Below are 56,489 nucleotides of genomic sequence, written 5' to 3'. Positions count from 1 at the left end.
GCTGCGTCGGCCGGCGTGAGGATGACGAGGCCTGATGCCGACCGATCCGCTGTTCTACCTCGTCGGCTGGGCAACGACGCTGCTGATCGCCATCGGCAAGGGCGCTTTCGGCGGCGGCCTCGCCATTCTCGGCGTGCCGCTGCTCGCGCTCGTCGTCGAGCCGCTCCAGGGCGCGATCATCGTCGCATTGCTGGTCGCCGGAATGGACCTGTTCGCGATCCGCGCCTTCGGCGTCGCCACCTGGTCGAAGCCCGATCTCGCCTGGCTGATGCCCGGCCTCGTTACCGGCATAGGCATCGGCTACGCGATCTTCCTGATGGTCGACGCCCGAATCGTCACCCTGATCATCGGCCTGACCACGCTGAGTTTCACCGCGCACTGGTTTCTGCGCGGACGCCTCGCACCGCCCGGAACCTTGCCGGTTTCGCCGGTGCTCGCCCTCGGCGCCGGCGCGGCGTCGGGCTTCACCACCTTCGTCGCCCACGCCGGGGGACCGCCGGTCGCGATGTATCTGCTGGCTCGCGGCCTCTCCAAGACCAGCTTTGTCGGCACCACCATCGCGATCTTCATGCTCGGCAACCTGCTCAAGCTGCCGCCCTATCTTTCGCTGGCGCTAAAGCAGCCCGGCCTGCTCTGGGGCGCGCTCGCCCTCGCACCGGCGGCACCGCTCGGCGTCTGGCTGGGGCGCTGGCTGCATGACCGGCTCGACCAGAAGCGGCTGTTCTTCGCCTGCTATCTGCTGCTCGCCGCGGCGGCGCTGAAGCTGACGGCCGACGCGGCACTGGCATTGCTGCGATAGGAGCATGGCGGGCGAGCGGGCACGCCATCTTTGCAGCCGACGCGATTGGCCCTAAGCGCATTGAACATGAGCCTTCCGCCGCTTCGTGACGCCACCGACGCCGATTCCGAACTGCTCGCCGCGCTCGTCGCCGCGAGCTTCGCCGAGTATCCCGGCTGCCTCTTCGACTGGTCCGAGTTCCCGGAACTCCGGCGACCAGCCAGCCATTTCGCAGCAAAAGGCGGGCGGCTCTGGGTGGCGGAGAGCGATGGCGGGCGCATCGTCGGCTCTATCGGTGTCGCGCCTGTCCCAGGGCAGGACGCCGTCGAACTGACCAAGGTCTATGTCGATCCGCAGTTTCGCGGGGCCGGGCTGGCGCAGGCGCTGTTCGCACGCACCCTCGCCTTCGCCCAGGAGTGTGGTAGCGCCGAGATGATGCTGTGGTCGGACACCCGCTTCGCCCGTGGCCATCGCTTCTACGAGAAGCTCGGTTTCCGGCGCTGGCCGGGCGAGCGCTATCTCGCCGACATCTCGGCGACCTGGGAATACCATTTCCGCAAGCCGCTGGCCGACATCAGGACATGACGCCCGGCACTGCGCTGCGCGCCATCTTCGGCATCGCCCTGCTGACGCTGATGGATGTGGTGATCAAGGCGCAGATGCAGCAACACCCCTTCATCGTGGCGCTGTTCATGCGCTTCGCGATGGGCGGTGTGTGTGCGCTCGCCGTCGTCGCGTTCCTGCGTCCGGCGGCGCCGACGCGGGCGAGCGTGATCGGCAACAGCCTGCGCATCCCCGTCGTGGTGATGACCGCCGGCAGCTTCTTCTACTCGGTGTCGACGCTGCCACTGGCGGAGGCGCTGACGCTCTCCTTCCTGGCGCCGGTCTTCGTCGCGCTGCTCGGTGCCCTGATCCTCAAGGAACGGCTCGACGGGCGCATCCTCCAGGCGCTCGGCTTCGGCATCGCCGGCATGCTGGTGATGGTCTGGCCACGACTGCAGGGCGGCGTCACAGGCGCCGAGCTCGGCGTCGCCGCCGCGCTGTTCTCGGCTGTGTCCTACGCCTTCAACCTGATCCTCCTGCGCAGGATCGCGCTGAAGGAGCATCCGGCGATCATCGTGCTGTTCCAGAACGCCGGGCCGGCGCTCTGCCTCGTCATCCCGGCCTGGCTCTACTTCGTGCCGATGAGCGCTCGGGATCTGGCGGCCTACTTGCTTGCCGGCGCGCTCGGCGTCGGCGGCCATCTCTTCCTCACCTCGGCCTTTGCCCGGGCCCCCGCGTCGCGGCTAGCACCGATCGAGTACACGGCCCTGATCTGGGCGAGCCTGCTCGGCTGGCTCGTCTTCTCCGAAGTGCCGCCGCTCACGACCTATGCCGGGGCCTTGCTGATCGTCGCCGGTGCCCTCGCCGTCAGCCGGCGCTAGGTCCGGCCGCAAAATCGCCGGCTTGCTGGGCCTTCTGCCCCGAGCCAAGCAGATCGGACGGCGCCAGTGACAATGATCCCCGTCGCCGACACCTCTTCCGCGAGCTGGCGCTGAGGCATGCGGGACGCGGGCCGCCAGCGAAACGCAACCGGCCTAGGCGGCATCACCGCATCGCTTTGCTTCCACTTCGCCCTGCTCGCAGCGCTTCTGACACTTTCCCGCTTCGAAAGTCTGCCCTCGCCACCGGAAGAGGGCATTTCGGTCGATCTCGTCGCGCCGGACGAGATCGCACCATCGGCGGCCCAGGCGGCGCAACCGACCCCGGCTGTCGCGGCGCCGCCCCAGTCAGCGGCACCGCCTGACAATGAACCGCCCGCCCCTACCGCGCCAACGCCACCCGTCGAGCCGGAGACCCTGCCGGCTCCCGCGCCGAAGACGCCAGCGATGATCACGGCACAAAAACTGTTCTCGGAAGGCGTTCTGGCCAATCCGCGCAGCCGGCAAGCCCGGCAGGCATTGGCGCAACTCGAGGGCAGCGAGCGTATCGAGCAGCTCTGCAATCTCGAGGCGATGAGCCAGATCCATGCCTGGAAGGCGGATCTCGAGCCGGACCGGGTCGTCGCCTACGCCATGAGCCGGGCCAGATTGGCTGGGAACGCTCTGCAGGCGGGAGGCGCCGCCTTCCGCAGCCGCAGGCAATGGTACAATCTCAGCTATCGCTGCGAACTGGCGGCCGGCGGCACCAAGGTCGCAGGCTTCCAGTTCCAGGTCGGAGAGCCCGTCCCGCGGGCCGTCTGGGCGGCGCATGAGCTGCCGCCCGAGCATTGAGCACCGGCAGGTGATCGCAACCCGCCGGTGCCCGGTCTCTCAGAACTCCTCGAACCCGGCGACGCTGTGGGCACCCACCGCGATCTTGCGCGGCACCTTCGTGGCCCTCGCAGCGGCGGGCTTCTCATCGTAAGCCGCCGCGGCTGCGGCGAGTTCCCGCAGGCGCTGCAATCCCTGCGCAGGCGTTGCTGCGCCAACGACAGGTGCCGCCCAGCTTCCGGGAGCCGGATCGCGGCTGGTGCGGAAGGCCGCGACCAACTCGTTGAGCTGGCCGATGCGGTTCGACAGCGAGTTGGCGGAAGCTGCGCTCTCTTCGGACAACGCAGCGTTCTGCTGGGTCATCCCGTCGAGATGCGCCACCGCCTGGCTCATCTCCTCGATGCCGCTAGCCTGCTCGCCGGAGGCCGTCGAGATCTCGGAGATGGTGGCAGCGACGTTCTGCGACGCTTCGAGGATGTGGGTCAGCGCCTCGCCGGCCTGGCGAACCAGCCTGACGCCATCGCTGACCTGGGCGTTGGACGAGGAGATCAGCTCGGAGATGTCCTTGGCCGCCTCGCCCGAGCGCTGCGCCAGGGTCCGGACCTCCGAGGCGACGACGGCAAAGCCCCTGCCGGCATCGCCGGCGCGCGCCGCCTCGACGGCAGCATTCAGCGCCAGGAGATTGGTCTGGAAGGCGATGTCGTCGATCACGCGGGTGATGTCGGAGATCTTCTTCGAAGCCGTTTCGATCCGGGCCATGGCCTCGACCGCCTGCTCGGCGATCAGGCCACCGCTCTCGGCCGTACGCATGGCCTCCTCGGCAGTGGCCGCAGCCTGGCGCGAAGCTTCGGCGGACGCCTTGACCGAAGCCGCGAGCTCCTCGGTCGTCGCGGCCGTTTCCTCGAGCGAGGAGGCCTGTTCCTCCGTACGCTTCGAAAGATCGTCCGCGCCCATATGGATCTCGCGCGCGGCGAGACCGACATCGGAGGACGTCGCCTGGATCGTGCTCACCGTCTCGGAAAGGCGGCGCACCGTGTCGTTGATCGCGGTCTTGAGATCGGCGAAGCGGCCGCGATAGGCGGTCTCAACACCTTGCGTCAGGTCCCCGCCAGCGACCTGATGCAGGACGGCGGCAAATTCGGTGGTCGCGGTATCGACGACGGCGTTGATCTCGTTGATGCCGGCGACGAGCTTCTGGATCTGCTCGTCGGCGTCCTCGACCTGAAGGCGGGCAGAGAAGTCGCCGGCGGCGGCGGCGGTCACGACTTCGCCGACATCGGCGACGACGCGGGACATAGCCTCGGCGCGGGCGACGCGCTTCTCCGCCTCGGCGCGCTCCTTGCGCTCAAGCTCGCGGATCTGGACGAGCTTGTCGCGGAAGACCAGCAGGGCGGAGCTGACGGCGCCGACCTCGTCATCATGCTTCGCCGCCGGGATCGGCGTTTCCAGGACACCGGCGGAGAGCCCCTCGATGCTGGTCTTCACCGCGGCGAGCGGCTGGGTGACGCGCCTGACGATCAGCACGGCCGAGCCGATCAGCAGCAGCACGAGTGTGCCGAGGAGCGCGTTGAGGACAAGTTCGAGCCTGCCCATCTGGGCGTTTGAATCCTCGATGGAGCGCCGCGTGCGGGCCTCGACGAGCTGGAAGAACTCATCGACCGGCTTCATGATCTCGGCCTTGAAGCGATGATAATCGGCCGAATGCAAGAGATCGCGGGCGAACTTGAAGTCAGGCTCGCCCTGGACCGTGAACTTGCCGTAGGTTCCTTCGAACAGCCCCTTCACCGCGTGCATCGCCCGGGTTTCGAGCGCGACGAGACCGTCTGACCGCTCCTGGGCCTGATCGAGCTTGGCGAACTCGGCGGCGGTGAAGCCGGCCTCCTTCATCGCGGTCAGCAAGGCCTTGGTCTCGCCGGGACCACGCGGACGCTGGCTGTTGTCGAGAACGAGGTCCCAGTAGATGCGATGCGGTGCGACCGGGCGCGCCTTCTCGCCGGCGCGCATGGCGGCAACCTCGAGATACTGCGCCTCATAGCGCCGGTCGCCGGTGATCGCGAAAGTGCGCGCGAGACGCGTCAACTCGTCGGAGCTCTGACGAAACTCGTCGGCCAGGAGATAGGAGGCATGTTCCTGCCGGTAGGCTTCGGCAACGGCTTTCGCCGCACGCTGCTCGCCATACCAGGTGGCACCGATGGCGACGAGAAGCAGGGCATAAACCCCTGCCAGCCCGACGAAAATTGTCCTGAGCGATCGGTTTAGGAACATCGACGTCTTTACTCCGGCGCGCATTGGATCGTGAGCGGCGCGCGTTACACACTGCCCAAGAATGCGCCATCCGCAGTTAACGGTAGATAAAACTGCCGCCGATTCGATGTATACACTTCCGTTCTGCAAAGCTAAAATTGCGGTAGCCAGCTAAATTTACTCAAATAGAGCAAGATTTAAAATTCTTTAAACGTCCAATAACTCGATCACTTACTTCTAGAACGAAACAGATTCATCGACAGGAGCGACCCGTCTATATCCACGCAAGACGCAGAGTCATGTCAGATCACCGACGCTCCGAGATCGCCCGACTATCTGCGGGATAGGCGTCTGCACATCATGTAGCAGTCGATCGGCGGCGTCGGATCACACCGCCCCTCCCGATCATCGCAGCTGCGCCTATCCGCAATAGGCTTCCAGCCGGTAGCCGTCGGGATCGACGACGAATGCGGCATAATAGCCCGGCCCATAGGCCTCGCGCAGGCCGGGCGCACCATTTCCGAGCCGCCCGCAGCCAACGCTGCGGCGTGGAATGCATCGACGCTGGCATGTGTCGGCGCTGGCATGTGTCGGCGCCGTGAAGCAGAAATGCAGATTGGAACGCATCAATATCTGCTGCGCACCCGCCTGCACCGCGCCGCCGTCGCGCTGCGTCGAAGCGACCTGCCGGTCGCCGAGATCGCCTTCGATTGCGGCTTCGGCGACCTTTCGACCTTCAACCGCCGCTTCAAGCGGGTGATGGGCGCGAGCCCCACCGCCTATCGCGGCGCCTGAGCGGCGCTAACGCTTTGCCCAGCGGTGATAGGTCAGCGCGAGCGCTATGCAATGCGCCAGCGGCTCGGCGGGTAGCTCGCTCCCGATGTCGAAGATCAGCGCCCGGTTGTCGTCATAGCTGAACCGCTCGGGGTAATGGCGCCTGAACGTCTCGATCAGACTCGTCTGGCAATGAACGTAGAGCGCGTAGTGCGTCGAAGAGCCTTTCAGCGCGCCGGCCCGCACGGTCGTCCCAATTCTCGGGTGCTGCGGCAACCAAGCGGGCTCGCCCCATTTCAGCGTTTCCGTCAGCGGGCCGATCTCACGATTGCTGGTTGCGACGTCGAGGATCGTCTGGCGCAGGCGCAGCATGGGTAACTTAAGCGGCTCCGACAGCGCCCGGAACCTGGCCTCCACAGCCGCGTCGGCAAATGGCGCGAACATCCCGATCCGCTTCTGTTCTCAGACAGGTGCGCGGAGCTGTTCAGCGCCCGCCTCCTGCCTTTGCACCGAAGATCATGCAGGTCTCCGTGCCATGCGCCAGCAATTTGCCGCGACCATCGAGCAGCCGCCCTTCGGTGGTCGCGATCGTGCCGCCGCGATGGATCAGCCTGCCCTCGCAGCGAACCTCGCCGCTTTCGGGCATCACCGGGCGGACATAGTTGAGCTTCATCTCGAGCGTCGTGTAGCCCTCGCCGACCTTCAGCGTCGAATGGGCGGCGCAGGCCATGGCGGAATCGAGGATCGTCGCGGTCCAGCCGCCATGAATCGTGCCGAGCGGATTGAAGAAGCGCGGCGAGGGCTTTCCGACGAAGACCACCCTGCCCTCCTCGACCTCGGCGAGATCGAAATCCATCGCATCGGCGAAGGGCGGCCCGGGATGGCGCCCCTCCAGAATGCCGCGCAGGAAGGAAACCCCGTCCTCCGCGAGCAGGACATCACGGCTGACGACACCGACGCTGCGGGACATGGGCAAGGCCTCTATCAATTTAGTGTAGATACACGATAGAAAGGAAGCTGCAGCCCGGTCAAGCGTTGGCGCGAGCTTCGCCACGGGCAGAGCGAAGCCCTGCCCGGCATCTCCCTTGCCAGCCTCTCTCGATCAGACGGTCTGCCGGGCGGCACGCCGGACCGCCTTCAGGGCATCGCGGGTCTCGCCCCAGCGCTCGCGACCGAGCCCGCCCTCGATCCGGTCCTGCGCCGCGCGCCAATAGGGGATCGCCGCCTCGATGGCGGCGCGGCCCTTGTCGGTGACGGCATAGACCAGCGCCCGGCCCTTGCAGTCGACCGGCTCGATCAACTGTTCCGCCGCCAGCAATTGCAGGTTGCGGGTCAACGAGGTGCGCTCCAGGGCAAAGCGGTCGGCCAGCTCCGTCACCGAGCGCCAGGCGCCGGTTGAGAGCGCCGAAAGCAGCACGAACTGGGTGATCTTGAGGCCGCTCGGCCGCATCGCCTCGTCATAGGCCCGGGTGACCGCGCGCGCCGTCATCCGCACATGCAGGACGACACAGGAGCGGGCGATCTCGTCGAGGCGCGGGTCGGGCTTGGGTGTGGTCATTACGGCAGGATAGTTCATTACGCGGAAAAGTGGGAACCGGATTTTAGCGGGCGAAGAAACTCTAAGCTCATAGAAACGATCACGTTTTCGGCGCACCGCCTGCCGCTCCGGCATGCGGCACGAACGCACGGGTCCGCAGGCATGAGCGACGCATTCACCTTTTGCACGGAGGCTTCCTTGACTCGGGAAAGGGGCACGCCTATCTCCGCCGTGCTCGTTAGCACTCACGTTAGGAGACTGCTAACAGGCACCCATAACGGGCCAGCCTAGCGCCAGAGCCCGCCCAGAATTTGACCGAGAGGAAGACAGAACCATGAAGTTCCGTCCGCTGCATGACCGCGTTGTGGTCCGTCGCCTTGATAGCGAAGAGAAGACCAAGGGCGGCATCATCATCCCCGACACCGCCAAGGAAAAGCCCCAGGAGGGCGAGGTCGTGTCCGTGGGCCCCGGCGCCCGCGACGACGCCGGCAAGCTGGTCGCGCTCGATGTCAAGAAGGGCGATCGCGTCCTCTTCGGCAAGTGGTCCGGCACCGAGGTCAAGATCGACGGCCAGGATCTCCTGATCATGAAGGAATCCGACATTATGGGCGTCATCGGCTGATCAGCCTGACGACCCTTCAAATCCTCAATCCGGAGTAGTCAAATGGCTGCCAAAGACGTCAAGTTCTCCACCGATGCCCGCGACCGCATGCTGCGCGGCGTCGAAATCCTCGCCAACGCCGTCAAGGTGACGCTCGGCCCGAAGGGCCGCAACGTCGTGATCGAGAAGTCGTTCGGCGCCCCGCGCATCACCAAGGACGGCGTCACCGTCGCCAAGGAAGTCGAGCTCGCCGACAAGTTCGAGAACATGGGCGCCCAGATGGTGCGCGAAGTGGCCTCGAAGCAGAACGACGCCGCCGGTGACGGCACCACCACCGCGACCGTGCTCGCCGCCGCCATCGTCCGCGAGGGCACCAAGGCGGTCGCCGCCGGCATGAACCCGATGGACCTGAAGCGCGGCATCGACCTCGCCGTCGAGGCGATCGTTTCGGACCTGAAGAAGAACTCCAAGAAGGTCACCTCGAACGCGGAAGTCGCGCAGGTCGGCACCATCTCGGCGAACGGCGACGAGTCGGTCGGCAAGATGATCTCGACCGCCATGCAGAAGGTCGGCAACGAGGGTGTCATCACCGTCGAGGAAGCCAAGACCGCCGAGACCGAGCTCGACGTCGTCGAGGGCATGCAGTTCGACCGTGGCTATCTCTCGCCGTACTTCATCACCAATGCCGAGAAGATGGTCGCCGAGCTCGAGGACCCCTACATCCTCGTCTTCGAGAAGAAGCTGTCGTCGCTGCAGGCGATGCTGCCGATCCTCGAGGCCGTCGTTCAGACCGGCAAGCCGCTCCTGATCATCGCCGAGGACGTCGAGGGCGAGGCCCTGGCCACGCTCGTCGTCAACAAGCTCCGTGGCGGCCTGAAGGTCGCGGCCGTCAAGGCTCCGGGCTTCGGTGATCGCCGTAAGGCCATGCTCGAGGACATCTCGATCCTGACCGCCGGCCAGATGATCTCGGAAGACCTCGGCATCAAGCTCGAGACCGTGACGCTCAACATGCTCGGCCGCGCCAAGAAGGTGCGCATCGAGAAGGAGAACACCACGATCATCGACGGCGCCGGCAAGAAGAAGGACATCGAGGCCCGCGTCGCTCAGATCAAGGCCCAGATCGAAGAGACCTCTTCGGACTACGACCGTGAGAAGCTCCAGGAGCGTCTGGCCAAGCTCGCCGGCGGCGTCGCGGTCATCCGCGTCGGCGGCGCGACCGAGGTCGAGGTCAAGGAGAAGAAGGACCGCGTTGACGATGCTCTGAACGCCACCCGCGCTGCGGTGGAAGAAGGCATTCTCCCCGGCGGTGGCGTTGCGCTCCTGCGCGCGCTGTCCTCGGTCAAGTCGATCAAGACCCAGAACGACGACCAGAAGACCGGCGTCGAGATCGTCCGCAAGGCGATCACCGCTCCGGCCAAGCAGATCGTCGACAACGCCGGCGATGACGGCGCGGTCGTGGTCGGCAAGCTGCTGGAGTCGAAGGACTACGCCTACGGCTACAACGCCCAGACCGGCGAGTTCGGCGACATGGTCAAGGCCGGCATCATCGACCCGACCAAGGTCGTGCGCACGGCGATCCAGGACGCGGCTTCGATCGCCGGCCTGCTGATCACCACCGAGGCGATGATCGCCGAGCTGCCGAAGAAGGACGCCCCGATGCCCCCGATGGGCGGCGGCGGCATGGGCGGCATGGACTTCTGATCAAGAAGCCCAGTCTCTCAAGTTCGACCACTACGGAAGGCCCGGCGCAAGCCGGGCCTTTTTCGTCACACGACACGACATCTTGGCGATATCGCTCCACGTAATCTTGTCAGTTGCCGCAGGGTTCTCCCAACTATCGGCATCGCACGACTATCCGAATCGCATGAATCGGACTGGCTCTTGCCATCGCGCGCGACCACGAGGCCACACCCGCACGACCGGCGGAACGGAGATCTTCAATGGTTCGGCGATCTGCCGTGGCTGTCGGCGTCTACGCCGTGGTCGGTTTCCTGGCGGTGGCGGCGGCAGTAGCCAGCGGCTGGTACGCCTTCCGGGACATTCCGCCGACTGTCCTGTCGGTGGCTGTCGGCGGCAAGGGCGGCAATGTCGATCAGCTGATGGGCGAGGTCCGCGACCTCGTCGCAAGCCAGTCGAAGACCATCCGTCTCGAAGTCGTGCACACGGACGGCTCGGCGACGAACGCGCGCCTGGTTGCCGAAGGCAAGGCCGCCCTCGCCTCAGTCCAGGCCGACATCATGACCGCACCGACCGTCAGGGCCGTAGCGATCGTAGCGCGCGAGCACTTCCAGATGATCGCGCGCCGCTCGTCCGGCATCAGGAGCCTGCGGGACCTCGCCGGAAAGCGCCTTGCGCTGCCGCCGGAAGGCACATCGGGCAACCAGAACTTCTTCGCGCTCGCGCAGCATCACGACCTGCCGCTGGCCGAGATCAAGATCACCGCCGGACCGGTCAACGACAATTTCGCAGCGCTGGAGCGCGGCGAGATCGATGCGATCGCTTTTGTCAGGGCGCTGCGCGATCCGGCCACGGTCGAGGTCATGCGACGCCTGCAGCAACGCGGCGACGGGCTGTTTTTCGTGCCGGTCGAGCAGGCTTCGGCGATTCGGCTGGTGAAGCCCTACGTCAGCGAAAGCATCATCAGCCAGGGGACCTATCAGGGATACCCTCCGGTCCCGGAGCAGGACACGCCGACGCTGGCGATCGGGATCAATCTCGTTGCCGGCGCCAAGGTGCCGGACGCGGCGGTCGAGGAGCTGACCCGCATCCTGTTCGACGAGCAGCTGCGCCTCGCCTTCCGAACGCCGCTCGCGGCAGGAATAGCGAGGCCGGCGCAGAACGGCCCGTCGCTGGCGATCCATGCCGGTGCGAAAGCGTATTACGATGGAGCCAGACCATTCCTTTTGGTACGATATCGCGACGAGATCACCTTCATGATCTCGATGCTGACCATCGCCTATTCCGGCGTGATGATGCTGCGGCTGCAGATCCGCAATCGCCGCAAGGTCAGGGTCAGCGCCTACAACGACAAGCTGATCGAGATCGCCTCGCGGGCACAGGAGGCGGATGATCTGGCGACGCTGCACAAATGCCGCGCCGACCTCAATCTCCTGATCCAGCGGGTGATGAAAGATTTCTCGGAGGAGCGCATCTCCGATCAAGGCTTCCACGTGTTCTCGCTGAGCTGGGAGGCGGTTCGTGCCTCGATTGCCGAAGCGATCGGCGAGGCGCGTTCTTCCGAGCAGGCGATCAAGCGGGCCGCGGCGTAGACGAGCCGACTTTGCACAGGCATGTGCGGCCATGCGCTTGCGTCGACTTTGGTTGTAGGCCCTAGATCGGCACAGGTGCGGCATCCTGCCGCGCCCCGATCCTTGCCGAGGCCAAGCCATGCTGAACAACCCAGCGCTTTCAGACGCCGCCAAGCTCGTCGGCCGCATCCTCCTCGCCCTGATGTTCGTCATGGGCGGCTGGTCCAAGATCTCGGGCTATTCCGGAACCCAACAATATATGGCCTCGGCCGGCGTCCCCGGCATCCTGCTGCCGCTCGTCATCATCGTCGAATTGATCGGCGGGCTGATGATCGTCGTCGGCTACAAGACCCGCCTCGCAGCGCTCGCCCTGTTTGGCTTCACCATCGCCGCCTCGGTGCTGTTCCACATGAACTGGGCCGCGCCGATGCAGCAGTTGCTGTTCATGAAGAACCTCGGCATCGCCGGCGGCTTCCTCGTGCTCCTCGCTGCCGGCGCCGGAGCCTATTCGGTCGACAAGGACTGAGGACGCGACGAGGCGGCACAGACACTCCAGCCAGCGCCTGCCGCCGGAAACCTGGTGACGCGCCTTGCCAAGCCGCGTCGCCGGTCGCCCTTCAGCACGCGCGCCCATCACGATCTCGGAAAAATCCAGGCCCGGCCTTGAACCGGGCCTTTTTTGTGGGCACGGCTGCTCTACAACAGCCTTCCGACCGGGCGCGTCGCCGCGCCGATTTCCGACAAGGACCGTTTCATGCGCCTGTTGAGTTTCGCTGTCGCTGGGCTCGCCCTGATTGCGCTGATCGTCGGACAGCAAAGCGGCAGCCCCGGCATGCTCGGCATGGGCGTGGTCGGCGTGCTGCTGAGCTTTGCCACCTTTCGCGCGACCGAGATCAGCACCTTCCTGAAGATCTTCTCGGTCGTCTTCGCGGTTGAGTACGTGGCAACCGGCGCCGGCGCAGTACTAGCACAGACCGGTTTCTGGCCGACCGACTGGCAGGCGATCGCGCCGCCAGCGAGCCTGCCGACCACGATCGCCGTCTTCGGCATCCTTGTTTACGGGATCTCGTTTATCCCGGCTATCCGGCGCATCGCCCGGCTGGCCTCGCCCTATTTCGAGGCGCAGGAAGCGACCACGGCGCAGCTCTGGCCAGTGAAGCCCTTCCGGATCGGCACCGGCCGGCTCGGTATCGCACTGCTGGTCTTCCTCGTGGTGCTCAACCAGATCCAAGTCGGCATCTCGCTGCGCCTTTCCTTCTTCAACCGCGATTTCTACAATGCAATCCAGGAGAAGGATGCGAACGGCTTCTGGTACCAGCTCATCTACGTCTTCAGCGTCTGGGCGGCGATTGCGGTCATCTCCAACCTGATCGAGATCGTCGCGAACTATACGCTGCTGATTCGCTGGCGACGCTGGATGGCCGAGAAGTTCAGCGGAGCCTGGCTGAGCAACGCCAACCATTACCGGATTTCGCTGGCCGGGACCGCCGACAACCCTGACCAGCGCATCGCCGAAGACACGCGCGCCTTCGTCAATCAGACGTACAATTTCGCCCTGCCGTTGCTGACGCAGGTGTCGACCCTGGTCTCGTTCTCGATCATCCTCTGGTCGATTCCGGTCGCCAGCGTCGTGCCCGGCACCGAGATCAGCATTCCCGGCTTCATCTTCTGGATGGCGCTGATCTATTCGGTCGCCGCCACCTGGATCGCGCATATGATCGGCCGCCCGATGATCGGGCTGGAGTTCGAGCAGGAGAAGCGCGAGGCGAATTTCCGCTATTCTCTGGCCCGGTTGCGTGAGTATTCCGAGCAGATCGCTCTGATGCGAGGCGAGGGCTCGGAGCAGCGCCACCTCAGCGAACGCTTCGGCGACATCGTCACGAACTTCTACCGGCTGGTCTGGGCACGGGTGCGGCTGACGACCTTCACCCTGTCCTTTGCGCAGGCCAATGTCGTCGTGCCCTATATCCTGCTCGCGCCGCATTATTTCTCGGGCAAGATCACGCTCGGCATCATGACCCAGGTCGCCTCGGCCTTCGACCGGGTGCAGACGGCGATGTCGTTCTTCATCGACCGCTATCAGTCGATCGCCTCCTATGTCGCCTCGATCAACCGTCTCACCACCTTCGAGGCCGCGATCGCCCAGGCGCAAGCGCAGGGAGCGGGCGGCACGGAATCCGCCATCGACATCGCCCAGCAGCCCGGCAAGGACACCACGGTCGAGACGCTGGCGCTCACGCTGCCGAACGGCAAGCCGATCGTGAACGCCTCCGGCCTGACCCTGCCGGCAGGTCTTTCGACGCTGGTCGTCGGCCCCTCCGGCTCCGGCAAGTCGACCCTGTTTCGGGCGCTTGCCGGCATCTGGCCATTCGGCAAGGGTAAGGTTGTGACCCCCACCGACCAACACATGCTTCTGCTGCCGCAGCGGCCCTATCTGCCCCAAGGTTCCCTGCGGGCGGTGCTGTCCTATCCGGCCGAGCCGGACGCCTTCAGCGACGGCGACATCCAGGCCGCGATGGAGAAGGTCAAGCTCGGCCACCTCACCGACCGGCTCGACGAGGTCGACCTCTGGGGCCAGCGCCTCTCCGGCGGCGAGCAACAGCGCCTCGCGGTCGCCCGTGCGCTGCTGGCCAAGCCCGATTGGCTCTTCCTCGATGAGGCGACCGCCTCGCTCGACGAGACGCTGGAGAACGAGATTTATGCAATGATCCGGCGTGAGCTGCCGGAGACCAGCATCGTCTCGATCGGCCATCGCTCGACGCTGCGCGCCCTGCATGACGGGCTGGTCGCGATGGAGAAGAACAGCGATGGCACCTTCAGCCCGCGCGCCCGGGCTATGGAGCCCGCCGTCTAGTGTTCGGAGCGAGAAGCGGGGCCGCCTCTCCTTTCAAGCCTCACGAAACGCCGCGCCTCCCATCGGAAGCGCGGCGATCCTGAAACTGTCGATCTCAAGACAAGGTGAAGCGGCTTTTCCGCGAGCAGGCCTGACGGCATTTCCGCCGAAGGATGAGCGCGCGTCAGATGCCGCGGTCGAAGCGGATCTCGCCTGAGGCCGTCTTCAACACGAGCCGCCCCTCGACCAGGTCCCATTGCCGGGCGCCGCGCAGCGCCAGCAGGAAGGTGCGCTCGAAATCCATCGCAGCCTTGTCGCAGGCGCGCTTGGTCACCGCGACCGGGCCGACGGCAAAGCCCTGCTGGCGCAGCGGATAGGCCGAAGCCGAATAGGTGTTGCAGCCGGAGAAGCCGGTGCCACGCAGATTGGTGTCGACCTTCAGCGTGATGCGCCGGTCGCTGAGCGGCTTGCCGTTGAACTGCACGGCCGTCCACGACGCATCGAGCGGGAAGTTCTTCTCCTGCTTGGGCGGCGGCGCCGGCTGCCCTTGCTCAGGAATCTGCGAGGGGCGCTGGCGGCCCTGCGCGAAGACGTCACCCGCCAGGGCCGGCAACAGGGAAAAGGCGATGGCGGCCGCAAGGCCGAGGCGCGACTGCATGCTCAACTGGTCCAGACCCCGGATAGGAAATAGCGCGACGGGCAAAGGTTAATTCCAATTGTCACCACTGCACCGAGAGCGGGGCGAAACGCAAGTCTCGATCGCCCCAAAGGTGCAGTCCGCCGCAGCAAAAACATACCGCCGCGGCAAATCGGCGGCGCCACTGCATCCGCCGTCGGTACAGCCGCGTAACCCGAGAATGCGTCGGGATTCCGGCGCAGGCGCGCGTCCACTCCCCCCAAAGGCCGCGCGGACGGAGGCCGCCTCCCGGTGGGGGGGCGGCCTCTCTCGACGATCAGATCCGCGCCTGGAGCCGCTCGATCAGCGGGTTGGTACGGCGGAAGACATAGTCGAGCGCGCGCACGGTGATGTCGTCGGCGCCCGCGCGGGTCAGATCCTCGACCAGCGGGAACACCGCCTTCTTTGGGCAATGCAAGGTCACAACCCCATCCTCTCCGCCAGCGCCGAAAGGCAGGCGGGCGCCGAGGCGCTGGGCGATCTCGCCGAGGCGCTGCGGCGAAACCGCGTGCAGCACGGCGCGGACCTCGCGCAGCGAGCGTGCCTCCTCTTCGGCGGCGATGCGGCCGAGGATGGCGGCCGCAGCGTTGCGGGCGCGCTCGCCCCAGGGAGCCCGAACCGAGGCGACGAGATTGGCCTCCGAGGCCAGCATGACGCCGTCGTCCAGCACCTTCAGCGCGTTGGCGGCGAGCGTCGAGCCGGTGGTCGTGATGTCGACGACGATCTCGGCGGTACCTGCGGCCGGCGCACCCTCGGTCGCGCCGAGGCTCTCGACGATGCGGTAGTCGGCAAGGCCATGGCTGGCGAAGAAGCGCCGCGTCAGGTTGAGGTATTTGGTGGCGACCCGGAGCTTGTTGCCGGTGCGGGCGCGCATGGTCGCGGCGACGTCGTCGAGATCGGCCATGGTGCGGACGTCGATCCAGGCCTGCGGCACGGCGACGACGACATTGGCATTGCCGAAGCCGAGCGGGGTCAACAGTTCGATCGCCGCATCGGCGTCCGAGACCTGCTCGCGGATAAGATCCTCGCCGGTGATGCCGAGATGGACGGCGCCCGAGGCGAGCTGCGCTACGATCTCGGAGGCCGAGAGGAAGGCGACCTCCGCCCCTTCCAGCCCGGCAATCGCGGCGCGATACTCGCGCGAGCCGCGCGCCTGGACGAAGGAGAGCCCTGCCCGGCCAAAGAAGGCCGTGGCGTTCTCCTGCAGCCGGCCCTTGGACGGCACGGCGAGGACGAGCGGGGCATCGTTCATAGTATTCTCCGCTCCGCTCATGCCGTCGCTCCCGCCAGCCGGTCGAGCCAGATCGAGGCGCCGACCGCGGCGACCGGGCCGGGCGCGCCGAGGCGCTGCAGCACGCCGTCATAGCGGCCGCCACCGGCGATCGGCTTCAGCTCGGGCCTCGCCGGATCATGCAGTTCGAAGATGAAGCCGGTGTAGTAATCGAGATTGCGCGCGAAAGCGGCGGAGAAGCCGATATTGCCGACATCGACGCCGCGCGCCGCGAGGAAGCCGGTGCGCTCGTCGAAGACATCGAGCGCGGCAGTGAGATCGAGCCCCGCCTCGCTCGCCAGCTTGCGCCAGGCGGCAGAGGCGCTGTCGGGATCGCCGCTGATCGCCAGCGCGCGGCCGAGCAGCGCCCTCGCCTCGTCATTCACGGGATTGTCGCGCTCGGCGGCCCGCGCCAGGAAGCGCTCGGCGATGTCGCCGGCCGAACGGCCGCCGACGGTCGAGATGCCGGCGATCGAGAGCACGTCCTCGACAAAGGCACGGGCGGCCTTCGGGTCCTGGCCTTCCAGGGCCTTGAGCAGGCCGGCATGGGTCGCCTCGGTCGCGGCAGCCGGCGCATCGAGCGCCGAGACGGCATCGGCGCCCTTACCCTGGGCGACGGCGCGCATCAGGCGGCGACGGGCCGCCTGCGGCACGCCAAGCCCGTCTAGCAGGACGGCGAGCAGGGCGACATCGCCCATCAGCAGGCGCGGCTGGGGGAGGCCGAGCGCCGCGACGGCTTCAACGGCGAGCGCCATGATCTCGGCATCGGCGGCGGCGACATCGTCGCGACCGAAGGATTCGATGCCGGCCTGGGCGAACTCGCCGGGCTCGTTGGCCCGCATCCGGAAGACCGGCCCGGCATAGGCGTAGGACGCCGGCTCGGTCGAGCCGGCGGCGATATGGGCGAGCGCGACGGGGATCGTGTATTCCGGCCGCAGGCACCATTCGCGGCCGTCTAGATCCTGCGTCAGGAAGATGCGGCGGCGGATATCCTCGCCGGAAAGGTCGAGGAAGGGCTCCGCAGGCTGCAGGATCGCGGGTTCGGCGCGGGCATAGCCCTCGCGCTCGAACAGCGCGATCACGGTGTCGATGCTGGCACGGGTCGCGGTCACGGCATTGGTCCTGTTGCGGCGCCGTCCTAGCAGGGGCAGCTCTGATTTTCGACGGTTTTTAGGGAATTGGGTTAGCGGGAATCGGAGGGAGCGCTTCCCTTCTCCCCTTGCGGGAGAAGGTGGCTCGGCAAAGCCGAGACGGATGAGGGGTCGCGCGACATCACGATAGGGAGCAAGAAGCGCTGCCAATTCGAGCGCAGCGCGACCCCTCATCCGCCTGCCGGCACCTTCTCCCGCAAGGGGAGAAGGGCGCTAGCGATGTCGCCCGATGACTCGCCTGACTCCTTCGACCAGTTCGGCCGCCGGCACGGAAAACTGCGCTTCGGCCTGCCGGGCCTTGTGCTCGGCGGAATCCTTGACCTCGCGGCCGGCGGCGGCGAGCTCTGCACCGAGGATCAGGTCCTTGATCACGACCGTGCCGGCTTCGCGCTCCGATGAGCCCTGGATCACCGCGCAGACCGCGCCGCGCCGGTCGGCGTATTTCATCTGGGCGTTGAAGCCGGAGGCACCGAGATAGAGATCGGCCCGCAGCAGCGGCTTGCCGTTTTCGTCCTTCGCCTGCCGGAGCTGCGCCACCATCGCCTGATAGCCCGGCATGAACTCGGGTGACTTGTTGTCCATGGCGGTGACGACGACGAGCGGCAGCTCCGCCTTCTGGTCGACGATCGGCGACTTCACCGCCTTCAGCGCCGAATAGAGCCGGGAGACGCCGATCGAAAAGCCGGTCGCCGGCACGGGCTCGGGCCGGAAGCGGCCGACGAGGCCGTCATAGCGCCCGCCGCCCGCGACCGAGCCGAAGCGCACGACCTGACCGTCCTCGTTGGTGACGGGGAAGGTCAGCTCCACCTCGTAGACCGGGCCGGTATAGTATTCGAGCCCGCGCACGACCGAGGGGTCGATACGGATGCGGCCCGGTCCATAATCGGCTGCACGAAGCAACTTCGCGATCTGCGCCAATTCCTCAACGCCCTCGAGGCCTCTCGCAGAACCAGCGACTGCATCTCGCGCAAAGGAAAGCGTCAATTCGTCAGAGGGCCATGTCTCCTCGCCCGGCGGGTCTCCCGCCGGTGCCGGCTCTTCCCTACGCTTGGACGCTTCGACCAAATCCGGCGTGCTTTCGCGAAAACCAACTTGCCCAGTTAGAAGAAGGATACGGTTGGCTTGCTCCTCGTTCAGCCCCGCGCCCTTGGTGAAATCCCCGCTCTCGTCCTTGCGGCCATCGCAGAGCAGGAGACGCACGCCCTCCGGCCCGAACTTGTCGAGCTTGTCGATCGCGCGCAGCACGGTCAGCCGGCGGCCGGCGTTCTCCTCGCCGCCGAGGCCGATCGCCTCCATCACCCCGTCCAAGACCTTCCGGTTGTTGACCTTGACGACATAGTCGCCGCGCTTGATGCCGAGCCGCTCCATCGTGTCGGCGGCGAGCATGCAGATCTCGGCATCGGCCGCGACCGTGCCGGAGCCGACGATATCGGCGTCGAACTGCATGAACTGGCGGAAACGGCCCGGCCCCGGCTTCTCGTTGCGGAAGACATAGCCGGCGCGATAGCTGCGATAAGGCTTCGGCAGTGCATCGAAATTCTCGGCGACATAGCGGGCGAGCGGCGCCGTCAGATCATAACGCAGCGAGAGCCATTGCTCGTCATCGTCCTGGAAGGAGAAGACGCCCTCGTTCGGCCGGTCCTGATCCGGCAGGAATTTTCCGAGCGCGTCGGTGTACTCGACGAAGGGCGTCTCTACCGGATCGAAGCCATAGAGCGAGAAGCTCTCGCGGATGACGGACAGCATGCGTTCGGTCGCGGCAACATCGGCCGGGCCGCGGTCGACGAAACCACGCGGCTGGCGGGCTTTCAGCTTGTCGGTCTTCGACATCGGTCTTGCGTCACTTCTCGGAACGGGAAAATCCGCCCGTGGGTTAGACCGTGAGGGCGCGGGGGGCAAGGCGCAGTACGTCATTCTCGGGCGAAGCCCTCGAGCCCGACCGTCGGTCGGCCCAAGGATAGACTCCGCGCAGGCCCGAGAATCTCATGACGAGAAGCTGCTTTCGGGCGCCGCGTCCGGCGCGAGATGCTCGGGTCGAGCCCGAGCATGACGTGCTCATTCCGCCGCGACCAGGACCTCCGCGGCCTGCGCTTCCCCGATCCCCGCCTTCGCGAGCTTCTCAGGGATCGGTCCGCCGGTCGCCCAGTCGAGCAGTTCGGCGGTGTGGACGACCGGCGTCGTCGCGCCCTTGTCGGCAAAGCCCTTCGCCAGCTGCGTCATGCAGCCGATATTGCCGGTCGCGACGAGGTCGGGCCGGGTGCGGCCGATATTGCCGACCTTGCGCTCGCGCAACTGTCCGGCGATCTCGGGCTGGAGGATGTTGTAGACGCCGGCCGAGCCGCAGCAGATATGGCCCTCCGGCACCTCCTTCACCCTGAAGCCTGCGCGCGACAGCAGGCGCTTCGGCCCATCCTTGAGCTGCTGGCCGTGCTGCATCGAGCAGGCGGAGTGATAGGCGACGGTGAGATCGAAACCACGCACCGGCGCGATCTCCAGCGTCTCGACGAACTCGGTGACGTCCTTAGCCAGGCCTGAAACCTTCGCCGCCTTCTCGGCATAGGCGGGCTCACTGCGGAACATGAACCCGTAGTCCTTGATCGTCGTGCCGCAGCCGGACGCCGTGATCAGGATCGCGTCGAGCCCCTCGCCTTCGACCTCCGCCATCCAGGCGTCGATATTGGCGCGGGCGAAGGCGAGCGCGTCATGCTCGCGGCCCATATGGTGGACGAGCGCGCCGCAGCAGCCCTCGCCCTTGGGCAGCACGACCTCGACGCCATGGCGGGTCAAAAGCCGGATCGTCGCCTCGTTGATGCCGGGATCGAGCACCGGCTGGGCGCAGCCGGAGAGGATGGCGACGCGCCGCTGGCGCTCGCCGCTGGCCGGGAAATTCTGCGGGCCTTCCATCGCCGAGCGGTTCGGCAGGCTCCAGGGCGCCAGTGCCAGCATCGCCTTCAGCGAGGCGCCGAGATGCGGCAGCGAGCCGAGCGCCCCGGCAAAGGGTTTTCCGAGCCGGGCGGCCAGCATGGCGAGTCGGAAACGGCCGGGATAGGGCAGGATCGCCGCCAGCAGGCGTCTGAGCGCCCGGTCATGCCAGGGGCGCTCATAGGTTTCCTCGATATGGGCGCGGGCATGGTCGACGAGGTGCATGTAGTGCACGCCCGAGGGGCAGGTCGTCATGCAGGACAGGCAGGAGAGGCAGCGGTCGATATGCTTGACCACCTCCGCCGTCGCCGGCCGCTCGTTCTCGAGCATGTCCTTGATCTGGTAGATGCGCCCGCGCGGCGAATCGAGCTCGTCGCCGAGCAGGAGGTAGGTCGGGCAGGTCGCCGTGCAGAAGCCGCAATGCACGCAGGTGCGCAGGATCTTCTCGGACGCCGGCAGGCGCGGATCGGAAGCGAGATGCTCGGGGCTGAAATTGGTCTGCATGATCTCGTCCGTGTCGCCCTGTACGTCATGGTCGGGCCTGTCCCGACCATCCACGTCTTTCCTTCAATCCGCGCCGCAAGACGTGGATGCTCGGCACAAGGCCGAGCATGATGGAAACGACGGTCAAATCCCCGCATACATCCGGCCGGGCTCGAAGATGCCGGCCGGATCGAAGCTTTTCTTGATATCGGCGCTAACCCGCATCAGCGACTCGGCCAGCGGCTCGAAGACCGGCACGACGGCGCGCACCGCATCGGGCGCCCGCACCAGCGTGGCATGGCCACCGAGCGGCTTCGTCGCGGTGCGGATCGCGGCGGCACCAGCATCGCCATGCGCCGGGACGGCCAGCCAGACGAGCCCGCCGCCCCAATCGTAGAACCAGCGCGCCTGCGGGATGGCGCGCGCGATCGCGGCCGTCGCCTTCGGGCCGTTGGTCGGGGCCAGCGAAAGCCGCCAGACGGCCTCGTCGCCGCCGGCGAAGAAGGCGGCATCGCGTACCTCGCGCCAGAGCTTGTCCGAGCCGCGCCCCTCGATCAGTTCGGGCCGACCATGGGCCTTGAGCAGGCGGGCGAGCTCGGCAGCGCGATAGCTGATCGAGGCGGAAAAGTTCTCCAGCCTGAGCAAGGTACGGGCGTCCTCGCCGCCGATCCCGGCCGGAAGATGCGCCGCAGCCATGGGCTCGAAAGGCGAGCCGAGCGCGGCTGAAAGCAGCGCGACCGCCGCCTCGTCGGAGAGGCCTTCCCAGATCAGCGTGACGACGCGCTCCGGCCGCGGCAGGACGCGGAAGGTCACCTCGGTCAGGAAGCCGAGCGTGCCGAAGCTGCCGGCGACGAGCTTCACCAGATCGAGGCCGGTGACGTTCTTCATCACCCGCCCGCCCGACTTCACCAGCTCGCCACGGCCATTGATCAGCTTGATGCCGATGAGCGAGTCGCGGGCGGCGCCGGCATTGATGCGGCGCGGGCCGGAGATATTGCCAGCCGCGATGGCGCCGATCGTCGGCTCGCCCTCGCTGCCCAGCAGGGCCCGGTGATCCATCGGCTCGAAAGGCAACATCTGGCCGCGCTCGGCCAATGTCTGCTCGATCAGCTTCAGCGGCGTGCCGGCCCTGGCGCCGATCACCATTTCGGCGGGCTCATAGAGGGTGATGCCGCTGAGCCCGGCGCTGGAGAGCGTGCTGACGGCATTGTCGGGCCGCCCCAGACCTGAGCGCGTGCCGCCACCGCGAACGGCAAGCGGAATCCGCGCCTCGACGATCGAAGCGACGACGGCGCAGGCCTGCGCCTCTGTCGTGGGAGTGTGGAGCATCACGCGGCGATCCGACCTTCGAGCGGAAAAACCTTGGCCGGGTTGAGCAGCCAGCGCGGATCGAACACCGCCCTCACCCGCTGCTGCTGATGCAGGTCCGCCTCGTTGAACTGCACCGTCATCAGGTCGCGCTTCTCGATGCCGACGCCATGCTCGCCGGTCAGGCAGCCGCCGACCTCGACGCATAGCTTGAGGATGTCGTTGCCGGCATCCTCGGCCTTCTGCGCCTCGACCGGATCATTGCAGTTGTAGAGGATCAGCGGGTGGAGATTGCCGTCGCCGGCATGGAAGACATTGGCGACGCGCAGGCCATAGCCCTTGATGATCTCGTCCATGCGGCGCAGCACGAAGGGCAATTGCCCGGTCGGGATGGTGCCGTCCATGCAGATATAGTCGGCGATCCGCCCGGTGGCGCCGAAAGCCGATTTGCGGCCCTTCCAGATCGCCGCCGTCTCCATCGCCGACTTGCTTTCCTTGACCGTCTTGACGCCGTGCTCCCTGGCGATGGCGACGATGCGGGCGAGTTGGGCGTCCATCTCGGCGTCCGAGCCCTCGACCTCGATGATCAGCAGCGCCTCGACATCCATCGGATAGCCGGCCTTGGCGAAGGCCTCGCAGATCTCGATCGCCGGCTTGTCCATGAATTCCATCGCGACCGGGATGATGCCGGCGCCGATGATGGCTGCGACGGCGGCACCCGCCTGCTCGCTGGTCGGAAAGCCGAACAGCACCGGGCGCGCGCCCTCCGCCGAACGCAGGATGCGGACGGTCGCCTCGGTGACGATGCCGAGCTGTCCTTCCGAGCCGACGATCAGGCCGAGCAGGTCGAGCCCCGGCGCATCGAGATGGGCGCCGCCGATTTCGACGATGCTCCCGTCGAGCATGACCAAAGTGACGCCGAGCACGTTGTTGGTGGTGACGCCGTATTTCAGGCAATGCGCCCCGCCGGAGTTCATGCCGATATTGCCGCCGATCGAGCAGGCGAGCTGCGAGGACGGGTCGGGCGCGTAGAAGAAGCCATCGGCCGAGACCGCACCGGTCACGGCGAGATTGGTGACGCCAGCCTGCACCTTCGCGACGCGGTTCGCGTAGTCGATCTCGAGGATGCGGTTCATCTTGGAAACGCCGATCACCACCGCGTCCTCCTGCGGGATGGCGCCGCCGGCGAGCGAGGTTCCGGCGCCGCGTGGCACGACCGGCACCCCCTGCTCGCCGCAATAGCGCAGCACGGCGGCGACCTCCTGCGTGGTCGAGGGCAGCACGACAGCTAGCGGCATGCGGCGATAGGCGGTCAGCGCATCGGTTTCGTAAGGCCGGCGCTCATCCTCGCTGGTGATCAGGGCCTCGGGCACGACGAGTCGGGCGAGCCCAGCGAGAATCGACTCTCGGCGGGCGAGAATCTCGGCCCGAGGCTCCGGAAATGCGATGGCGCTCATGCTCGATCCTTCGGCTGCAAGCCCGTCCGCGCGCGCCTGCCACTTACGACTCTAGAACAATTCTCGGGTTGTTGCAGCGAGAGTAACGTGCATGATTATTTCCGAAACGGAAAAAATGGAGGCTACGTGGATCGGTTCGGCGACCTCGACGTTTTCGCCCGTGTCGTCACCGCCAAAAGCATGTCGGCGGCCGGGCGCGAGCTCAACCTGTCGCCGGCGGTGATCTCGAAGCGGATCCGGCGGCTCGAAGAGCGGCTCGGCGTGCGCCTGCTGCAGCGAACCACACGGCAGCTCTCGCTCACTGAGGCCGGCCAGGGCTTTTATGAGCGGGTCGTCGCGATCCTCGGCTCGATCGAGGAGGCGGAGGCCTGGGTGGCGAGCGGCGTCGGCCAGGCGCGCGGCACGTTGCGCGTCTCGGCGCCGACCTCGTTCGGCCGGCTGCACATCGCCCCGCATCTCAAGCCCTTCCTCGACGCCAATCCGATGGTCAATGTCGACCTGATCCTGACCGACGCCTTCGTCGACATCATCGGCGAAGGCTTCGACGTCGCGGTGCGGATCGCCGATCTCGAGGATTCCAGCCTGGTGGCGAAGCGGCTGGCGCCGAACCATCGCATCCTCTGCGCAACGCCGGCCTATCTCTCCACCCATGGCAGCCCGGCGACGATCGAGGAACTGCAGAAGCACACCCTGATCGCCCACAACGCCGATCAGTGGCGGCTCGACGGGCCGGAGGGGCCGGTCACGGTACGCGTCACCGGGCAGCTGCGCACCAATTCCAGCGAGGTTGTGCGCGAGGCGCTGCTCGCCGGCGTCGGCATCGCGCTGCGCTCGACCTGGGATGTCGGGCCGGAGCTGAAATCGGGCGCGTTGGCGCGGGTGCTGCCGGCCTACTCGGTCGGCAAACGGGTCGCGGTCTACGCGGTCTATCCGAGCCGCCGCCATATGGAGCAGAAGGTCAGGGCCTTCGTGGATTTCCTCGCAGAACTCTACGGCGCGACGCCGTATTGGGATGAAGGGCTGGAACTCTGAGAGCGGCCCGCCTGCTTTCCGGTCCTCGCAGAACTCATGGACACCAGACGCGCGCGTCGATTGCCGCCGTAGCCGGGATCGCCGATCCTGCCTCCCGACAGGGAGGACAAGCATGACATTCGGCTTCATCGAAGGTTTCAGCGTCGAGGTCTACGATCTGCGCTTCAACAGGATCGTGCCAGCCTCGGCCCGGATGGAGCGGCTCTGGACCGGCGCGCGCTGGACTGAGGGACCGGCCTGGTTCCCGGCGCACAACACGGTGGTCTGGTCCGACATCCCCAACGACCGGATGATGCACTACGACGCGCTCTCGGGCCATGTCGGCATCTTCCGGCAGCCGGCGCGCAACTCGAACGGCAACACGGTCGATCGCCAGGGACGGCTCGTCACCTGTGAACATGGCGGGCGCCAGGTGACGCGCACCGAGCATGACGGCTCGATCACCGTGCTCGCCAGCCATTATCAGGGCAAGCGGCTGAACTCGCCGAACGACGTCGTGGTCAAGTCGGACGGCTCGATCTGGTTCACGGACCCCGACTACGGCATCCTCAGCGACTATGAGGGCGACAAGGCCGAGAGCGAGATCGGGCGCTGCAATGTCTACCGCATCGACCCGCATTCCGGCGCGCTCAGCATCGTTGCCGACGATTTCGTCAAGCCGAACGGCCTCGCCTTCTCGCCCGACGAGAGCGAACTCTACATCGCCGATACCGGCGCCAGCCACGATCCGGAGAACGGGCCGCGCCATATCCGCAAGCTCGCGGTGACAGGGGACGGCACGACGCTCGGCGCCTCCTCCGTCTTCGCCAAGAGCACGGCCGGGCTGTTCGACGGCTTCCGCTTCGACGTCACCGGCCGGCTCTGGACCAGCGCCGCCGACGGCATCCACGTCTTCCACCAGGACGGCACGCTGATCGGCAAGGTGCTGGTGCCGGAGATCGTCGCCAATCTCTGCTTCGGCGGGCCGAAGCGGAACCGGCTGTTCATCTGCGGCACGACCTCGCTGTACTCGCTGATGACACACACCAACGGCGCCGGCTGACGCTCAGTTCTCCGGCGGCGGCTTCTCGGGCTTGATCCAGCCGACGATGAAAGGCATCGAAAGCCCGAGCAGCATGAAGCGCGCGAGATGGTGCGCGCCGACATAAAGCGGGTCGAGTCCCATGGCGAAGGCGAGCATCGCCATCGCCTCGAGCCCACCCGGGGCGAAAGCGGCCATGGCGCTGGCATAGGGCACGCCGGCAAGCCAGGCCGCCGGCCAGGCAAAGGCGAAGGCGACGAGCATCGAGACGACGAAGCCGCCGATCGCCAGCGGGAACAGCGCCGCGATCTCGTTGCGCTTGAGATTGGAGACGCGCCCGCCCATGGCGGCGCCGAGCATCACCATCACCGCAGTGGCGATCTCCGGCGGCAACGTGCCATGAACGATGCCGGCGCCGTGCAGCACGGCGCTCGCCAGCGTCGCGCCAAGGATATAGGGCGCCGTGACGCGCAGCCGGTCGAAGATCAGGCCGGTCGCGAGGGCGCAGCCGAGCACCAGCACCATGTCGGGAAGGCTGATCACCGGCAAAGGTGGCGGGGCGCCGACCGCACCGCCACCGCCGCTGCTCAGCTTCATGATGCTGGGCAGGACGGCGACGAGAACCAGGATGCGGAAGAGCTGGATCGCGGCGATCCGGCCGATATTGGCGCCCTTGTCCTGCGCCACCGAGATCACCGCCGAGAGCGCGCCCGGAGCGGCGGCGAGCAGGGAATCGATCCAGGACCAGCGCGCTACGAAGCGCAGATACGCCCCCGTCGCCAGCATGATCGCCGCCAGCGCGACGACCAAGATGAAGAGCGAGCCTGGATAGCGCGCCGTCGCCGCCAGCGCCTCGGGCGTAGCTGAAGAGCCGATCAGGGCGCCCGACATCACCATGGTCGAATCGAACCAGGGCTTGCGCAGATCCGGCAGCGGCCGGATCACGCCGATGATCGAGACGAGCAGCATCGAGCCCGAGAGCCAGGCGGCGGGAATGTCGAGCAAGGCGAAAAGCCCGCCGCCGCCCGCGGCGCAGGCGATCAGGGCAGCTTCGCGCGACAGCGTCCGCAAGCGATAGGGCAGGAAATTCGGAACGGGCATGCCTCAGGCCATGCGCCGGCTCGGCGCATGGCGGCATCAATGAAGGGCCCGGCCGACTTGGTCAAACGCCCGCAGGGCGCGTCGGCCATGCATTCGCGCTCAGGCCGAAAGTGCCTTTTGCAACCGCGCGACCGCCTCGGTGAGATCGGACGCCTTGCGCGCGAAGCAGAGCCGCAGGCCGGTCTCACCGCCCGGGCCGAAGGCGGCGCCGGGCGCCAGGCCGACATTGGCGGTGTCGACCAGCTCGATGGCGAGCGCCCGCGAATCGGTGCGGCCGTCGACGGCGAAGAACTGGTAGAAGGCCCCGTCCGGCGCCTGCAGCGAGACGCGGTTGGTCGCCTTCAGCCCCTCGGCGATGATGCGCCGGCCTTCCTTGGCCCGGGCGATCTGCTCGGCGACGAAAGGCTCGCCCTCGTCGAGCGCCGCGACGGCGGCCCGCTGTACGAAAACCGGCGAGCCCGAGGTCGAGTACTGGATCAGGTTCTCGATGACCTGGCCGAGCGCCGGCGGGGCCTCGATCCAGCCGATGCGCCAGCCGGTCATCGCCCAATTCTTCGAGAAGGTCTGGACGAAGAGAATGCGGTCCTCCTGATCCATCACGTCATGGAAGGAGGCGGCGCGGGCCGAGCCGTCATAGACGAAACGCGCATAGATCTCGTCGGCGATGATCCAGATGCCGTGCTTGCGGGTGAGTGCCAGGATCGCGGCGAGCTCGTCGCGGGTCGCGGTCCAACCGGTTGGGTTGGCCGGAGAATTGATGACGAGGGCGCGGGTGCGCGGCGTGATCGCTGCCTCGAGCTTGCCGAGGTCGAGGGTGAAGCGGCCTTGATGGAAATCCATGGCGACGCAGACGGTGGCGGCGCCGGCGACACCGAGCGCGGCGGCGACGTTCGGCCAGGCCGGCGTCGGAACGACGATCTCGTCGCCGGCACCGGCGATCATCCGCACCGCGATCTGGACCGACTGCATGCCCGAGCCGGTGACGAAGAAGCGATCGGCAGCGAAGGGCCGGCCATAGAGCGCGGTATGATAGCGGGCGAGCGCCTCGCGCAGCTCCGGAATGCCGCGCTGCCAGGTGTAGAAGGTCTCGCCGTCGGCCAGCGACTTGTTGGCGGCGCGGACGATGAATTCCGGCGTCGGCAGATCGCCCTCGCCGACCCAGAGCGGAATCAGGCCGGGCTTCAGCCTGCCATGGTTGACGACCTCGACGATCCCGCTTTCGGGCGCGCTGCGGGCCTCGGGTCGCAGGTCGGCAATCAGGCTGGTGCCGGCCGGGGCATGCATGTTCATGGTCGATCCTTCGCGGGAAACATGCTGGCCAATCTAGCCCATCGCCGGGCGCGGCGGCATGAAATCGCGAGATCGACCCGATCGCTCGCAGTGATGGTTCGCGGGGCGCAGGCCGATCCGCCGGCGGCGCCCCGCGAAAGCAGTCAGGCCTGCTTCTGCTTCAGCAGGTCGCGGATTTCGCTGAGCAGGGCGATGTCCTGCGGCGGGGCCACCGGCTCGGCCGGCTTGGCCGCCTGCTTACGCCGGAGGGTGTTGATGCCCTTGACGACGAGGAACAGCACGAAGGCGATGATAATAAAGTTGACCGCGACGGTGAGGAAATTGCCATAGGCGAGGACGGCGCCCTGCTTCTTGGCATCGGCGAGGACCGGCGACGTGACGCCGCTGTTCAGCCCAAAGAAGTAGTTGGAGAAGTCGACGCTGCCGATCGCGCCGATCAGCGGCATGATGATGTCGCCGACGAGCGATTCGACGATCCTGCCGAAGGCCGCGCCGATGATCACGCCGATGGCGAGATCGACGACATTGCCCTTCAGCGCGAATTCCTTGAATTCATTTAACATGGAGCGCCTTTCCGAATGCTTGGCCAGTTTTCGGCACCGCGCTGTGCAATGCCGCCCCCAGCCGCACGCTAGACCAGCCGCGCCGGCCGAGGAAACAGCTTTCCAGCCGTTTTCCTCGGTCTTTCCTACTGCAAAGGCAGTTTTCAGGCCTTGTTCAGCCAGTTTGCAAAGATCAGGCGACGACGAGCACTGCGGCAGGCCCATCGGATGCACGAGCGGCGGCGCCACAACCCCGGACAGAATGCCGGCGTCCGTGCCTGCCTAATGGCTGATGGCGGCCGGCGCCCGGCGGCAGTAGGTTGGACATAAGAACAGTGGCTGCGAGGGAGGCCCGATGATTCCGGCCTGGTCTGTCGTGCTGACGGCGCTCGCCTATCTTTGCGCGCTGTTCGCGATCGCCCATCTCGCCGACACCTCGGGCCGGCGCCTGATGAGCGGGCGAGCGCGCACGACGATCTATGCGCTGGCGCTCGGGGTCTATTGCACCTCCTGGACCTTCTACGGCTCGGTCGGCTTCGCGCATCGCAATGGCTTCGACTTCCTCGGCATCTATGTCGGGCCGATCCTCGTCATCGGCCTCGGCCACCGCTTCGTCGCGCGCATCGTGACGATCGCGAAATCGCAGAACATCACCTCGATCGCCGACTTCGTCGGGGCGCGCTACGGCAAGAGCGAGCGCGTCGCCGCCATGGTCTGCCTCGTCGCAGTGATCGGCGCGCTGCCCTATATCTCGCTGCAACTGAAGGCGGTGGCGAACTCGCTCTCGGTCTTCCTCGCCGCGACCGGCGGACCGGCGCCATTGGCCGACCTGCCGATCCTGGGCGACCTCGCCTTCCTCGTCGCGCTCGTTCTCGCCGGCTTCGCCTGTGCCTTCGGCACCCGCCATATCGACGCCACTGAGCACCAGGACGGGCTGGTGCTGGCGATTGCGGTCGAGTCCCTGATCAAGCTCGTCGCCTTCCTGGCGCTCGGTCTCTTCGTGGTCTACGGGCTGTTCGACGGCGGCGCCGACCTCCTGGCGCAAGCGACCCGCGCCGCCGGCGATGCGCCGCCGATCTGGCAGCGGACCTCGAACTGGCCGACCTTCCTGACGCTGACCGTGCTCTCGGCTTTCGCCGCGCTCCTGCTGGCGCGGCAGTTCCATATGGCGATCGTCGAGAACCGCGACGTGCGCGACGTGCGCCGCGCGGCCTGGATGTTCCCGCTCTATCTGATCCTGATCAATCTCTTCGTCCTGCCGCTCGCCGCGGCCGGCGAGGTGATGCTGACCGGCTCCGGCATCGACCGGGACATGACCGTACTCCTGCTGCCATTGCAGGAGCGCGCCAGCCTCGTCGCCCTGCTCGTCTTCATCGGTGGGCTCTCGGCCGCGACCGCGATGGTGATCGTCGTCTCGGTCGCGCTGGCGATCATGATCTCGAACCATATCGTCATGCCGCTGCTGCTGCGCGGGCGCGGCGTCGCGCCGGACCCGGATCGGGCCACGGCGGCCTGGGCGCGCGGACGGAGCGCGAACGGCTCGACCGGCGGCGATCTCGGCTCGCAGGTCGTTCATATCCGCCGCGGTGCGATCGTCGCCGTAATCCTGCTCGGCTACGCCTATTACCGCGCGTCGGGCGAAGCGGCGCTGGTCTCGATCGGCCTGCTTTCTTTCGCGGCGACGGCGCAGATCGCGCCGGCCTTCTTCGGCGGCCTGCTCTGGCGCCGCGGCACGGCGCTCGGCGCGGCGTCAGGGCTCGGGGCCGGGCTCCTGACCTGGCTCTACACGCTGCTGATGCCGAGCCTCGCCCAGCCCGGCGGCTTCTGGAGCGAGATCGTCCAGCACGGCCCGCTCGGCATCGGCGCGCTGCGGCCGGAAGCCCTGTTCGGGCTGTCGCTGCCCAGCCTGCCGCATGGCGTGCTCTGGAGCCTCGGCATCAATTTCGCCTGCTATGTCGGCTTCTCGCTGGTGCGCCCGGCGAGCGCGATGGAGCGGCTCCAGGCCAACGCGTTCATCGACTCCGATCGCGCCACCATGGCCCAGTCCTTCTCGCTCTGGCGCTCCAGCGTCACCGCGGCCGAGCTGCAATCGACGATCGGCCGCTATCTCGGGCTGGAGCGGACGCAACGCGCCTTCGAGGGCTTCGCCCAGTCGCGCGGCGAGGAGCTCAACGGGGCGCGCGAGGCCGACATCCACATGCTGCGCTTCGGCGAGCACCTCCTCTCCTCGGCGATCGGCGCCGCCTCGTCACGCCTCGTGCTGTCGCTGCTGCTGCGCCGGCGCAATCTCTCGACAGAGGCCGCTTTCAAGCTGCTCGACGACGCCTCGGCGGCGCTGCAATACAATCGCGATATTCTTCAGAATGGCCTCGACCATGCCGGCCAGGGTATCACCGTGCTCGACCGCGACCTGCGGCTGCTCGCCTGGAACAAGGCCTTCATCCAGCTCTACGACCTGCCGCCCTCGCTGGTGCGCTTCGGCACCGGGCTCGACGAGGTCGTGCGCTACAATGCGGCGCGCGGCGCCTATGGCGACGGCCCGCAGGACGAGCTGATGGCGGCGCGGCTGGAGAGCCTGGTCAACGACCGCGAGCCGGTCCGGCTGCGGCTCTACCCATCCAAGACCGTGATCGAAATCCGCTCCAACCCGCTGCCGGATGGCGGCCTCGTCACCACCTATACCGACATCACCGACTCGGTCGTGGCCGAGGAGGAGCTCGAGCGCACCAACGAGACGCTGGAGCGCCGCGTCGTGGAGCGCACCGAGGAGATTCAGCGCGTCAACACCGAGTTGCAGCGCGCGAAGGCCGAGGCCGACGATGCCAATGCCTCGAAGACGCGCTTCCTCGCCGCCGCCAGCCACGACATCCTGCAGCCGCTGAACGCCGCCCGGCTCTACGCCTCGGCGTTGGTCGAGCGCGACCGGGCGGCGAATCGCCCCGACCTCGCCGAGAACATCGACGCCTCGCTCGACGCCGTCGAGGAGATCCTGACCGCGCTGCTCGAGATATCGCGGCTCGACGGCGGCGCGCTGAAGCCGGAAATCTCGACCTTCCGCCTCGACGAGCTGATGCGCCAGCTGCAACGCGAATTCGAGCCGAGCGCGCAGGAGAAGGGGTTGGCGCTGGTGTTCTCGCCGACCTCGGCGACCGTGCGCTCGGACCGGCGCCTGCTGCGGCGCCTGCTGCAGAATCTCGTCTCGAACGCGATCAAGTACACGCCGAGCGGAAAGGTGCTGGTCGGCTGCCGGCGTCGCGGCGAGCATGTCGCGATCCAGGTTCTCGACACCGGCCTCGGCATCCATGCCAGCAAGCAGAAGATCGTCTTCCGCGAGTTCCTGCGCCTCGACCCCGGCGCCAAAGTGGCGCGCGGGCTGGGACTCGGACTCTCGATCGTCGAGCGCATCGCGCGCACACTCGACCATAAGCTGAGCCTTGCCTCGACGCCGGGCCGCGGCACCCGCTTCTCGCTGCTGGTGCCGACGGCAGCGCAGATGCCGGCGGCAGTGACCGCGGCGCCAACGCGCCGGCCCTCGAGCGGGCAGCTATCGGGGCTGAAGATCCTGGCGATCGACAACGAGCCCTCGATCCTCGACGGCATGCGCCTGCTGCTCGGCGGCTGGGGCTGCACCGTCGCGACGGCGGGCGGCCTCAACGAGGCGCTCGGGCAGGTCGCGGCCGGGCTCACCCCGGATGTGGTGATCGCCGACTACCATCTCGACGATGGCGACGGCCTCTCGGCGATATCGAGCCTGCGCCAGCGTGCCGGCACGACCCTGCCGGCGATCCTGCTGACGGCGGACCGCTCGCCGGAAATGCGCGATGCCGCCGCAGCGCTCGACGTGCACGTGCTCAACAAGCCGCTGAAGCCAGGCGCCTTGCGGGCCCTGCTCGCGCAATGGCGGGCGACGCGATTGGCGGCGGAGTGAGGCAGCCCGCAAACGCGCGCCGTCAAATCTCGGTCATCCCGGCCAAAGCGCAGCGGAGAGCCGGGATCCATGCCTGAGCCTTTCAGTAAGAGGTTCAGGCATGGATCCCGGGTCTCCCTATCGGTCGCCCAGACGACCGCAGAATGCAGCGAGACCGTAAACCTACTCCGGCAACGCCTCCGTCAGCCCCTTCCCCGTCGCTCCGGCCTGGCGCATCGCCTCCTCCGCGCGCAGGAAGGCCTCGACCCCGGGGCTCGGCGGCGGGCTCTCGGCCTCGACGCCGAGTTCGGCGAGCAGGCGAGCGACCGGAACGAAGGCCTTGCCCTTCCGGTCGTAGAGGGCAGCGCGCACCAGCGCCACCGCGGCGACGATCTCGCTGCCATCGCGCCCGTCGGCGAGAATACGGTGCTGCATCACCACCCAGCCCTCTGCCCAACAGAGCATGCGGGTTTCCAGGCGAATGGGGCGGAACAGCCTGAGTTCGCGGCGGAAGCGGATCGTACCGCAGTTGACCACCGGCACCCAGCCATGGCGTAGGATGGCGCGCCAGAGGCCGCTGCGCAGCATCAGGTCGGTCCGACCGAGATCCATCAGCCCCCAATAGCGCGCATTGTTCATGTGCAGGCTGGTGTCGAGATCGTGGAACCAGACCCGGAAGGGCAGGATCGAGGCTTCGAAAGGCGGCTTCAACCGCGGCTGGAACGGCCGGGAAAGCAGCAGCCAGAGCAGGCGTAACCAGAGATTCATCCCGGCAACCTTCGGCGTGGATGGAGTTCCCGCGCTTGTAGCCGGAAACCGCAGCAGCGCCATAAGCTCGTCATCGACAGGCTTCAAAGATTCGCCGCTGTCAGCTCTCGAAAGCTCGCTCATGCCGACACTCCACGTCTCCTCCCTTTCGAAGCTGAACGAGACCGTCGCGGCGGTCGGAGCGAGCCATGTCGTCACCCTGATCAACGCCGCGACGATGGTCGAGACGCCCCCCGGCATCGCAGCGGAACGACATCTGATGCTCGCCATGTCGGACATCACCGCCGAAATAGACGGGCACGTCATCCCCGCCAGCGAGCATGTCGAGCGCCTGCTGGGCTTCGTCCGCGACTGGGACCGGCAGAACCCGATCGTCGTGCATTGCTGGGCCGGGATCAGCCGCTCTACGGCCGGCGCCTATATCGCGGTCTGCGCGCTCCGGCCGGAGCGGGACGAAGGCGAGATCGCCGACCGGCTGCGCACCCTCTCGCCATCGGCGACGCCCAATGCCCGGCTGGTAGCACTCGCCGACGAGATTCTCGGACGCGGCGGCCGCATGCGGGCGGCGATCGAACGGATCGGCCGCGGTGCCGATGCCTTCGAGGGCAAGCCGTTCCGGTTCGACCTCGACTGAACCCTGCAGCAGGCAGGATCGTGCGGCAGGCCGCGCTGATTCGCTGCACTGCGCAGAAAATGGCGCAACGCACGCAAGGAACTGCTTGCCAGAGGCCCTTCTTTCGCAGAAACATCCCGCCGCCAAAGCAGGCGCACAAATATGCGCCACCGCCCGAGGATGCTGCGCAACCATGTCGATCGAACTCGATTCCCGTGACAGGACGATCCTGCGCATCCTGCAGAGCGACGGGCGCATCACCAATTCGGACCTCGCCGAGAAGGTGCATCTTTCGCCCTCCGCCTGTCTGCGCCGGGTCAGGCAGCTTGAGGAGAGCGGGCTGATCCGCAGCTATGCGATGCTCCTCGACGAGAAGATCGCCGGCTTCCCCGGCACAGCCTTCGTCTTCGTGACGCTCGACCAGCAGGGCCGCGCCTCGCTGGAAGGATTCGAGCAGGCCGTTCAGGGGCTGCCCGAGATCCTCGAATGCCATCTGCTGGCCGGCGCGCACGACTATCTGATGCGGGTGATCTATCGCGATTCCGCCGATTTCGAGCGCATCCACACCGACATCATCACCCAGCTTCCGGGCGTGACGCGCGTGCAATCGACGCTGACGCTGCGCACCATCAAGAAGAGCTCCGCGCTGCCGGTCTGAGCCTGCGCGGGGTTGCGGGGGCAGCCGGCAGAGCCGATAACGGGCGCCCAACAGGATTCGCCCCGTGACCGAAGCCAAGCCCAACGCCGATATCGCCACCCTGCCCTTCGAGGAAGCGCTGAAGCAGCTCGAGGCGATCGTCGCCCGGCTGGAGCGCGGCGATGTCGCGCTGGAGGAATCGATCGACATCTACACACGCGGCGAAGCTCTGAAGGCGCGCTGCGACGCGCTGCTGAAGCATGCCGAGGCACGCATCGAGAAGATCACCCTCGGCGCCGACGGCAAGCCGACCGGCACGACCCCGCTCGACGTCGAGAAATAGGCGGCGCCTTCACGCCGGCGCCGGCTTTTCCGCCAGCAACGCCTCGATCAACCCGGCGACATGCCGCACGCCGGGATCGCGCTCGCTACGCCGGTGCCAGGCGATGTGCAACGGAAAGCCCGGCACCGAAACCGGCGGCTCGCGCAGGGCGAAGCGTTCGCGCCCCTCCGCCGGGAGGACCCGGCTCGGCAGCAGGGCGATCAGGTCCGAGCCCAGCAGTAGCGGCGGCACGCTGAGGAAGCTCGGCACGACGATGCCGACATGGCGCTTGCGGCCCTCGAGCGCCAGCGCCTCGTCGAGTGCGCCATAGGTTTCGCCGCGCCCGGAAACCAGCACGTGCGGAAAGGCGAGCCAGCGCTCAAGGTCGAAGCCTTCGGCCGCCGGGTGATCCCTGCGCATCGCGACGACATAGTGCTCCCGCAGCAGTTCCCGGCGCACGAAGCCGGTCTCGACCGCGGGAAAGACCGAGACGGCGAGATCGGCCTCGCCCTGCGCAAGCCCCGCGAGCGCCGCAGCGGCGCCATGCCAGGGCATGATCGCAAGCGTGATCCCGGGCGCCGAGGCCGCGAGCCGGGCATAGAGGCCGCCGGCCAGAAGCTCGGGCGGCAGCTCGGCCGTGACGAGCCGCACCGTCTGGCGCAGCGTCGAAAGCTCCGGCGCCGGCGGATCGAGCAGCGCAACCATCTGCGCCAGCAGATCCTTGACCGGAGCCTGCAGCGCGCGCGCCTTCGGCGTCAGCCGCATGCGCCCTCTGCCGCGCAACAGCAGCGCGTCGCCGAAGAGATGGCGGCAGCGCTCCAGCGCGCTCGACGCGGCCGGCTGCGACAGGCCGATGCGCTCGGCAGCGCGCGTCACATGCGCCTCGTCGAGCAAGGCGTCGAGGATGACGAGCAGGTTGAGGTCGACCGACCGTAAATTCATACTGTCGATAATATGATATATGGATCATCCATTGGAATGATTTCTTGGCCTGCCCCATCCTTTGCCCATCGCAAAGGAGGCCGCCATGACCAAGACCCTGATCCTGCTGTTCCATCCGAGCTATGCGAGCTCGCGCGCCAATCGCGCCCTCGCCGAGGCCGTCGCCTTACAAGGCGCGGAGATCGTCGACATGCAGGCGCTCTATCCGGACGGAAAGATCGACAGCGATGCCGAGGTCCCGCGTCTCATTGCCGCCGATCGGATCGTCCTGCAGTTCCCGGTGCAATGGTATTCGACGCCGCCCCTGCTGAAGGCCTGGCAGGACGCGGTGCTGACCCGGATGTTCTACATCGCCTATGAGAGCGAGGGTCGGCTGCTCGCGGGCAAGCCGCTGCTGGTTGCGGCGACGGCCGGCAATGTGCCGGAGGCCTATGCGCCGGGCGGCGCCAATCTGTTTCCGCTGGGCGAATTGCTGCGGCCGCTGGAAGCCATGGCCCATCGCTGCAGCCTCGCCTGGCAGGAACCGTTTCTGGTCTACGGCGCCCGCAAGGCGGATGAGGAAGCGCTCCAGGCGCTCGGCGCGCATTATGCCGCGCGGCTCGCCCGGCTGGCGAGCAACATGCGAGTTGCAGCCGCCGCCTGACGCGGCGGCTGCGATTTCGATGTCACGCAGCGCGCTTCCGGCCGCGATCGAAGGCGACGAGGATAGCGGCGCCGAGCGCCGACTTCAGCACGCCGCCGATCAGGAACGGCACGACGCCGGCGATGATCGCCTTCTCGACGCCGATCAGGGTCGAGAGCCAGAGTGCGCCGAGCACGAGGCAGAGGCCGTTGCCGACGAGCATGGCGACGAAGGCGAGGCCCGGGCGGGCGCCGTTCCAGCCGCGCTCGACCAGCCAGCCGACCAGCGCGCCGACGATCGGGAAGGCGAAGAGATAGCCGGCCGTCGGGCCGACGAAGGAGAGCAGGCTGCCATTGCCGTTGGCGAGGACCGGCAGGCCGAGCGCCGCCTCGAACAGCCAGGCGGTGATGGTGATCGCGCCGAGGCGCCAGCCATAGAGCGCGCCGATCAGCGTCACCGCCAGGGTCTGCATGGTCACCGGCACCGGAACCATCGGCACGCTGATCTGCGAGGAAATCGCGAGGATGAGGGTGCCGAGCAGGACGGCGGCAATCTGGACCGTCAGCGGACGGGCGCCGAGATCGAGCGGGGCAAAGCCGGGCCGCGGAGCGGTCTGGGTCAGGTCGTTCATCAGTCTCTCTCCGTGCGAAATCTAATTATAGATAATTTAGAAGACCGATCTATGATCAATGCTGCGACTGCGAATTGCAAGCCTAGACCTTCAGCCGACGATGGCGAAGGCCTCGCGTGTCGCCCCCGAAGCGGTGCGGACCGGCTTTCGGCCGATCCATTGGACATGCCGGGTAAGCACCGCCTCGGCCTCGTCGACCCGCCCCGCCCGCAAGGCGGCGAGAATCGCACGGTGGTCATGGTCGGTGCGGCTTTCCCATTCCGAGCGCCAGGCGGAGAACAGGAAGCGAGCGCTGGCGGCGTGCAGATCGTCGATCGAGGCCAGCAGCCGCGGCATGGCGCAGGGCGTCAGGATCAGGCGGTGGAACCGGCGATTCGCTTCCTCCCAGGCGCGAACATCGGGAGAATTGTCGCCGGCGCGCGTGGCCTCCTCGGCCTCGTCGAGAATCGCCCGCGTCAGATGCGGCGCGGCATGGCGCAGCGCCAAAACCTCGAGGGCGGCGCGCATCTCCGCGACTTCGCGGACCTCGCGCAGATCGAAGGCGGCGACGCGCACGCCGCGGCGCGGCTCGCTGACCGCCAGCCCCTGCGCTTCCAGCCGCTGGAAGGCCTCGCGCACCGGCACATGGCTGGCGCCGAACTCGGCGGCGACATGGTCCTGCCGCAGGCGCGAGCCGGGCTCGAGCTGACCGGCAATGATCCGCTCGGCCAGGGTGCGGCTGATCCGGATCGCGAGCGTCTCTGATTTATCCTTGGGCATCGTGCTCGGGCTTAGTCCTTGGGCATCGCGATCCACGGGCATTTTTTTATAGATAATTTTTCCGGCCGGCCGCGTCGAGCCGAATTGCCGCCATGCGTCATGCGGCTTGCCCAATGGGGCGGGCACGCGCAGACTCCTTTGCAGCGCCGCATGCGAGGAGCCCGCAATGTCCCAGCTTCCAGACCATGACCCGGTCCCCGGCGACACCCGCTCCTGCGAGGCGCTCGAACAGGTGATCGTGCCGCGCGCCCATGATCTCGGCGGCTTCTCGGTCAGGCGGGCCCTGCCCTCGATCGGCCGCAAGATGGTCGGCCCTTTCATCTTCTTCGACCAGATGGGCCCGGCCGAGTTCCTGCTCGGCGAAGGCATCGACGTCCGCCCGCACCCGCATATCGGGCTCTCGACCGTGACCTATCTGTTCGACGGCGAGATCATGCACCGCGATTCGCTGGGAACGGCGCTGCCGATCCGGCCGGGCGCAGTGAACCTGATGACGGCCGGGCGCGGCATCGTCCATTCCGAGCGCACCGCGCCGGAGGAGCGGCTGAAGGCGCCGAAGCTCTACGGCATCCAGACCTGGCTCGCTCTGCCGAAGACGCATGAGGAGATCGCGCCGGACTTCATCCACCATGCCGCGCCGGAGCTGCCGCGCATCGTCGGCGAAGGCAAGCGCATCAGCCTGATCATGGGCTCGGCCTATGGCCGGACCTCGCCGGTGAAATTCCCCTGGGACACGCTCTATGCCGAGGCGGTGCTCGCGCCGGGCGCGATCCTGCCGCTCGACCCCGACTATGACGAGCGCGCCGTCTACATCGTCTCCGGCAAGATCGACATCGCCGGTGACGAGTTCGGCGCCGGCCAATTGCTGATCTTCAAGCCCGGCGACCGCATCTCGATCCTCGCCGTCGACCAAAGCCGGCTGATGCTGATCGGCGGCGAGCCGATGGACGGGCCGCGCCATATCTGGTGGAACTTCGTTTCCTCCTCGAAGGAGCGGATCGACCAGGCCAAGGCCGAATGGAAGACCGGCCGCTTCGACACCGTGCCGGGCGATTCCGAGGAGTTCATCCCGCTGCCGGAGGGGTGAGGCCGGGCTCCTGGAACCACGATGCGCGTTCTCGTTCTCGGCGCCTATGGCTTTATCGGGCTCGCAATCGCGCGACAGCTCTGCGAAGCCGGCCACGACGTCATCGGTCTCGGTCGCGATGCCGAGACCGGAAAGCGTTTCCTCCCGGATATCGCCTGGATCGAGGCCGATCTCGGCCTCCTCGGCTCCGTCGAAGCCTGGTCACCGCACCTCATCGGGATCGATGCGGTCGTCAATGCGTCGGGGGCCTTGCAAGACGGCGCCCGCGACAAGCTGGCGGCTGTTCAACGCGATGCGATCCAGGCGCTTGTCAGCGCTTGCGAGCGGCACTCCGTCCGCGTCTTCGTGCAGATTTCCGCGCCGGGCGCAGCCCCGGACGCCGATACCGTCTTCATGCGCACCAAAGGCGAGGCAGACCGAACCTTGATGCGCAGCCAGCTCGAATGGTTCATCCTGAAGCCCGGCCTCGTCATCGGCGCCAACGCATATGGCGGGACGGCGCTGCTGCGCATGCTGGCCGGCCTGCCCTCCGCGCAGGCGCTCGTGCTCGCGGACGCCAAGATCCAGACCGTCGCGCTGAACGACGTCGCAGCGGCCGTTGGCTCATGCCTGGACGGCCAAGTGCCGGCCCGCAGGGAGTTCGATCTCGTCTCCGACGAAGTCCTTACCCTAAGGGAACTCGTCTCGCTGTTGCGGCGCTGGCTCGGCTTGCCGCGGGCGCGTGTCACTCTCGAACTTCCGACAGCGGCGGGACACGCCATAGCGCGTCTGGCGGACTTGGCCGGCTGGCTGGGCTGGCGTTCGCCCCTGCGCACCACGGCGCTCAGGGTCCTCGGGCGCGACATCCTCGGTGACCCCGCCCCCTGGCGCGACGCCGGCGGCTGCAGCTTGCTTACGATCCGCGCCACGCTCGCCGCACTGCCGTCGACCTTGCAGGAGCGCGTCTTCGCAAGGTCGCAGCTGATCTTCCCGGTTCTCGTGACGGTATTGTCGCTCTTCTGGCTGTTCTCGGGCCTGATTGCACTGTGGCAATGGCGGCACGCCGCCGCGGTACTGCCCGGCTGGCTGCCCGCCGGTCTGTCGGTCGGCCTCGTCATTGGTGGCGCGATCCTCGACATCGCGATCGGCATCGGCCTCCTGCTGCGCCGCTGGCTGGCAACGAGTGCCATCGCGGCCATCGCGGTCTCGCTGATCTACCTCAGTGCGGGAACGATCCTGACACCGGCGCTCTGGGCCGATCCGCTCGGGCCTTTCGTCAAGGTCCTGCCGGGAATCGGGCTGGCCCTGGCCGTTCTGGCGCTGGCCGAGGAGCGCTGATGGACTGGCCTATGCTTCTGCGATGGCTGCACGTTCTCGGCGCCACGGTTTTGCTCGGCACAGGCGCCGGCATCGCCTTTTTCATGGTGATGGCCCATCGAAGCGGCAACCCGGCCCTGATAGCCCACGTCGCCGGGACCGTCGTAATCGCCGATTGGCTGTTCACGGCTTCGGCCGTGCTGCTACAGCCGATCACCGGCTATCTTCTGGCCCGCGAGATTGGCTGGCCGCTGACGGAAGGCTGGATCGCACTCTCGCTCGCACTCTACCTGCTGACCGGATGCTTTTGGCTCCCTGTCGTGTGGATACAGCATCGCCTGCGTGACCTCGCGCGCGAAGCGGCCGCGGCGGCGACGCCCCTGCCGGCTGCCTACCATCGGCTTTACCGTATCTGGTTCATCAGCGGTTTTCCGGCCTTTCTGGCAGTCCTGGCGATCATCTGGCTGATGCTGTCGCGCCCTTCGATTCCACTGGGTTGATTGCCCCCGCCGGCATCACCTTCAGCCGCGGCATCTGCGAGGCGAGGATCGCCAGCGTCGACAAGCCGAACAGGACGACCGGCAGCCAGATCGCGGTCTCCAGTCCGAAGCGTTCGCCCGCCAGACCGCCGGCGAGCGCGCCGAGCGGACGCATGCCGTACATCGCCGTGGTGATGGTCGCGCTGACGCGCCCGAGCAGAGGTTGCGGCGTCACGGCCTGGCGCAAGGTCGTCTGGGTGATGAACCAGAGGATCGGGCCGAAGCCGAACAGGCAGAAGGCGAAGGCCAGCGCCGGCCAGCCGAGCCCTGGTGGGGCGAGCGCCACGGCGAGCGCGCCGAGCAGCGAGACGGCCGGGCCGAAGACCAGCGGCGCCCCTGTCGGCAGGCGCGCGATCAGCCAGGCGCCGGAGAGCGCCGCCGCAACCGCCCCGGCGCCGTAGACCGAGGAAGCGAGGCCGACGGCCTTCGGATCGAGCAGGAGCACCCGCAGCGCGTAGGGCGCGAGCAGCGCCATGAAGGCGAAGAAGGCGAGGTTCCAGCCGATGGCGCAGAGCGCGATCGGCCGAAGGTAAGGGTGGCGGGCGACGAAGGCGCCGCCCTCGGCGATGGCGCGATGCAGCTTCTGCCGCGGCCGGGCCGGTACCGCTTCGGCGGGCAGGCGCAGCGCCGCTGCGACGACGACGAGCCCCGCCGCCGAACAGGCCGCGAGCCCGTACCAGCCGGTGCCGCGCGCCACGGCCCAGCCGGCGATCAGCGGCGCGATCAGGCTGAAACTCGCCCGGCCGAGTTCGAGCCGGCTGTTCGCCCGCGGCAGCAAGGCGAGCGAGACCGCGCGTGGCATCAGCACGAAGACCGAGAGCGCGATCACGACCGGGCCCGCCGCCGCGACGAAGGTCGAGAGCGCGAGCGCCGGGCCGATCATGCTCGCCGCGAGCAAGGTCGCACCAACCGCAGAACCGACCGCCATCAGCAGGCCGCCGAGCAGGATCAGGCTGCGCGGCGCAATCCGGTCGGCGAGCACGCCGGCTGGCAGGGAGATGAGGAGCCAGGCGGCGGATTGGGCGGCGACGAGCAGGCCGATGAAGCGGGTGCTCGCGCCGGCCTCCGTCGCCGCCAGCGTGATCGTGTCGAGCGCCAGCTTGTCGGCGAACTGCGCCGCGACGCCGGTCAGCAGCAGGACGAGGAAGAGCGGAGACGTCATCGGGGCGTTCAGGGACGTCGGGGTCGGCGGGTTCATGGCGAGCGTTCCGCATGCGCAGGGTCCGGCCGCGGATTTCCCATGCGCCGGCGCGCGCTCCCACCCGTTTCCTGCCCGGGCTGCGACCATCAGAGGTTTGCCAGCGCCGCCCCGAGCGACTATTCGGGAATGACGATCAAGCCAGCAGCGGCCAGCCCTTGACCCGTCCCAAGACACCACTTCTCGACCAGGTTCCCGATCCCGCGGCGCTGCGCCGGCTCGACGATGCGCAGCTGCGCCAGCTCGCCGACGAACTCCGGGCCGAGACGATCGACGCGGTCTCGGTGACCGGCGGCCATCTCGGCGCGGGTCTCGGCGTGGTCGAGCTCACCGTCGCCCTGCACCATGTCTTCGACACGCCGCGCGACCGGGTGATCTGGGATGTCGGCCACCAGGCCTACCCGCACAAGATCCTGACCGGCCGCCGCGACGGCATCCGCACCCTGCGCCAGCCGGGCGGCCTCTCCGGCTTCACCAAGCGCAGCGAGAGCGAATACGACCCGTTCGGCGCAGCCCATTCGTCGACCTCGATCTCGGCCGGGCTCGGCATGGCCGTCGGGCGCGATCTTGCCGGCGGCGCCAACAACGTGATCGCCGTGATCGGTGACGGCGCGATGTCGGCCGGCATGGCCTATGAGGCAATGAACAATGCCGGCGCGCTCGGCTCGCGCCTGATCGTCATCCTCAACGACAACGACATGTCAATCGCCCCGCCGGTCGGCGCGATGTCGGCCTATCTGGCGCGGCTGGTTTCCGGCCGCACCTACCGCTCGCTGCGCGAGGTCGCGAAATACCTCGCCGAGAAGCTGCCACGCTTCTTCCACGAGAAGGCGAAACGCACCGAGGAGTTCGCCCGCGGCTTCTGGACCGGCGGCACGCTCTTCGAGGAGCTCGGCTTCTACTATGTCGGCCCGATCGACGGGCATAATCTCGACCATCTCTTGCCGGTGCTGCGCAATGTCCGCGACGCCGAGAGCGGGCCGATCCTGGTCCATGTCGTTACCCAGAAGGGCAAGGGCTATGCCCCGGCCGAGGCCAGCGCCGACAAATATCACGGCGTCGTCAAGTTCGACCCCGTCACCGGCCAGCAGGCCAAGGCGCCGGCGAATGCGCCGAGCTACACCAATGTCTTCGCCAACGCCCTGATCAAGGAAGCGCGCGAGGACGAGAAGATCGTTGCCGTCACCGCCGCCATGCCTTCGGGCACCGGGCTCGACGCCTTCGGCAAGGAATTCCCCGGCCGAACCTTCGATGTCGGCATCGCCGAGCAGCATGCGGTGACCTTCGCCGCCGGCCTCGCCAGCGAGGGCTTCAAGCCGTTCTGCGCGATCTATTCGACCTTCATGCAGCGCGCCTACGACCAGATCGTCCACGACGTCGCGCTCCAGAACCTGCCGGTGCGCTTCGCGCTCGACCGGGCCGGGCTGGTCGGCGCCGATGGCGCGACCCATGCCGGCTCCTTCGACATCGCCTATCTCGCCTGCCTGCCCGGCATGGTGGTGATGGCCGCGGCCGACGAGGCCGAGCTGACCCATATGGTCGCGACGGCGGCCGCCTATGATGCCGGGCCGATCGCCTTCCGCTATCCGCGCGGCGAAGGCGTCGGCGTCGAGCTGCCGCAGCACGGCGTGCCGCTCGAAATCGGCAAGGGCCGGATCGTCAGGGAAGGCACGCGCATCGCCCTGCTCTCGCTCGGCACCCGCCTCGCCGAATGCCTTTCCGCCGCCGAACTGCTCGGCCAGCGCGGCCTCTCGACGACGGTCACCGATGCCCGTTTCGCCAAGCCGCTCGACGAGGCGCTGATCGCGCGCCTCGCCCGGGAGCACGAGGTGCTGATCACGGTCGAGGAAGGCTCGGTCGGCGGCTTCGGCAGCCATGTCCTGCAATTGCTGGCTCAGAAGGGCCTGCTCGACGGCGGGCTGAAGATCCGCAGCCTGACCTTGCCCGACAGCTTCCAGGACCATGACAAGCCGGAGAAGATGTATGCCGATGCCGGCCTCGACGCCGCCGGCATCGTGCGGGCCGTCGAAGCGGCGCTCGGCCCGGCCAGCGCCGTAAAGCGCGCCTGAAGCGATGACCGCCGGCCTGCCGCGCCGCGTCCGGGCCGACCTTTTGCTGGTCGAGCGCGGCCTGTTCGAAAGCCGGGCACGGGCCCAGGCCGCCATTGCAGCCGGGCTCGTCAGCGCCGACGGCGTCGTTCTGCGCAAGGCGTCCGAGACCGTTCCCGATACCGCCGAAATCGCGGCGCAGGCGCCCCACCCATACGTTTCGCGCGGCGGGGTGAAACTCGCAGCGGCACTCGACGCCTTCGGCATCGATCCGGCCGGGCTCGCCTGCCTCGATGTCGGCGCCTCGACCGGCGGCTTCAGCGACGTGCTGCTCCGGCGCGGCGCAGCCCATGTCCATGCCGTCGATGTCGGCCGATCCCAGCTGCATGAGAGCCTGCACGGCCATCCGCGCCTCAGCAGCCTGGAGAGCCAGGACATCCGCACGCTCGATCCCGCTCTGCTGGGCGAGCCGCCGGCGCTCGCCGTCATCGATGTCAGCTTCATCTCGCTGAAACTGGTGCTGCCGGCCGTGGCGAAGCTGCTGGCGCCCAAAGCGCAGCTCGTCGCACTGGTGAAGCCGCAATTCGAGACGAAGCGCTCGGCGCTCAAGAAGGGTGTGTTGCGCGACGAGGCCTTGCAGGAAGCGATCTGCGCCGAGATCGCCGAACTCACCGCCGAACTCGGTTTCCGGGTATTTGGCCCGATCCCCTCCCCGATCGAGGGCGGCGACGGCAACCGCGAATTCCTGATCGGCGGGGCGCGCTGAGCCTCAGCCAGCGATCAGCGCATCGATCTCCGCCTGCACGACGCCCCGGTCGATATTGGCGGCGTCGCCCTGGCCGTTGGCATTGATGAAGGCCGCAGCCCGCGCGATCAGGCGGCGCAGGGACAGGCTGGCGACATCGACGATCAGTGCGGGGTCTTCGCTGTCCGGCATCTCCTCGATCAGCGCGGTCGCGGTGAGGACGAGGCGGTCCATGGCGGCGCAGAGCTCGTCGAAGGCCGCGACCTCACGCGCGCCGAGCCGCTGGTAGGCCTCGCGCGCTTCCGCCGCGCAGCGCAGCGACGAGGCTTCGAAATGCTCGGAATAGCTGACCGCCTGCCAGGCACGCAGCTCGACCAGAAGCGCACGGTCCATCGGCACCATCTCGAGCAGCATCAGCGCTTCGCTATGGCGGTTCAGATAGTCCGTCGAGAGGCGCATCGGTGAAGGCTCGGTTCGGGAGCCGACTGCCGCGTTCGGCGCATCTGATCTTGCGGGAGCGGACATACAGGCGGCCTCGAAATCGCTGGGAATATGCGCGGCCAAACCCAAATAAAGTATTGATCGGACGTATCGGAACGTCGACTGAACAGGACATGTGTGGCCGCTACGCCGTAACCTTGCCGCCGGAAGCGATGCGCCAGGCCTTCGCCTATCGCGAGCAGCCGAACTTTCCGCCGCGCTACAACATCGCGCCTACGCAGCCGGTGCCGGTAGTCAGGCTCGAGCAAGGCATGCGCCAGTTCATCCTGATGCGCTGGGGCTTCATTCCCGGCTGGGTCAAGGATCCCAAGGACTTTCCGCTGGTCATCAACATCCGCAGCGAAAGCGCGGCCGAGAAGCCCTCCTTCCGCGCCGCCCTCGCCCGACGGCGCTGCCTGATGCCGGCAGACGGGTTCTACGAATGGCACCGCCTCGGCGAGGGCCGCCGGCAGGAAAACCGGCCCTATCTCTTCCGCCGGCCAGATCGTGGCTTCTTCGCCTTCGCGGCGCTGTGGGAGACCTGGCACAGCCCGGACGGCTCGGAGATCGACACGGTCGCGATGGTGACCGGCCCCGCCAACGGGCAGATGGCGGCAATCCACCACCGCTCCCCGGTGATCCTGGCCCCTGATGCCTACGACGCCTGGCTCGATCCGGCATCAGAGCCCGCAGCGCTTCGGCCATTGCTGCGCCCGCCCCCGGACGACCTGCTGGAGATGATCCGGCTCGGCGATGCCGTGAACAAGGTCGCCAATGACGGGCCGGAATTGCAGCAGCCCTTCGATCCCGCATCGGCGCCGAAGCCGCCCGAGCAGAAGCCCGCCATGCGTTCGCGGCGGGGCGGCAAGGACGACGCGCAGGGCAGCCTGTTCTAGCGCAGGGGGCGACGGCGCGCTTACTCTCGGCCAACGACAGGACCGACTGGAGGAACGCCTGACATGCATGGCCGCCGCCCGACGATGAGTTCCCTGCACGGCATGGTCGCCGCAGCCCACCCGCTGGCGGCGCAGGCCGGAGCGCGCATCCTCGCCCAGGGCGGCAATGCCTTCGACGCGGTCGGCGCGGTCGCGGCGGCGCTCAACGTGGTCGAACCGTTCATGTCGAGCCTCGCTGGAATGGGCTCGGCGACGATGTGGGTCGCCGCCGAGAAGCGGGTGCGCGTGCTCGATTTCGTGCCGCCCGTGCCGGGCAGCTTCCCGCTCGAGCGCTTCAGCCAGCGTTCGGACCTCGAGCGCGGCGCGCTCGCCGTCGCCCCGCCCGGCAACCTCGCCGGCTGGTGCGAACTCAACCGCACCTATGGACACCTGTCGCTGGCGGAGATCTTCGCACCGGCTATCTCACTGGCCGCTGACGGGTTTCCGATCGCCGAGTTCGGCGTCGCGGAGTTCAACGAGCAGGCACCGCTCCTGCGCGAGCGCCCGGAGCTTCATGCCGACTGGGCGAAGAACTACCTGCCGGGTGGCGGCGACACGGTCGAGCTCGGCCAGATCCTGCGCCAGCCCGATCTCGCCCGAACGCTCTCCGAGATCGCGGCCAAGGGTCCGGAGCACTTCTATCGCGGCACGCTTGGCGAGACCGTGATCGCGCATCTCAAGGCCAAGGGCGGCACGCTGACCATGGCCGATCTCGGCGAGGTCGCGCCGCGCTGGCGCGAGCCGATCGCCGCCGCCTATCGCGACCGGCTCGTGCATGTGCCGCCGCCGGCCTGCGAAGGCTTCCAGTTCCTCCTGACCCTGCGCATCCTCGACGGTTTCGACCTCGTCGGGCTGGAGCGCGACGGCGCCGAACATCTCGACATCGTCTACCGCGCCATCCGCCTCGCCGCCGGCCAGCGCATCGCCCACAACAATCCGAAGCCGGAGAAGCTCGCCGAGCTCTTGTCCGATGCCTCGGTCGAGACCTTGCGCGCCCGCGTGCGCGACGGCCAGCCGATCACCGGCCCGACCGAGCAATGGATGGCGGAGGCGCCCGCCGGCGAGGACCCGGCCCACACCACCTCCTTCTCGATCGCCGACCGCGAAGGCAATCTGATCTGCGTGACGCAGAGCATCGGCAGCCCGTTCGGCAGCGGCGTGGTCGTGCCGGGTACGGGGCTCTGCCTCAACAATTTCCTGTACTGGGCCGATGTCCAGCCCGGCAGCCCGAACCGCTCGCAGCCGGGCTCGGAACTGCCGATGTGCATGTCGCCGAGCCTGTCGACCCGCAATGGCGAGCCGGTGCTGGCGCTCGGCACGCCCGGCAGCTACGGCATCCTGCAGACGCAGGCGCAGGCCATGGTCCAGCATGTCGATTTCGGCCTGCCGCTGCAGGAGGCGATCGAGGCGCCGCGTGCCCGGCTCTGGGATGGCTGCGCCATCGAGATCGAGAACCGTATTCCAAGCGAGACGATCGCCGCCCTGCGGCAGCGGGGCCACGAGATCACCCCCTTCGATGTCGGCTGGACGATGCGGGTCGGCGGCATGCAGGCGGTCGCGCGCGACCCGGCGAACGGCAAGCTGACGGGCGCCTGCGACCCACGCCGCGACGGCTATGTCGCGACGCCCTGAGCGGACGCGGGGCTGAACAGGGGCTTCGCCTGCGCCGCGATGGCAGAGCTGTGACCATAGCCAACACCGTTACGCCGATGTCTTCGAGGATTTTGCATGTCGACGCCCGCCAATGATCTTCGCTCCTGGCTGACGAACTGCCTGCTGCCGGGCTGGATCGCGCGTGCCTACGATCCGGCGCGGCCGGGCTTCGTCGAATATCTCACACCGGACGGGACGCCCGAGCTCGGCGAGATCGGCACGACGCTGGTCACGGCGCGTCTCACCTATGTCTTCAGCCATGCCCATCTGCTCGGCGTGCCCGGCGCGCTGGCAGCGGCGCGGCACGGCATCGCCTTCCTGACCGGCGCCTGCCGCCGCGTCGATGGACGCTACAGCCATTCCTGCAACGCGCAGGGCGAGGCCGTCGACGACAGGTCTGATTTCTACGATCTCGCCTTCGTGCTCTTCGCCTTCGGCTGGTTCGCGAAGGCGAGCGGCGACGAGAGCGTGCTGGCAATGGCCGGCGAAGTCATGGATTTCCTGGAGCAGGAGCTGGCGCACCCGGCCGGCGGCTTCAGGGAGGACACGCTGGATACCCAGCCCCGGCGCCAGAACCCGCATATGCACCTGCTCGAAGCCTGCCACGCGCTCGCGGCGGTCTCGCCCGATCCGCGCTGGCTGGCGACCGCCGACAGGCTGGTTGGGCTGATGCGGGAGCGCATGCTGGACGGCAGTGGTACGCTCGGCGAATTCTTCGGCAACGACTGGGCAGCCTTCCCCGGCCCGCGCGGGCTGATCCGGGAGCCCGGCCATCATTTCGAGTGGACCTGGCTGCTCTATCACCATGAGCGGCTGACCGGCTCGACGGAGGCCCGCGCGACGGCGCACAAACTCCACGCCTTCGGGCAGCGCCAGGTCGATGCGCCGGGCAACGGCTCAGGCCTCGTCGTGAACGAGGTCGATCCGGCAGGGCGCGTGCTGAACGGCGCCGCGCTGCTCTGGCCGCAGACCGAATATCTGAAAGCCCTGGTCGCGCGGATCGAGTTCGAGGGCGATGCGGATGCCGCCGCCCGGCTCGATCAGCATGTCGCGCTGATGTTCCAGCACTTCGTCGACCGCGAGAGCGGACTATGGGTCAACCAGCTCGGCGAAAACGGGAAGCCGATCGCCGACCGGGTCCCGGTCCGGGTGCTCTATCATCTGGTGCTGGCGCTGGCCGAGATCTGCCGGGTGCGCGAGGGCGGCGCGGCCGCATAGAGCCTCCTGCCCCATAATGACACTCCCGTTCCGCCCAGATCAGCGTCCCGGGCTCCCGGGCGCCGCTCGCGACCGCCCTACAACACCGCCCCGGGGTTGAGCACGCCCTTCGGGTCGAGCGCCGCCTTGACGGTGCGCATCAGATCGAGCTCGACCGGGTCCTTCACCCCCGGCAGCAGCGAGCGCTTCAGCCGGCCGATGCCGTGCTCGGCCGAAATCGAGCCCTTGAGCTCGGTGACGATGGCGTGGACGGCGGCGTTCATCGCGTCCCAACCGGCGAGATAGGCCGCTTTGTCGGCGCCGACCGGCTGGCTGACATTGAAATGGATGTTGCCGTCGCCGAGATGGCCGAAAGGCACCGGCCGGCAGCCCGGCACCAGCTCCTCGACCTTGGCGATGGCGCGCCTGAGGAATTCCGGCGTCGCGTGCAGCGGCACCGAGACGTCGTGTTTGATCGAGCCGCCCTCATGGGTCTGCACCTCCGAAAGCATCTCGCGCAGCTTCCAGAGATCGGCGCGCTGGCCGAGCGATCCGGCGAGCACCGCATCGGTGACCAGACCGGCCTCCATCGCCTCGCCGAGGAAATTCTCGACGGCTTCCGACAGGCCGGTCTCGGCCTGGGCGCAGACCTCCATCAGCACGTACCAGGGTGACGGCTCCGAGAGCGGATCGCGGGCTCCGTCGGCATGGCGCACGACGAAGTCGAGCCCGATGCGCGGCATCAGCTCGAAGGTGGTGAGCGTGCCGCCGGCGCTGGCCTTGGCCTTGTTCAGGAGCGCCAGCGCCGCTTCCGGATCGGGCACGGCGAGGAAGGCGGTGGCGCGCGCCGCCGGCAGCGGGAAGAGCTTCAGCACCGCGGCGGTGATGATGCCGAGCGTGCCTTCCGAGCCGATGAAGAGGTTCTTCAGGTCGTAGCCGGTATTGTCCTTGCGGAGCTGACGCAAGCCGTTCCAGACACGGCCATCGGGCAGCACGACCTCGAGCCCCAGGCAGAGTTCGCGGGCATTGCCATAGGCGATCACGGCGGTGCCGCCGGCATTGGCCGAGAGATTGCCGCCGACCGTGCAGGAGCCTTCCGAGGCGAGCGAGAGCGGGAAGAGCCGCCCGGCGGCCTCGGCCGCCTCCTGCGCCTTCTGCAGGATGACGCCGGCCTCGACCGTCATGGTGTCGCCTTCGACATCGACCGAACGGACCTTGTCGAGCCGCTGCAGCGACAGGATGATCTCCCGGCCGTCGGCGACCGGGACCTGGCCACCGACCATGCCGGTATTGCCGCCCTGCGGCACGATCGTCGCGCCGGTCTCGCTCGCCCATTTCATCAGGGCCGACACCTCGGCGACCGAGCCCGGCCGCACGACCGCCTGCGCCTTGCCGTTGAAGAGGCCGCGAGGCTCCTTGAGATAGGGCACCATCGCATCGGCGTCGGTGACGACATTCTTCGCGCCGACGATGCCGGCCAGAGCTTCGGTAACGGACGCGCTCATCCTGCCTCCCGAGACGTGATCACTTGGGGCCGGCAGCCTTGCGGAAGACGCCGACGAGTTCGATGTGAGCGGAATAGCGGAACTGATCGACCGGCGTCACGCGTTCCAACGCATAGCCGCCTGCGACCAAAAGCGCCGCGTCGCGCGCGAAGCTGCCGACATCGCAGGAGACATAGGCGACGACGGGCACTTTCGATCCCGCGAGCCGCCTGACCTGCGCCTCCGCTCCGGCGCGCGGCGGATCGAGCACGACGGCATCGAAAGCGGAGAGTTCATGCTCGAGCAGCGGCCGGCGGAAGAGATCGCGGACCTCGGCCGCGATCGGCTTCAGCCCCTGCGCCCGGCTCGCGGCGCGCTGCAGCGCCTGCACCGCCGTCTTGTCGCTCTCGAAGGCGGTGACGTGGCAGCGCTCCGCGAGACGGAAGCTGAACGGGCCGCAGCCGGCGAAGAGATCGGCGACGCGCTTCGCCTTCGGCAGCGCCGCGAGGACGAGCTCGGCCAGTATCTCCTCGCCGCGCGCCGTCGCCTGCAGGAAGCCGCCCGGGCCCGGCGTGACCGCCGCCTTGCCCATGACATGGAAGGGCGCGCGCCGCTCGACGACGATGTCGCCATGCATGGAGAGCCGCGCGAGATCGAGCCGTTCGGCCGCCTCGGTCAAGGTTCGGCGCAGCGAATTGCCGGCCGGGCCATGCCCGCGGATATCAACGTCAAGCCCGGCTTCGGAAGCGGTGATCTGCAGATCGAGCGGCTTGTTCGAGCCGCCGAGCCGGTTGGCGAGGAGCTGGGCGACAGCGGGCGCGCGCGACAACCCGGGCGCCAGCACCGGGCAGGAATCGACGGCGATCAGGTCATGGCTGCGCGCCGCCATGAAGCCGATGCGCATGCCGTCATCCTCGCGCCGGGCGTGGAACGTGACGCGCCGGCGCCCGGTGCCATGGGCGTCGAGCGGCGGCTCGACCGCGACCCCGGCGGCAACGCGCCCGAGCGCCGTCACGACCTGCTGGCGCTTCCATTCGGCATAGAGCCCCTCACCCATGTGCTGGGCGACGCAGCCGCCGCAGCGGGTGAAGAGCGGACAGATCGCGGCGATGCGCGAGGCGGATGGCGCCAGGATCTCGACGACTTGCGCCCGTTCGCCGTCCCGCACCGCGCGAACGCTCTCGCCCGGCAGCGCGAAAGGTACGAAGACCTGGCCGTCCGTCGTCTCGGCCACGCCGTCGCCGCGCTGGCCGAGCCGCGCGATCGTCAGGGTTTCATTCATGGCAAGAGCAGACATGCGCATCCGGGCAGGGTTGAAGAAGAGGCGTGGCCTATCAGTTCCTGCGCCGGGAGGGAAATCATCATCTTTTTTCGCTGAGATTTGGAAGAACTATCCCGTGAAGTCCCGGGCGAACCGATTATGTTGGCGACCTGCTGCGCCCGGCCGGGATCGGACCGGCGGCAGGCCAAAGAGGAAGTGGCCATGACTATCCGCAACGGCGTCGTCGAGGCGATCGGCAACACCCCCCTGATCCGGCTGAAGCGCGCCTCGCAGGAAACCGGCTGCGAAATCCTCGGCAAGGCCGAGTTCATGAATCCCGGCCAGTCGGTCAAGGACCGTGCCGCGCTCGCCATCATCCGCGATGCCGAAAAGCGCGGTTCGCTCCGCCCCGGCGGCGTCATCGTCGAGGGCACGGCCGGCAATACCGGCATCGGGCTCGCGCTGGTCGGCAACGCGCTCGGCTACCGCTCCGTGATCGTCATCCCGGAGACGCAGAGCCAGGAAAAGAAGGACATGTTGCGGCTCGCCGGCGCGACGCTCGTCGAGGTCCCGGCCGTCGGCTACGTCAATCCCAACAACTATGTGAAGGTCTCCGGCCGCCTCGCCGAGGAACTGGCCAAGACCGACCCCAATGGCGCGATCTGGGCCAACCAGTTCGACAATGTCGCCAACCGGCAAGGCCATATCGAGACGACCGGGCCGGAGATCTGGCAGCAGACCGACGGCAAGGTCGACGGCTTCATCTGCGCCGTCGGCACGGGCGGCACGCTCGCCGGCGTCGCCATCGCGCTGAAGGGCTTCAACCCGAAGGTCCGGATCGGCCTCGCCGATCCGATGGGCGCGGCGCTCTACTCCTATTACAAGACCGGCGAATTGAAGGCCGAAGGGTCCTCGATCACCGAAGGCATCGGCCAGGGCCGGATCACCAAGAACATCGAGAACGCGCCGATCGACGTCGCCTTCCAGATCCCGGACGAGGAAGCGATCCCGCTCTGCTTCCAGCTGCTCGAGGAAGAGGGTCTGTGCCTTGGCGGCTCCTCGGGCATCAACGTCGCCGGCGCGATCCGGCTGGCGAGAGAGCTCGGCCCCGGCCACACCATCGTGACCGTCCTCTGCGATTACGGCACGCGCTATCAGTCGAAGCTGTTCAATCCGGAGTTCCTGCGCTCGAAGAACCTGCCGGTGCCCGGCTGGCTCGAACGCAATGGCGGGTTGAAGGATGTCATGGCCAAGGTGATGGCCTGAACCCATGCTGCTCGACCGGCGAACGCTTGCAGGCATCGCCGAGGGCAGCATCACCCGGGTGTTGCGACGCTGGCGCCGGCCGAGCGTCCGCAGCGGCGGCAGCCTGACGACGGCTGCCGGAGTGCTTGCGATCGAGGCGGTCGAGCTGGTCAGCGAGGCCGATATCGACGACGCAGAGGCGACAGCCGCCGGCTTCGCCTCGCGCGAGGCAGCGCTGGCGAGCCTCGCCGGCCGGGAAGGCGACCTCTACCGCATCCGCCTCCACCTTGCGGGCCCCGATCCGCGGCTCGCGCTGCGCGAAGCGGCCGAGCTCGATGCGGACGAGGTCGAGGCGCTTGCAGCGCGCCTTGGCCGGCTCGATACCCGCCGCCCCTGGACGGCGGCAACGCTTGCCCTGATCGCGGCCCATCCCGGCCGCCGCGCGCCGGAACTCGCCGCCCTCATCGGCCGCGAGACGCTCGCCTTCAAGCAGGATGTGCGCAAGCTGAAAGTCCTCGGGCTGACCGAGAGCCTCGAAGTGGGTTACCGGCTGTCGCCGCGCGGCGAGGCGCTGCTTTCGCAGCTCCCGCCGCGCTGAGGCCATGGCCCAGCCGGTGCAGTGCCGCCTCAGGCGGTCTGCGCCTCCGCCTCGAGCGCGTCGATGTCGCCGGCACGGTCGTATTGCGCCTGATCGAGCATGCCCTGGCGCTTGGCGACGATGGTCGGCACCAGAGCCTGGCCGGCGACGTTCACCGCAGTGCGGCCCATGTCGAGGATCGGGTCGATCGCGAGCAGGAGGCCGACGCCGGCGAGCGGCAGGCCAAGCGTAGAGAGCGTCAAGGTCAGCATCACCGTCGCGCCGGTGAGGCCTGCGGTCGCCGCCGAGCCGATCACCGAGACGAAGACGATCAGCACATATTCCTGCAGGCCGAGCGGCAGGCCGTAGAACTGCGCGACGAAGATCGCCGAGATCGCCGGATAGATCGCGGCGCAGCCATCCATCTTGGTGGTCGCGCCGAGCGGCACGGCGAAGGCTGCGTATTCCCGGGGCACGCCGAGGCTCTTCTCGGTCACGGCCTCGGTCACTGGCAAGGTGCCGACCGAGGAGCGCGAGACGAAGGCGAGCTGGATCGCCGGCCAGGCGCCTGCGAAGAAGCGCGCCGGCGAGAGACCGTGCAGCAGGAGCAGGACGGGATAGACGATCAGCAGCACGATCGCGAGGCCGAGATAGATCGCGAAGGCGTACCAGGAGAGCTGCTGCAAGGTCTGCCAGCCATATTGCGCGACGGCATTGCCGAGCAGGCCGACCGTGCCGATCGGCGTCAGCCGGATCACCCACCAGAGGATCTTGCGGACGATGGCCAGCAGCGACTCGTTGAAGGCAAGGAAGCTGTTGGCCCGCTCGCCGACCTTCAGCGCCGCGACGCCGACGACGATCGAGATCACCAGCAATTGCAGCACGTTGAAGCCGAGCCGGGTTGTCGCCGCGCCGCCTTCGACGCGGGTCGTCGCCTGCAGGCCGAGCATGTTGGCGGGCACGAGGCCCTTCAGGAAATCGAGCCAGGAGCCGACCGTCGCGGGCGCCTTTGCGCTTGCGGCCGCGACGCCGGAATTCAGGCCGGGCTGGATGATCAGGCCGAGCGCGATGCCGATCAGCACCGCGATGAAAGCGGTGACGGCGAACCAGAGCAGCGTCTGCCAGACCAGGGCGGCCGCGTTGGAAAGCTGCCGGAGATTGCTGATCGAGGCGACGATCGCCGTGAAGATCAGCGGCGGTACCAGCGCCTGCAGCAGCTGCACGAAGATCGAGCCGGTGGTCTGGAGTGCGACGGTCAGCCCGTTCGGCTGCCCGGCCGCATCCGGGCCGATAGTACGCGCGACCCAGCCGAGCAGGAGCCCGACCACCATGGCCAGCAGGACCTGAAAGCCGAAGCTGGAATAGAACGGCTTTGTGCCGGCGCTCTTCACGCCGGCTGGGGACGTCATCGTTGTCATGGCAGGAACTCGTCAATCGCCGCCGTGCGGCTCTATTTATACGCGAGGATATAATGCGCCGCAGCAGATAAGGCGAAGGAGCAGATTTCTGTTTTGCGCGCAGCCCGCGACAGGATCATTCTACTCCATCTCGATTCCCGGCGAGTTTTATCCCTTTGCCGGCAAGAGAACGCGGGGCAGGCGTGCGCCTCCGGGCCTGTCGGCCTCGGGACACCGCTGCTAACCAAACGGCGCTTTCAACGAACCGCACCGGCACGCCGGACAAAAGCTGCGGTCAACGCCTGGAGAGAACATCGATGAAGAGACGCCAATTCCTTGCAGCCGGCGCGACTGCGGCATTCGCCGCCCCGATCGCGAGCCCCGCCATCGCGCAATCGGCGCCCTCCGTCCGCTGGCGGCTGGTCTCGGCCTTCCCGAAGTCTCTCGACACGCTCTATGGCGGCTCGCTTGAGCTGGCGCGCCGGGTCAGCGAGGCCACGGACGGGCAGTTCCAGATCCAGCCCTTCGCGGCCGGCGAGATCGTCCCCGGCGGCGCGGCGGTGATCGACGCGACGTCCAAGAACACCGTCGAATGCTGCCATACCTGCAGCTATTACGGCATCGGCATCGACCCTGCCTTCGCCTTCGGCACCTGCGTCCCGTTCGGCCCCAATGCCCGCCAGACCAATGCCTGGCTGACGGTCGGTGGCGGGAACGACGTGCTCAACGAGTTCTACGCCAAGCACAATCTCTACGCGCTCCCGGCCGGCAACACCGGCGTGCAGATGGGCGGCTGGTTCCGCAAGGAGATCAACACCGTCGAGGATCTGAAGGGCATCAAGTTCCGCGTCGGCGGGCTCGCCGGCAATGTCCTGCTCAAGCTCGGCGTCGTGCCGCAGCAGATCGGCGGCGGCGACCTCTATTCCTCGCTGGAGCGCGGCACCATCGACGCGGCCGAATGGACCGGCCCCTATGACGACGAGAAGCTCGGCCTCTACCGGGTGGCGAAGTACTATTACTACCCGGGCTGGTGGGACCAGGGCACGGTGATCTCGATGATGATCAACCGCGCGAAATGGGATGAGCTGCCGGCCCGCTACAAGGCCGTGCTGAGCGATGCCTGCGCCGCCACCAACCAGTGGATGCAGGCGAAGTACGATCACGAGAACCCGATCGCGCTGAAGCGCGTGGTCGCTGCCGGCGCCATCCTGCGCCCGTTCTCGCCGGCTATCATGGAAGCGAGCTTCAATGCTGCCCAGCAGACCTATGACGAGATCAACGCGAGCAACCCAACCTTCAAGAAGATCCTCGGCGAGGTCATGGCCTATCGCGATGCGACCTCGCTGTGGTGGCAGGTCAGCGAACTGCCCTACGACATCAACATCGCCAACCTGATCCGGCGCGCCCGGTAAGGTCTTAAAGGGGGAGCCCGGCGCTCCCCCTTTTCGTATCGGCCGCAGGCCCTTTACTCTGCGCAACGGCCAACCCCGGACGGTCGCGGCACATTGTGCCTGACTGCGACGTCCCAAGAGCGGCGCGACGAGACGGGCCGATGATGAGCGAACCTCCCGCGCAAATGGAACGGACGCTGCGGCGACAGAAGCGGCAAATGACGATCGCCGGTCTGGTCGTCACCACCGCATGGCT

At 67.5% G+C, this 56,489-nt stretch carries 51 protein-coding genes and 2 pseudogenes (1 of these 53 only partly in view); 29 read left to right on the top strand and 24 right to left on the bottom strand.

The window, feature by feature from the left end; all coding sequences use genetic code 11:
- Positions 1-34: 34 nt before the first annotated feature.
- From DK26_RS03970 to DK26_RS03955, 4 genes are all read left to right on the top strand, one after another.
- Complete coding sequence (locus DK26_RS03970) at positions 35-799, top strand: sulfite exporter TauE/SafE family protein (protein ID WP_066468490.1); 765 nt, start codon at positions 35-37, stop codon at positions 797-799.
- A gap of 66 nt (positions 800-865) precedes the next feature.
- The gene (locus tag DK26_RS03965) at positions 866-1,363 is read left to right on the top strand and encodes a GNAT family N-acetyltransferase (protein WP_066468488.1); all 498 of its coding nucleotides are present in this window, start codon (positions 866-868) and stop codon (positions 1,361-1,363) included.
- On the top strand, positions 1,360-2,202 hold the full coding sequence (locus tag DK26_RS03960; RefSeq protein WP_066468486.1) for a DMT family transporter: 843 nt from the start codon (positions 1,360-1,362) through the stop codon (positions 2,200-2,202). The genes DK26_RS03965 and DK26_RS03960 overlap by 4 nt, the downstream gene beginning before the upstream one ends.
- A 117-nt stretch (positions 2,203-2,319) precedes the next feature.
- A complete protein-coding gene (locus DK26_RS03955) occupies positions 2,320-3,030 on the top strand; it encodes a DUF930 domain-containing protein (RefSeq protein ID WP_066468484.1) in 711 nt (236 codons plus the stop codon).
- Between the two features lie 39 nt (positions 3,031-3,069).
- Here DK26_RS03955 and DK26_RS03950 read toward each other — a convergent pair whose 3' ends face one another.
- Both DK26_RS03950 and DK26_RS29575 read right to left on the bottom strand, forming a co-directional pair.
- A complete protein-coding gene (locus DK26_RS03950) occupies positions 3,070-5,274 on the bottom strand; it encodes a methyl-accepting chemotaxis protein (protein WP_066468482.1) in 2,205 nt (734 codons plus the stop codon).
- A 399-nt stretch (positions 5,275-5,673) separates the two neighbouring features.
- A pseudogene (locus DK26_RS29575) lies at positions 5,674-5,973 on the bottom strand (hypothetical protein); the annotation flags it as partial.
- Between DK26_RS29575 and DK26_RS03945 the strand changes: the two are divergent.
- A pseudogene (locus DK26_RS03945) lies at positions 5,905-6,048 on the top strand (helix-turn-helix domain-containing protein); the annotation flags it as partial. The pseudogenes DK26_RS29575 and DK26_RS03945 sit on opposite strands and share 69 nt — an antisense overlap.
- Positions 6,049-6,054: 6 nt before the next feature.
- On the opposite strand, the gene DK26_RS03940 reads toward DK26_RS03945, so the two are convergent.
- From DK26_RS03940 to DK26_RS03930, 3 genes are all read right to left on the bottom strand, one after another.
- Positions 6,055-6,471 (bottom strand): DUF1801 domain-containing protein, encoded by a 417-nt coding sequence (locus tag DK26_RS03940; protein WP_066468478.1) that lies wholly within the window; start codon positions 6,469-6,471, stop codon positions 6,055-6,057.
- A 40-nt stretch (positions 6,472-6,511) separates the two neighbouring features.
- Positions 6,512-6,997 (bottom strand): PaaI family thioesterase, encoded by a 486-nt coding sequence (locus tag DK26_RS03935; protein ID WP_066468476.1) that lies wholly within the window; start codon positions 6,995-6,997, stop codon positions 6,512-6,514.
- A gap of 132 nt (positions 6,998-7,129) precedes the next feature.
- Complete coding sequence (locus DK26_RS03930; protein ID WP_066468475.1) at positions 7,130-7,585, bottom strand: MarR family winged helix-turn-helix transcriptional regulator; 456 nt, start codon at positions 7,583-7,585, stop codon at positions 7,130-7,132.
- Between the two features lie 313 nt (positions 7,586-7,898).
- On the opposite strand from DK26_RS03930, the gene groES reads away from it, so the two are divergent.
- The 5 genes from groES (at position 7,899) to DK26_RS03905 (ending at position 14,267) form a co-directional block, all read left to right on the top strand.
- A complete protein-coding gene (groES, locus tag DK26_RS03925) occupies positions 7,899-8,186 on the top strand; it encodes a co-chaperone GroES (protein ID WP_066468473.1) in 288 nt (95 codons plus the stop codon).
- Positions 8,187-8,228: 42 nt separating this feature from the next.
- Positions 8,229-9,866, top strand: a complete 1,638-nt coding sequence (gene groL, locus DK26_RS03920; RefSeq protein ID WP_066468471.1) for a chaperonin GroEL — start codon at positions 8,229-8,231, stop codon at positions 9,864-9,866.
- A gap of 239 nt (positions 9,867-10,105) precedes the next feature.
- A complete protein-coding gene (locus tag DK26_RS03915) occupies positions 10,106-11,434 on the top strand; it encodes a TAXI family TRAP transporter solute-binding subunit (RefSeq protein WP_083532943.1) in 1,329 nt (442 codons plus the stop codon).
- 118 nt (positions 11,435-11,552) lie between these two features.
- A complete protein-coding gene (locus DK26_RS03910; protein ID WP_066468468.1) occupies positions 11,553-11,939 on the top strand; it encodes a DoxX family protein in 387 nt (128 codons plus the stop codon).
- 228 nt (positions 11,940-12,167) lie between these two features.
- Complete coding sequence (locus tag DK26_RS03905) at positions 12,168-14,267, top strand: ABC transporter ATP-binding protein/permease (RefSeq protein ID WP_157089495.1); 2,100 nt, start codon at positions 12,168-12,170, stop codon at positions 14,265-14,267.
- 163 nt (positions 14,268-14,430) lie between these two features.
- Here DK26_RS03905 and DK26_RS03900 read toward each other — a convergent pair whose 3' ends face one another.
- The 7 genes from DK26_RS03900 to DK26_RS03870 all read right to left on the bottom strand — a co-directional run bounded on the left by DK26_RS03900 (position 14,431) and on the right by DK26_RS03870 (position 23,513).
- Entirely contained in the window at positions 14,431-14,904 is a 474-nt protein-coding gene (locus DK26_RS03900) for an META domain-containing protein (RefSeq protein ID WP_066468462.1), read from the bottom strand.
- 295 nt (positions 14,905-15,199) lie between these two features.
- A complete protein-coding gene (hisG, locus tag DK26_RS03895) occupies positions 15,200-16,174 on the bottom strand; it encodes an ATP phosphoribosyltransferase (RefSeq protein ID WP_066468461.1) in 975 nt (324 codons plus the stop codon).
- A 17-nt stretch (positions 16,175-16,191) separates the two neighbouring features.
- The gene (locus DK26_RS03890; protein WP_066468459.1) at positions 16,192-17,304 is read right to left on the bottom strand and encodes an ATP phosphoribosyltransferase regulatory subunit; all 1,113 of its coding nucleotides are present in this window, start codon (positions 17,302-17,304) and stop codon (positions 16,192-16,194) included.
- Positions 17,305-17,556: 252 nt separating this feature from the next.
- Positions 17,557-19,173: a histidine--tRNA ligase gene (gene hisS / locus DK26_RS03885; protein WP_066468457.1), complete on the bottom strand. Its 1,617-nt coding sequence runs from the start codon at positions 19,171-19,173 to the stop codon at positions 17,557-17,559.
- 225 nt (positions 19,174-19,398) lie between these two features.
- Positions 19,399-20,769, bottom strand: a complete 1,371-nt coding sequence (glcF, locus tag DK26_RS03880; protein ID WP_066468798.1) for a glycolate oxidase subunit GlcF — start codon at positions 20,767-20,769, stop codon at positions 19,399-19,401.
- Between the two features lie 123 nt (positions 20,770-20,892).
- The gene (gene glcE, locus DK26_RS03875; protein WP_066468455.1) at positions 20,893-22,080 is read right to left on the bottom strand and encodes a glycolate oxidase subunit GlcE; all 1,188 of its coding nucleotides are present in this window, start codon (positions 22,078-22,080) and stop codon (positions 20,893-20,895) included.
- Complete coding sequence (locus DK26_RS03870; protein ID WP_066468453.1) at positions 22,077-23,513, bottom strand: FAD-linked oxidase C-terminal domain-containing protein; 1,437 nt, start codon at positions 23,511-23,513, stop codon at positions 22,077-22,079. Before DK26_RS03870 ends, glcE begins: the two co-directional genes overlap by 4 nt.
- 126 nt (positions 23,514-23,639) lie before the next feature.
- On the opposite strand from DK26_RS03870, the gene DK26_RS03865 reads away from it, so the two are divergent.
- Positions 23,640-24,545, top strand: coding sequence for a LysR family transcriptional regulator (locus tag DK26_RS03865; RefSeq protein WP_083532941.1), 906 nt, complete (start codon positions 23,640-23,642; stop codon positions 24,543-24,545).
- Positions 24,546-24,657: 112 nt separating this feature from the next.
- Positions 24,658-25,587, top strand: a complete 930-nt coding sequence (locus DK26_RS03860) for an SMP-30/gluconolactonase/LRE family protein (RefSeq protein WP_066468451.1) — start codon at positions 24,658-24,660, stop codon at positions 25,585-25,587.
- A gap of 3 nt (positions 25,588-25,590) precedes the next feature.
- On the opposite strand, the gene DK26_RS03855 is transcribed toward DK26_RS03860, so the two are convergent.
- The 3 genes from DK26_RS03855 to mscL all read right to left on the bottom strand — a co-directional run bounded on the left by DK26_RS03855 (position 25,591) and on the right by mscL (position 28,520).
- The gene (locus DK26_RS03855) at positions 25,591-26,667 is read right to left on the bottom strand and encodes an AbrB family transcriptional regulator (RefSeq protein ID WP_066468448.1); all 1,077 of its coding nucleotides are present in this window, start codon (positions 26,665-26,667) and stop codon (positions 25,591-25,593) included.
- A gap of 99 nt (positions 26,668-26,766) precedes the next feature.
- The gene (locus DK26_RS03850) at positions 26,767-27,957 is read right to left on the bottom strand and encodes a pyridoxal phosphate-dependent aminotransferase (RefSeq protein ID WP_066468446.1); all 1,191 of its coding nucleotides are present in this window, start codon (positions 27,955-27,957) and stop codon (positions 26,767-26,769) included.
- Positions 27,958-28,100: 143 nt separating this feature from the next.
- A complete protein-coding gene (gene mscL, locus DK26_RS03845; protein ID WP_066468444.1) occupies positions 28,101-28,520 on the bottom strand; it encodes a large conductance mechanosensitive channel protein MscL in 420 nt (139 codons plus the stop codon).
- Positions 28,521-28,854: 334 nt separating this feature from the next.
- On the opposite strand from mscL, the gene DK26_RS03840 reads away from it, so the two are divergent.
- Positions 28,855-32,427 (top strand): PAS domain-containing hybrid sensor histidine kinase/response regulator, encoded by a 3,573-nt coding sequence (locus DK26_RS03840; protein WP_066468442.1) that lies wholly within the window; start codon positions 28,855-28,857, stop codon positions 32,425-32,427.
- 162 nt (positions 32,428-32,589) lie between these two features.
- On the opposite strand, the gene DK26_RS03835 is transcribed toward DK26_RS03840, so the two are convergent.
- Positions 32,590-33,174: a thioesterase family protein gene (locus DK26_RS03835; RefSeq protein WP_066468441.1), complete on the bottom strand. Its 585-nt coding sequence runs from the start codon at positions 33,172-33,174 to the stop codon at positions 32,590-32,592.
- 121 nt (positions 33,175-33,295) lie between these two features.
- Here DK26_RS03835 and DK26_RS03830 point away from each other — a divergent pair, with 121 nt between their 5' ends.
- The 3 genes from DK26_RS03830 to DK26_RS03820 all read left to right on the top strand — a co-directional run bounded on the left by DK26_RS03830 (position 33,296) and on the right by DK26_RS03820 (position 34,767).
- Positions 33,296-33,808 carry a protein-tyrosine phosphatase family protein gene (locus DK26_RS03830; protein WP_066468439.1) on the top strand — a complete coding sequence of 171 codons (513 nt, stop codon included), beginning with the start codon at positions 33,296-33,298 and terminating at the stop codon, positions 33,806-33,808.
- Between the two features lie 172 nt (positions 33,809-33,980).
- Positions 33,981-34,445, top strand: coding sequence for an Lrp/AsnC family transcriptional regulator (locus tag DK26_RS03825; protein WP_184231592.1), 465 nt, complete (start codon positions 33,981-33,983; stop codon positions 34,443-34,445).
- Between the two features lie 64 nt (positions 34,446-34,509).
- On the top strand, positions 34,510-34,767 hold the full coding sequence (locus DK26_RS03820; RefSeq protein ID WP_066468437.1) for an exodeoxyribonuclease VII small subunit: 258 nt from the start codon (positions 34,510-34,512) through the stop codon (positions 34,765-34,767).
- 9 nt (positions 34,768-34,776) lie between these two features.
- Here DK26_RS03820 and DK26_RS03815 read toward each other — a convergent pair whose 3' ends face one another.
- Positions 34,777-35,688 carry a LysR family transcriptional regulator gene (locus DK26_RS03815; RefSeq protein WP_066468432.1) on the bottom strand — a complete coding sequence of 304 codons (912 nt, stop codon included), beginning with the start codon at positions 35,686-35,688 and terminating at the stop codon, positions 34,777-34,779.
- Positions 35,689-35,773: 85 nt separating this feature from the next.
- Here DK26_RS03815 and DK26_RS03810 point away from each other — a divergent pair, with 85 nt between their 5' ends.
- Entirely contained in the window at positions 35,774-36,331 is a 558-nt protein-coding gene (locus DK26_RS03810; protein WP_066468427.1) for an NAD(P)H-dependent oxidoreductase, read from the top strand.
- Positions 36,332-36,353: 22 nt separating this feature from the next.
- Here the strand turns inward: DK26_RS03810 and DK26_RS03805 are convergent, their stop codons facing one another.
- Both DK26_RS03805 and DK26_RS03800 read right to left on the bottom strand, forming a co-directional pair.
- Positions 36,354-36,941, bottom strand: a complete 588-nt coding sequence (locus DK26_RS03805) for a biotin transporter BioY (protein ID WP_066468425.1) — start codon at positions 36,939-36,941, stop codon at positions 36,354-36,356.
- 90 nt (positions 36,942-37,031) lie between these two features.
- Positions 37,032-37,700: a GntR family transcriptional regulator gene (locus DK26_RS03800; protein ID WP_066468422.1), complete on the bottom strand. Its 669-nt coding sequence runs from the start codon at positions 37,698-37,700 to the stop codon at positions 37,032-37,034.
- Positions 37,701-37,866: 166 nt separating this feature from the next.
- Here DK26_RS03800 and DK26_RS03795 point away from each other — a divergent pair, with 166 nt between their 5' ends.
- The 3 genes from DK26_RS03795 to DK26_RS03785 are packed head-to-tail and all read left to right on the top strand — an operon-like array spanning position 37,867 to position 40,583.
- Positions 37,867-38,787 (top strand): pirin family protein, encoded by a 921-nt coding sequence (locus tag DK26_RS03795; RefSeq protein WP_066468421.1) that lies wholly within the window; start codon positions 37,867-37,869, stop codon positions 38,785-38,787.
- Positions 38,788-38,808: 21 nt separating this feature from the next.
- Positions 38,809-40,104, top strand: a complete 1,296-nt coding sequence (locus tag DK26_RS03790) for an SDR family oxidoreductase (RefSeq protein ID WP_066468419.1) — start codon at positions 38,809-38,811, stop codon at positions 40,102-40,104.
- A gap of 11 nt (positions 40,105-40,115) precedes the next feature.
- On the top strand, positions 40,116-40,583 hold the full coding sequence (locus tag DK26_RS03785) for a DUF2269 domain-containing protein (protein ID WP_066468789.1): 468 nt from the start codon (positions 40,116-40,118) through the stop codon (positions 40,581-40,583).
- Here DK26_RS03785 and DK26_RS03780 read toward each other — a convergent pair.
- Positions 40,540-41,784: an MFS transporter gene (locus DK26_RS03780; protein WP_184231593.1), complete on the bottom strand. Its 1,245-nt coding sequence runs from the start codon at positions 41,782-41,784 to the stop codon at positions 40,540-40,542. The two genes, DK26_RS03785 and DK26_RS03780, sit on opposite strands and share 44 nt — an antisense overlap.
- Before the next feature lie 194 nt (positions 41,785-41,978).
- Here DK26_RS03780 and dxs point away from each other — a divergent pair, with 194 nt between their 5' ends.
- The gene (gene dxs / locus DK26_RS03775; RefSeq protein ID WP_066468416.1) at positions 41,979-43,889 is read left to right on the top strand and encodes a 1-deoxy-D-xylulose-5-phosphate synthase; all 1,911 of its coding nucleotides are present in this window, start codon (positions 41,979-41,981) and stop codon (positions 43,887-43,889) included.
- A 4-nt stretch (positions 43,890-43,893) separates the two neighbouring features.
- Positions 43,894-44,634, top strand: coding sequence for a TlyA family RNA methyltransferase (locus DK26_RS03770; RefSeq protein ID WP_066468415.1), 741 nt, complete (start codon positions 43,894-43,896; stop codon positions 44,632-44,634).
- A 3-nt stretch (positions 44,635-44,637) separates the two neighbouring features.
- On the opposite strand, the gene DK26_RS03765 is transcribed toward DK26_RS03770, so the two are convergent.
- On the bottom strand, positions 44,638-45,072 hold the full coding sequence (locus DK26_RS03765; protein WP_066468414.1) for a hypothetical protein: 435 nt from the start codon (positions 45,070-45,072) through the stop codon (positions 44,638-44,640).
- A 155-nt stretch (positions 45,073-45,227) separates the two neighbouring features.
- On the opposite strand from DK26_RS03765, the gene DK26_RS03760 reads away from it, so the two are divergent.
- The 3 genes from DK26_RS03760 (at position 45,228) to DK26_RS03750 (ending at position 48,899) form a co-directional block, all read left to right on the top strand.
- Positions 45,228-45,989: an SOS response-associated peptidase gene (locus DK26_RS03760; RefSeq protein ID WP_066468412.1), complete on the top strand. Its 762-nt coding sequence runs from the start codon at positions 45,228-45,230 to the stop codon at positions 45,987-45,989.
- 63 nt (positions 45,990-46,052) lie between these two features.
- The gene (locus DK26_RS03755; RefSeq protein ID WP_066468409.1) at positions 46,053-47,660 is read left to right on the top strand and encodes a gamma-glutamyltransferase; all 1,608 of its coding nucleotides are present in this window, start codon (positions 46,053-46,055) and stop codon (positions 47,658-47,660) included.
- Positions 47,661-47,756: 96 nt separating this feature from the next.
- Complete coding sequence (locus tag DK26_RS03750; RefSeq protein ID WP_066468406.1) at positions 47,757-48,899, top strand: AGE family epimerase/isomerase; 1,143 nt, start codon at positions 47,757-47,759, stop codon at positions 48,897-48,899.
- A gap of 77 nt (positions 48,900-48,976) precedes the next feature.
- On the opposite strand, the gene DK26_RS03745 is transcribed toward DK26_RS03750, so the two are convergent.
- Complete coding sequence (locus DK26_RS03745; protein WP_066468404.1) at positions 48,977-50,383, bottom strand: FAD-binding oxidoreductase; 1,407 nt, start codon at positions 50,381-50,383, stop codon at positions 48,977-48,979.
- Between the two features lie 19 nt (positions 50,384-50,402).
- The gene (locus tag DK26_RS03740) at positions 50,403-51,659 is read right to left on the bottom strand and encodes an RsmD family RNA methyltransferase (protein WP_066468787.1); all 1,257 of its coding nucleotides are present in this window, start codon (positions 51,657-51,659) and stop codon (positions 50,403-50,405) included.
- Positions 51,660-51,845: 186 nt separating this feature from the next.
- Here DK26_RS03740 and DK26_RS03735 point away from each other — a divergent pair, with 186 nt between their 5' ends.
- A complete protein-coding gene (locus DK26_RS03735; RefSeq protein ID WP_066468402.1) occupies positions 51,846-52,889 on the top strand; it encodes a cysteine synthase A in 1,044 nt (347 codons plus the stop codon).
- 4 nt (positions 52,890-52,893) lie between these two features.
- A complete protein-coding gene (locus DK26_RS03730; RefSeq protein WP_066468398.1) occupies positions 52,894-53,466 on the top strand; it encodes a hypothetical protein in 573 nt (190 codons plus the stop codon).
- Positions 53,467-53,495: 29 nt separating this feature from the next.
- Here DK26_RS03730 and DK26_RS03725 read toward each other — a convergent pair whose 3' ends face one another.
- Positions 53,496-54,863 carry a dicarboxylate/amino acid:cation symporter gene (locus DK26_RS03725; RefSeq protein ID WP_066468396.1) on the bottom strand — a complete coding sequence of 456 codons (1,368 nt, stop codon included), beginning with the start codon at positions 54,861-54,863 and terminating at the stop codon, positions 53,496-53,498.
- A gap of 296 nt (positions 54,864-55,159) precedes the next feature.
- On the opposite strand from DK26_RS03725, the gene DK26_RS03720 reads away from it, so the two are divergent.
- Positions 55,160-56,254: a TRAP transporter substrate-binding protein gene (locus tag DK26_RS03720; RefSeq protein WP_066468394.1), complete on the top strand. Its 1,095-nt coding sequence runs from the start codon at positions 55,160-55,162 to the stop codon at positions 56,252-56,254.
- 197 nt (positions 56,255-56,451) lie between these two features.
- On the top strand, positions 56,452-56,489 hold the start of the coding sequence (locus DK26_RS03715) for a hypothetical protein (RefSeq protein ID WP_066468390.1). Its footprint extends 646 nt past the window's final position; only the first 38 of its 684 coding nucleotides appear in the window; the start codon lies at positions 56,452-56,454; the stop codon falls past the right edge of the window.

Source organism: Allobosea sp. WAO (assembly GCF_001509835.1).
Classification (GTDB): domain Bacteria; phylum Pseudomonadota; class Alphaproteobacteria; order Rhizobiales; family Beijerinckiaceae; genus Allobosea.
The sequence above is the reverse complement of the archived record's forward strand: the minus strand, read 5'-3'. Positions and strand labels throughout refer to the sequence as shown.

Coding starts and splice junctions, on each gene's coding strand:
- DK26_RS03970 (WP_066468490.1), top strand. CDS start 35: ATGCCGACCGATCCGCTGTTCTACCTCGTCGGCTGGGCAACGACGCTG.
- DK26_RS03965 (WP_066468488.1), top strand. CDS start 866: ATGAGCCTTCCGCCGCTTCGTGACGCCACCGACGCCGATTCCGAACTG.
- DK26_RS03960 (WP_066468486.1), top strand. CDS start 1,360: ATGACGCCCGGCACTGCGCTGCGCGCCATCTTCGGCATCGCCCTGCTG.
- DK26_RS03955 (WP_066468484.1), top strand. CDS start 2,320: ATGCGGGACGCGGGCCGCCAGCGAAACGCAACCGGCCTAGGCGGCATC.
- DK26_RS03950 (WP_066468482.1), bottom strand. CDS start 5,274: ATGTTCCTAAACCGATCGCTCAGGACAATTTTCGTCGGGCTGGCAGGG.
- DK26_RS03940 (WP_066468478.1), bottom strand. CDS start 6,471: ATGTTCGCGCCATTTGCCGACGCGGCTGTGGAGGCCAGGTTCCGGGCG.
- DK26_RS03935 (WP_066468476.1), bottom strand. CDS start 6,997: ATGTCCCGCAGCGTCGGTGTCGTCAGCCGTGATGTCCTGCTCGCGGAG.
- DK26_RS03930 (WP_066468475.1), bottom strand. CDS start 7,585: ATGACCACACCCAAGCCCGACCCGCGCCTCGACGAGATCGCCCGCTCC.
- groES (WP_066468473.1), top strand. CDS start 7,899: ATGAAGTTCCGTCCGCTGCATGACCGCGTTGTGGTCCGTCGCCTTGAT.
- groL (WP_066468471.1), top strand. CDS start 8,229: ATGGCTGCCAAAGACGTCAAGTTCTCCACCGATGCCCGCGACCGCATG.
- DK26_RS03915 (WP_083532943.1), top strand. CDS start 10,106: ATGGTTCGGCGATCTGCCGTGGCTGTCGGCGTCTACGCCGTGGTCGGT.
- DK26_RS03910 (WP_066468468.1), top strand. CDS start 11,553: ATGCTGAACAACCCAGCGCTTTCAGACGCCGCCAAGCTCGTCGGCCGC.
- DK26_RS03905 (WP_157089495.1), top strand. CDS start 12,168: ATGCGCCTGTTGAGTTTCGCTGTCGCTGGGCTCGCCCTGATTGCGCTG.
- DK26_RS03900 (WP_066468462.1), bottom strand. CDS start 14,904: ATGCAGTCGCGCCTCGGCCTTGCGGCCGCCATCGCCTTTTCCCTGTTG.
- hisG (WP_066468461.1), bottom strand. CDS start 16,174: ATGAACGATGCCCCGCTCGTCCTCGCCGTGCCGTCCAAGGGCCGGCTG.
- hisS (WP_066468457.1), bottom strand. CDS start 19,173: ATGTCGAAGACCGACAAGCTGAAAGCCCGCCAGCCGCGTGGTTTCGTC.
- glcF (WP_066468798.1), bottom strand. CDS start 20,769: ATGCAGACCAATTTCAGCCCCGAGCATCTCGCTTCCGATCCGCGCCTG.
- DK26_RS03870 (WP_066468453.1), bottom strand. CDS start 23,513: ATGAGCGCCATCGCATTTCCGGAGCCTCGGGCCGAGATTCTCGCCCGC.
- DK26_RS03860 (WP_066468451.1), top strand. CDS start 24,658: ATGACATTCGGCTTCATCGAAGGTTTCAGCGTCGAGGTCTACGATCTG.
- DK26_RS03855 (WP_066468448.1), bottom strand. CDS start 26,667: ATGCCCGTTCCGAATTTCCTGCCCTATCGCTTGCGGACGCTGTCGCGC.
- DK26_RS03850 (WP_066468446.1), bottom strand. CDS start 27,957: ATGAACATGCATGCCCCGGCCGGCACCAGCCTGATTGCCGACCTGCGA.
- mscL (WP_066468444.1), bottom strand. CDS start 28,520: ATGTTAAATGAATTCAAGGAATTCGCGCTGAAGGGCAATGTCGTCGAT.
- DK26_RS03840 (WP_066468442.1), top strand. CDS start 28,855: ATGATTCCGGCCTGGTCTGTCGTGCTGACGGCGCTCGCCTATCTTTGC.
- DK26_RS03835 (WP_066468441.1), bottom strand. CDS start 33,174: ATGAATCTCTGGTTACGCCTGCTCTGGCTGCTGCTTTCCCGGCCGTTC.
- DK26_RS03830 (WP_066468439.1), top strand. CDS start 33,296: ATGCCGACACTCCACGTCTCCTCCCTTTCGAAGCTGAACGAGACCGTC.
- DK26_RS03825 (WP_184231592.1), top strand. CDS start 33,981: ATGTCGATCGAACTCGATTCCCGTGACAGGACGATCCTGCGCATCCTG.
- DK26_RS03815 (WP_066468432.1), bottom strand. CDS start 35,688: ATGAATTTACGGTCGGTCGACCTCAACCTGCTCGTCATCCTCGACGCC.
- DK26_RS03810 (WP_066468427.1), top strand. CDS start 35,774: ATGACCAAGACCCTGATCCTGCTGTTCCATCCGAGCTATGCGAGCTCG.
- DK26_RS03805 (WP_066468425.1), bottom strand. CDS start 36,941: ATGAACGACCTGACCCAGACCGCTCCGCGGCCCGGCTTTGCCCCGCTC.
- DK26_RS03800 (WP_066468422.1), bottom strand. CDS start 37,700: ATGCCCAAGGATAAATCAGAGACGCTCGCGATCCGGATCAGCCGCACC.
- DK26_RS03795 (WP_066468421.1), top strand. CDS start 37,867: ATGTCCCAGCTTCCAGACCATGACCCGGTCCCCGGCGACACCCGCTCC.
- DK26_RS03790 (WP_066468419.1), top strand. CDS start 38,809: ATGCGCGTTCTCGTTCTCGGCGCCTATGGCTTTATCGGGCTCGCAATC.
- DK26_RS03785 (WP_066468789.1), top strand. CDS start 40,116: ATGCTTCTGCGATGGCTGCACGTTCTCGGCGCCACGGTTTTGCTCGGC.
- DK26_RS03780 (WP_184231593.1), bottom strand. CDS start 41,784: ATGACGTCTCCGCTCTTCCTCGTCCTGCTGCTGACCGGCGTCGCGGCG.
- DK26_RS03770 (WP_066468415.1), top strand. CDS start 43,894: ATGACCGCCGGCCTGCCGCGCCGCGTCCGGGCCGACCTTTTGCTGGTC.
- DK26_RS03765 (WP_066468414.1), bottom strand. CDS start 45,072: ATGCGCCTCTCGACGGACTATCTGAACCGCCATAGCGAAGCGCTGATG.
- DK26_RS03760 (WP_066468412.1), top strand. CDS start 45,228: ATGTGTGGCCGCTACGCCGTAACCTTGCCGCCGGAAGCGATGCGCCAG.
- DK26_RS03755 (WP_066468409.1), top strand. CDS start 46,053: ATGCATGGCCGCCGCCCGACGATGAGTTCCCTGCACGGCATGGTCGCC.
- DK26_RS03750 (WP_066468406.1), top strand. CDS start 47,757: ATGTCGACGCCCGCCAATGATCTTCGCTCCTGGCTGACGAACTGCCTG.
- DK26_RS03745 (WP_066468404.1), bottom strand. CDS start 50,383: ATGAGCGCGTCCGTTACCGAAGCTCTGGCCGGCATCGTCGGCGCGAAG.
- DK26_RS03740 (WP_066468787.1), bottom strand. CDS start 51,659: ATGTCTGCTCTTGCCATGAATGAAACCCTGACGATCGCGCGGCTCGGC.
- DK26_RS03735 (WP_066468402.1), top strand. CDS start 51,846: ATGACTATCCGCAACGGCGTCGTCGAGGCGATCGGCAACACCCCCCTG.
- DK26_RS03730 (WP_066468398.1), top strand. CDS start 52,894: ATGCTGCTCGACCGGCGAACGCTTGCAGGCATCGCCGAGGGCAGCATC.
- DK26_RS03725 (WP_066468396.1), bottom strand. CDS start 54,863: ATGACAACGATGACGTCCCCAGCCGGCGTGAAGAGCGCCGGCACAAAG.
- DK26_RS03720 (WP_066468394.1), top strand. CDS start 55,160: ATGAAGAGACGCCAATTCCTTGCAGCCGGCGCGACTGCGGCATTCGCC.